The organism is Cryobacterium sp. MDB1-18-1 (assembly GCF_004402735.1).
GTDB classification, from domain to species: domain Bacteria; phylum Actinomycetota; class Actinomycetes; order Actinomycetales; family Microbacteriaceae; genus Cryobacterium; species Cryobacterium glucosi.
The window spans coordinates 1-57,671 of the sequence record NZ_SOFR01000020.1; the positions used below are offsets into that span (position 1 = coordinate 1).

Below are 57,671 nucleotides of genomic sequence, written 5' to 3' on the forward strand. Positions count from 1 at the left end.
GCACCTGCCCCGTGTGGAGTCGCCAGAACCGCAGGGACCGGTCGTCGTAGACGGCCTTCTCCCGGGCGGCGATGCCGGCCTCATCGAGCACGTCCCGCATCCGCCGGGCGCGCTTGAACAGCTGGTCAGCGTTCACCGTGCGCGCTTCGGCGAGGAGCCGGGTCAGGGCCGTCGCGAGTTTCTCCGGCGTGATCGCCCGGTCCAGGTCGCCCAGGCCTTTCCGGAGCGAGTCCGCCTTCTCGACGCTCAGCCAGCCCTCGCGCAGGGCCCGGCCGATCGGCGCGTGCCACGGCGGAACCGCGGCAGCAGGAACCGGCGGGTCGACCGGCGGCAGGTCTGGAGCGGCCTCGTTGAGGGGCGGAGTCCCGTCGAGTAACTTCTGCGCCTCGGCGGCTTCGCGGGCGGCCTTCTCGGCGGCGTCGGCCTCGGCCAGCAGCCGGCCCACCCCGAGGAGCTTGACAGCATCGCCCTTGCTTGACCCAGACACGCTCTGCAGCAGGTCTTCCGGGGTCCGGAACCCGTGCCGGGCCGCGAGCCCGTTCCCGCCGAGTTCAGCCCGGGAACGGCGGGCGAGGGTCGCCGCCATCCACGCGGCACACGTCTCCAGCGCCCGCCGGGAATCCGCGATCAACGCTTGCCCGGCAAGAACCTGCTCGTCGCTGAGCGCGTCGTAGTCAGCTGATGACCTTCCCAAGGCCGCGACAGCATCCGGCACCAGCACGGTGACGGGCGTACTGGGAGACGCACCGCCATGCGGCCGATCGGGCGAAGCGGGCGACTCCGAGTGGTTGGTCATGCCCCCACGTTACGACCCACCACCGACATTCTCTGAGCATGGCTCAGGTATGTGGAAATCTACTCTGATCAGGTACGTGTTGAGGCGAATTCACAACGTTCTCGTTCTTTCGAGAGCCTGTTCTCCCCTCCAGGGACGGTTGGAGACGCCCTGAGATCAGTCGTCGAACGTGTTCAACATGGCGTGTGCCGCGCGCTCGAGGTAGTCCCAGAGCACGGTTCGCTGCAGCTCGGGCAGCTCGCAGGAGTCGACCGCGGCACGCATGTGCAGCAGCCAGCGGTCCCTGGCGTCCGGGTTGACCTTGAAGGGCTGGTGCCGCTGGCGCAGCCGCGGGTGTCCGCGCTGTTCGCTGTAGGTGCCCGGGCCGCCCCAGTACTGCTCGAGGAACCCGGTGAGGCGCGCTGCCGCTGGGCCGAGGTCGTCCTCCGGATACATCGGCTTCAGCACGGGGTCGCCGGCGACACCCCGGTAGAACTCGGTGACGAGCCTCTCGAAGAACGGTCGCCCGCCGACCTGCTCGTAGAACGAGGCACCGATCGCGGCACCGTTCTCACCGTTGCGCAGCAGCACCCGGGCAGGCAGTGCGGGGTCGACCGGGGTCGGGGCGGGGGCGGATGCCGGTGGCTGGGCGGGGTCAGTCGTCATGGGATCCCTCGGGGGTGGGTTCGGTTTCGGGAGTCGGCGGGCCCGGGTGGGCGGCGTCCGGCGTCGGAACAGTCGGAGCCTTCGGAACAGTCGGAGCCTTCGGGGCTGCCTGAGCCTTCGGGGTGGCTGGAGCGGTCGCGGTGGTCGGGGTGGTCGGGGTGGCGGAAGTCTTGGGGGCTCGCGGAGCGCGGGGTGCGGTTGCCCGTGGGGCGGGGGCCTGGGCAGCCTCGCCGGGAGCGTCGTCGACCGGGGCTTCCTTCTTGGGAACGGACTTGGCCTTGCGGGGCCCGCGTGGGGTCCTGGCCTTCTTGAGCGGAACAACCTCGATGTGCGGCAGCGGATCGGGTTCCGCGGCCGCGGCGACGGCGGCGATATCGACGGGGTTCGTCGGCGGCGTGGCATCCGAGCCGTCGTCCGACCCCGTCATCACGACGCTGTTGAGCGGAGTGAGCGAAACCCCGAGGCTGTCGAGCGCGAGCTTCAGGTGCAGGCGCAGGTCGCGGGCGAAGTCCCACTTCGCCGAGACACGCACCTTCACGGCGAGCCGGGTGACAAGGGCCTCGGCGGAAATCGACTCGAGGCCCCAGATCTCCGGCTTCTCGAGGATGATCGACCGCCATTTGCGACTCGAGGCGAGCGCCGTCGCGACCCGCAGCATTTCGGACTGGATGGCTTCGACGTCCGAGCTGTACGGGATGGGCAGGTCGATGATGACGCGGGCCCAGCCCTGCGACATGTTGCCGACCCGGAGGATCTCGCCGTTGCGCACGAACCAGAGCGTGCCGTTCACGTCGCGGATCTGGGTGATGCGGATGCCGACCGTCTCCACGACGCCGGAGGCGAACCCGGTGTCGACGATGTCGCCAACGCCGAGCTGGTCCTCCATGACCATGAACAGGCCGTTCAGGATGTCCTTGACGATGTTCTGGGCACCGAAGCCGAGGCCGGCGCCGATCGCGGCCGTCAGCAGGGCGAACGAGCCCAGGATGCTCGGGGCCATCACCTGCAGGATGAGCAGGCCGGCGATGATCACGACGAGCACATTGACGATGTTGGTCAGTACGGAGCCGAGCGTACGGGTGCGCTGCACGACGCGAACGGCGGCGACCGGGGACACATTGAGCGCCCGGGTGTCCTCAACCTTCTGGGTGCGCTTGACGCCGGTGACAATCTGGATCACCACGCGGCGGATCACGAACTGCAGGATCCAGTGCACCGCGAACGCGACGATGAGGATTCCGAGCACCTGCAGCAGTTGTAGCCCGAGGGTCGTTGTGAAGTATTTGACGATTTCAGCCCAGATAATGTCCCAGTTCATAGCGCTTTCGAGTCTACCGAGAGCCGACCGGGCGAACCCTGAGCGCCCCGCCAACGTGAAAACGGCCCCGCCCCCTGAGGGGCGAGGCCGTTCGGGCCGGCGGATGCCGCCTGTGGCTACTCGGCGTCGCGCGCCTGGGCGGCGAGGGAACGTTCCACTCCCGCGAGGTTCTCGATCACGAGGCGACGCAGTGCGACGGGCTCGGGGTTGGCGTCGAGCCACGTGCGGGTCGCCTCGACGAGCGCCTGGTTGGCGAGCGGGGACGGGTAGAGGCCGATGATGAGCTTCTCCGCGATCGAGAAGCTGCGGGAGACCCAGATCGGCTGCAGCATCGCGAAGTAGGTGTCGACGAACGGCTCGAGCAGGCTCGTGTCGTTCGCGCGCAGGAACCCGGCCGCGGTGACGCGCACGATCGTATTCGGGGCGGTGTCCGTCTCGATCAGGGAATCCCAGGCGGCCTGCTTGGCCTCCGGGGTCGGAAGAGCGGCGCGAGCCTGCGCGGCCGACTGGGCGCCGGTCGCGGTGTTGTCCGCAGCGTGCGCCGCGTCGATCTCCGCGCCGTCGACCTTGCCGCCGGCGGCAAGGGCGATGAGCAGCTCCCAGGCGAGGTCGGTGTCGATCTCGAGCCCCTCGAGCGGGACCGTTCCGTTCCGGAGGGCCGCGACGCTCGCGAGCTGGCTGTCGGTGGCGGCGACGGAGGCGAAGAACTTCACGAACTGGAACTGCGCGTCGCTGCCGGGCTCGGCGTGCTGGGCGAGGGACCAGAGCGCGTCGCCGACCTCGGTCAGCGTCGAGGCCTGGAACTCGGGAGCCACATAATAGTTCGCGGCGAGCACGAGCTGGCCGAGCACGGTGCGCAGGGTGGTCGACTCTGTCTCGCTCGCGATGTTGCCGAGCACGAGGCTCACGAAGTCGCGGGCGCCGGTCTCGGCGTCGCGGGTGGCGTCCCAGATCGCACCCCAGACGATGGCGCGGGCGAGTGGGCTCTCGATCGCGGCGAGGTTCTCGAGGGCCACCTCCTGCGAGGCCGGGTCGAGCCGGACCTTCGCATAGGCGAGGTCGTCGTCGTTGAGGAGCACGAGGGCCGGGCGGGCGCGGCTGACGAGTTCGGCAACATCCGTCTTCTCTCCGTCGACGTCGATCTCGACCCGGTGGGTGCGCACGAGCTGCCCGTCGACGAGGTCGTAGAACCCGATCGCGAGGCGGTGCGGGCGGATCGTCGGGTAGTCGGCGGTCGCGCTCTGCAGCACGGAGAAGCCGGTGATGACCCCGGCGGCGTCCACGGCGATCTCGGGGCGGAGGGTGTTGACGCCCGCGGTCTCGAGCCACTTCGCGGCCCAGCCGGAGAGGTCGCGGCCGCTGGATGCCTCGAGCTCGACGAGGAGGTCGTTGAGCTCGGTGTTGCCCCACTGGTGCTTGGCGAAGTAGGAGGCGACGCCGGCGAAGAACTCGTCGCGGCCGACCCAGGCGACGAGCTGCTTGAGGACAGATCCGCCCTTGGCGTAGGTGATGCCGTCGAAGTTGACGAGCACGTCATCGAAGTCGGTGATGGTCGCGACGACGGGGTGGGTCGAGGGCAGCTGGTCCTGCTTGTATGCCCAGCTCTTCTCCATCACGGCGAAGGTGGTCCAGGCCTCTGTCCACTCGGTCGCTTCGGCAGTGGCGATGGTCGAGGCCCACTCAGCGAAGGACTCGTTGAGCCACAGGTCGTTCCACCACTTCATCGTGACGAGGTCGCCGAACCACATGTGCGCGAGTTCGTGCAGCACGGTGACGACGCGGCGTTCCTTGATGGCATCCGTGACCTTGGACCGGAAGACGTAGGTCTCGGTGAAGGTGACCGCTCCGGCGTTCTCCATCGCGCCCGCGTTGAACTCCGGCACGAAGAGCTGGTCGTACTTGTCGAAGGGATACGGGTAGTTGAACTTCTCCTCGAAGTAGGCGAAGCCCTGGCGGGTCTTCTCGAAGAGGTAGTCGGAGTCGAGGAACTGGGACAGGCTCTTGCGGCTGAACAGGCCGAGGGGGATGATCCGGCCGTCGCTCGAGGTGAGCTCGCTGCGGATGACCGCGTACGGGCCGGCGATGAGCGCCGTGATGTAGCTCGAGATCGTGTGGGTGGGCTCGAACGCCCAGGTCTTCGCGCCGTTGCCGGCATCCGTGGGCTCGGGCGTCGTCGAGTTGGAGACGACCTCCCATTCGCCGGGGGCCGTCACGGTGAACTGGAACGCGGCCTTGAGGTCGGGCTGCTCGAAGACCGCGAACACGCGGCGGGAGTCCGGAACCTCGAACTGGCTGTAGAGGTAGACCTCGTTGTCGACCGGGTCGACGAAACGGTGCAGGCCCTCACCGGTGTTCGTGTACTCGGCGTCGGCGACGACGGTGAGCGTGTTCTCTGCGGCGAGACCATCGAGCTGAATGCGGATGCCGTCGCTCACGCTTGCCGGGTCGAGGTCGACCCCGTTGAGGGTCACTGCGTGCACCGTGCGCGTGATCGCGTCGATGAACGTCGAGGCACCCGGGGTCGCGGTGAAGGTGACCGTCGTGGTGCTCGCGAAGGTTTCGGGACCCGTCGTGAGGTCAAGGCTGATCGCGTACTTCTGCACAGTGACGAGCGCTGCGCGCTCCTGGGCTTCGATCCGGGTGAGGTTCTCTCCTGGCAACGTTTTCTCCATCTCAGTCTCGACCGGCGCTTCTGGCGCCGGTCGCACGTCTCTTAAGCCTACCGATCCTTGACGGCAAGGTCGGTGCCTGCCGTTAGAGTGGCTGGCGTGAACCGGACCGACCGCCTCTATGCGATCGTGGAGGAACTGCGCGCGGTCGCGCCACGCCCGCGCAGTGCGGGATGGCTGGCCGGGCGCTTCGAGATCAGCTCGCGCACGATCGAGCGCGACATCAGTGCACTGCAACAGTCCGGGGTGCCGATCTGGGCCGAGCACGGGCGCACCGGCGGCTATTGTCTGGACCAGCGGCGGACACTGCCACCGGTGAACCTCACCCCGGACGAGGCCGTCGCCCTCTCCGTCGGTCTCCGACTGCTCGAGGAAACGCCGTTCCGGGCCGCCGCACGCTCCGCCCTGCCCAAACTCCTGGCCGCGATGCAGGCTGACGACGCGCGTGCCGCACGGGAGCTGGCCGGGCGCATCCACCTGCTCGGCGACGGGCATCCGCTCCCGGCGGTTCCGCACAGCGTGGCGAGCGCCCTGTCGACCGGCCGGGTGCTGCGCCTCGCCTACCGGGACACGGCAGGCGCCCTGACCCGGCGCGACGTCGAACCGCTCGGCTACGTCGGATCGCCGACGCACTGGTACCTGCTCGGCTGGTGCCGGCTGCGCGACGGCGTGCGCGCCTTCCGCGTCGACCGGATCGTGTCCGTGTCGGTGACGGCAGAGACGCCCGATCCCCGCCCGCTGGCCAGGGACGATCTGGACATCCCGTACGGCGTCGTCACCCGGCTCGACCTGGGGTAGGCGACGGGCACACGGCGGTGGCCGGTGTACACGCCGGCATCGCGGCCAGGGCCCTGGGCCTGAGTCTGAGCCCGGCCCTACCGGTCGTGGCCGGCGAACCTGGCGACGGCGTCCGCTGTCACGGGTGTGAAGAAGTTGAGCAGAGTACCGTCGGGGTCGCGCACCAGCAGGGACCGGTTGCCCCAGGGCATGGTCGTTGGCACGGTGACGACATCGGTGAGCCAGGGGGAGAGCCTGGCGTATTCGGCGTCGACGTCCGCGACGAGGAACTCGATGATCGCGGTGTGGTTGTCGGCCGGGCGCGCGGCTCCGGGCCCGAAGAGGCCGACGGTCCGCGTGCTGCCGATCGCCAGAGTCCCCGTCGGGGTGCGTATCTCGGCGAAGTCATCGGTCGACCAGCTGGCCGGTGTGCGGAGTGCGCGTTCGTAGAAGGCGACCAGGCGCTTCACGTCGTCGGTGATCAATCGAACGGATACGAGGTTCATCGGTACGGTCCTTGTCTGGCCGGGAGCATCCCGGCAGGAGCCAGTCTCGAGCCCGCGTACGACAACCCCCTGTCGGTGTTTAACGGCAGAATCCGATCGAATAGGGTCGAGGCATGGAATTCGCCGCAGCGCCCCGACTCTCCGGAACCCGCGTCACCCTCGAGCCACTCGCCCCTGAGCACGCGGCCGAACTCGCCGTCGCCGTGGCGGAGGGCGAGCTGTGGCGTGCCTGGTACACGGCGGTCCCGCGGCCGGAGGCCATGGCCGCGGAGATCGACCGGCGCCTCGAGCTCGCCGCGTCCGGGCAGATGATGCCGTGGGGCATCCGCCTGACCTCGACGGGGGCCATGGTCGGCATGACGACCTTTATGCACCCGAGCCCCGACCAGCAGCGGCTCGAGATCGGCTCGACGTGGCTGGGAAAGAGCGCCCAGGGCACCGGCGCCAACAGGGAGGCGAAGCTGCTGCTGCTCGGGTATGCCTTCGAGGAGCTCGACTGCATCGCGGTCGAGTTCCGCACGCACTGGCACAACCGGCAGTCCCGCGCCGCGATCGCAGCGCTCGGTGCGAAGCAGGACGGCGTGCTCCGCAGCCACTCCGTCGGGCCGGAGGGCGCCGTGCGCGACACCGTGGTGTTCTCGATCATCGCTGCCGAGTGGCCGGCCGTGCGCCTCGGCCTCCGCGAGGGGCTCGCCCGGTATGCAGCGCTCGCCGAAACCCCGGGCGCGTGAACGCCGACCGAACCGGATGCCGGCGGTCGCGCCGCGTCGTAGGCTGACGCCAATGACATCCACCGTCGCATCTGCAGCAGCCCTGCTCTCCGCCTACGACGACCAGCTCCGCCTGTGGGTGCCCGCTGTGCCGCCAGCTTCCCCCGTCTACGAGCTCGAGGGGCCCGTGCTGCGGGTCGTCGGCCGCACCCGCGGCTTCGTCGAGACGGCGCAGGACGTCGGCGTGCGTGGCGCGGACCTCGACGCCCTGATCCGCCGCCACCGCGACTTCTTCGCGGCCCGCGGCGAGCCCGTCGAATGGAAGACCCGTAGCCACGACCTGCCCGCCGACCTGCCCGAACGGCTCGAGGCCGCGGGCTTTGTGGCCGAGGACCGCGAGACCGTCGTGATCGGGCTGACCGGGCCGCTCGCATCCGCCCCGACAGTGCCGGAGGGGATCACCCTGCGCCGGGTCACGACTCGAGCGGACTTCGAGCGGATCGCCGCGCTGCAGACCGAGGTGTGGGGCGAGGACCATGCCTGGCTCGCCGACGACCTCGAGTCGAGCGTGCGGGAAGCGGGCGATGACGTCGTGATCATCGTCGCCGAGGCGGGGGACCGGCTCGTCTCGTCCGCCCGCCTGGAATTCCAGCCCGGCACCGATTTCGCCGGGCTCTGGGGCGGGTCGACCCTCGCCGAGTGGCGCGGCAGGGGCGTCTACCGGGCCCTCGTCGCCGCCCGTGCGCAGCTCGCCGCCCGCCGCGGCGTGCCCTACCTCCAGGTTGACGCCTCGGACGACAGCCTGCCGATCCTGCTGCGCCTCGGCTTCGAGGCCGTCACGACGACAACGCCATACGTCTGGACCCCGAAGCACGACTGAACCCGGTTCCCGGCGATCCAATCCGCACGGCCGCACACTCCGAACATAATCGTGGGCGGAGAGGCTGCGTCTCCGAGTGCATGGCGCGGCGACGACCGTCGGCGGGATGCGTTTATGCTTGCAATCTAGATGAGGGTGGGGCTGGTGAAATCGTTTGCTTGTGGAGATGTGGTGCCGGGCTGCGAGGCCCGTTGGGTGTGCTCGACGGATGACGAAATCCTGTTTCAGGTGTCGGCTCATGCCGCCGCCGTGCACGGATTGAGCGAGGTCTCGCCAGAGCTCGAACAGGCCGTGCTGGCCACCATCGTCCCGGTCGGCTGACGCTCGTGCCGGCCGACCGCGTTCGGGCCGATCGCGCCCCCGGCGACGCAGGCTGGGACTCCATGCTCGCCGCGGCCTGCCGGGGAGAGGGTGTGTCGAGCGTCTACCAGCCGATCGTCGACTCCGCCAGAGGCGTGATCGTCGGGTATGAGGCCCTGACCAGGTTCTCGGGATACTCCGAGCGGAACCCGGAGAGCTGGTTCGCCGCAGCCCGCGCGCACGGCCGGGCGGAAGAACTCGAGGTGCTCGCACTGCGCACGGCGCTCGTGGCGCGCCCGACCCTGCCGCGGAACTGCTTCCTGACCCTCAACGTGTCGCCGGACCTGCTGTCGTGCGAGAGTGTCCGCGAGGTGTGGCGGGACGAGGGTGACCTCGGGGGCCTGATCATCGAGTTGACCGAACAGGCGCCCATCGAGTCCTACCTGTCCCTCGAGCCCTATCTCCACGAGGTGCGGGCGGCGGGCGGTCTGATCGCCGTCGACGACGCCGGATCCGGGTATGCCGGCTTGCGGCATCTGCTTTCGCTCCGCCCCTCGATGATCAAGCTCGACAGGGCCCTGATCCAGGATCTCGATCGTGACGAGGCGAAACTCGCGCTCGTCGAAATGGTCGGAACCTTCGCGGGCCGGGTCGACGCGTGGCTGCTCGGGGAAGGCGTCGAGACCGTCGAGGAACTCGACGCGCTCGTCGCCCTCGGGGTGCCCCTCCTGCAGGGCTACGTGCTCGCGCGGCCGGCGCCGCCGTGGGCCGGGATCGACGTCGACGTGGCGCTCCGCCTCGCCGCGCGACGAGTGTCCAGCGCGGCCGCGGTGATCCGGGACGTACTCGAGGTCGTTCCGACCGTCGAAAGCGTCGCCGCCGCCGCCGCCGCCTTCGGCGCACAACCGAGGCTGCGCTCCGTTGTGCTCATTGATGAGCACCATCGCCCGGTGGCGGCGCTCGGCGGTGGATCCGCCCGGCTCGGGGTCGTGAGCCAGGGCCTCAGGGTGAACCTGGACACGCCCATCACCGAGGCACTCAAGCGCGCGATGACCCGCGACGAGACGAGCAGGTTCGACCCGCTCCTCGCGACCGACAACGCCGGCCGTTTCACGGGCATCGCCCGCCTGGAACGTCTGGTCACCGCGGTGGCCGGTTCCGACCGGTCGTGAGTGCGGTCGACAGCCCCGCTCCTCCGGCGGCAGTCGTGCAGCCGAGCCCCCGGGCTACCAGGCTGCGGGCTTGTAGTCCTTGAGGAAGACGCCGTAGAGGTCCTCGCCTGCCTCGCCGCGCACGATCGGGTCGTAGACCCGCGCCGCACCGTCGACGAGGTCGAGCGGGGCATGGAAGCCCTCCCCGGCGAGGCGCAGCTTGGTCGGGTGCGGCCGCTCGTCGGTGATCCAGCCGGTGTCGACGCTCGTCATCAGGATCCCGTCGCCGAGCATCTCCTTCGCGCTCGTGCGGGTGAGCATGTTGAGCGCGGCCTTGGCCATGTTCGTATGCGGGTGGCCTGGCCCCTTGTAACCGCGGCCGAAGACGCCCTCCATCGCCGACACGTTGACGATGTACGTGCGCCGGGCAGTGGATGCCGCGAGCGAGGCCCGCAGACGGCTCACGAGCAGGAACGGCGCCGTCGTGTTGCAGAGCTGCACCTCGAGCATCTCGAGCGGGTCGACGTCCTCGACGTTGGCGGTCCAGCTGTTGGCGGAGTGCAGGTCGGGAACGAGGCCGCCCGCGTCGATCGCGGTACCGGCCGCGTGCCGGGCGAGCGAGGACGAGCCGGGTGCGAGCGCGAGCGCGGTGAGGTCGTCCGCGGTGAGCGCTTCGGTTGCAGACACGGTCGCGGCGGCGAGGATCGGGTGGCTCGTCACCGAGGCGGCGAGGGCGCTCGGGTGGGCGTCGTTGGTGTGGCCGAAGCTGACGATCTCGGGCACGGAATCGGCCGGCAGCGGCGAAGACTCCGCCTCGACGAGCATCGAGTACGAACCGGGGGAGCGGCGCACGGTCTGCGCCGCGTTATTGATCAGGATGTCCAGGGTGCCTGCTGCCGCGACGGAGTCGGCGAGGCCGATCACCTGGGCGGGGTCGCGCAGGTCGATGCCGACGATCCGCAGCCGGTGCAGCCAGTCGCCGGAGTCGGGCATCGCGGTGAAGCGCCTGACCGCGTCCCGGGGGAACCGGGTCGTGATGGTGGTGTGGGCGCCGTCCCGAAGCAGCCGCAGCGCGATGTACATGCCGATCTTGGCCCGGCCGCCGGTGAGGAGTGCGCGCTTGCCGGTCAGGTCGGTGCGGGCGTCGCGCTTCCCGTGGCTCATCGCAGCGCAGGCCGGGCAGAGCTGGTGGTAGAACGCGTCGACGAGGGTGTACTTCTGCTTGCAGATGTAGCACGCCCGCGGAACGAGAAGCTCGCCTGCCGACGCCCGGTCGGTGCCGAGGCGCAGCTGGGCGCCGACGGTCTCGTCGTCGATCCGGGTCGGGGCGCCGGTCGCGGTCGCCGCGATGACCTCACGGTCGGCCTCCGCGATCAGGGCCCGCTTCTCGCCGCGGCGCACCTGCTTGACCGACTTGAACATCTTCGCGGTCGCCTGCCGGACGGTGACGAAGTCCGGGTCTTCCTGGTCGAGTGCGGCGAGGGAGGCGAGCACTCGCAGGGCGGTCTCGAGGTCGCCGGGGTCGATGCTCGGGACGGGCACGGACTCTGCGGAAGGCTCGATGGTCATCCGTCAATAGTACGGGCCGCTCCCGGACGCCGCCCGGGCGGACCGCCTGACGAAGAAGCGGCGTCCGTCCCAGGGGACGGACGCCGCGTGCCCCTGGGGCGGATGCCGGTGGTGCTAGACGCCGACCGGGTGGCGCTCTGGCTCGGTTTCGGGCTCCGGGAGAATGGCGTCGATCGAGCTCGTCGCCGGCTCATAGGTGTGGTCGAACGGCATCTCATTGGTGTCGAGGTTCGGGTTCTCGTCCTGGGTGGCGACGAGTTCCCGTGCCTCGAAGACGGAGTCGACGCTCGGCATCGAGCCGGGCAGGGGGCGCTGGGCGCTCTCCTTGAGGAAGAAGATGCTCACCGCTCCGACAGCCGAGGTGGCCATCAGGTAGTAGGCGGGCATCATGTCGTCGCCCGTTGCCTCGATGAGGGCCGCGATGATGAACGGGGTGGTTCCACCGAAGATGGCGACCGCGAAGTTGTACGCGATGCCCATCGCGCCGTACCGGCTCTCGGTCGGGAACAGCGCGGGCAGGGCCGAGGCGAGGTTCGACACGTAGAACGTCACCGGGAACGCGATCAGGGCAAGACCGAGCAGGGTCGACCAGATCTCGCCGACACCGATCAGCATGAACGCCGGGATCGAGAGCACGACCGTGCTGATCGCACCGACCCAGAGCACCGGTCGGCGGCCGATCTTGTCGGACAGGTGCCCGGTCAGCGGGATGCAGAGCGCCATGATGACGAGCACCGGGATGGTGAGCAGGGTGCCGTGCAGCTCGTCGTACCCGAGCGAACTCGTCAGGTAGGTCGGCATGTACGAGGTGAGCGCATAGCCGACGGTGTTGGCTGCTGCGACGAGGATCATGGCGAGCAGGATGCCCCGCCAGTGCGCCTTGAAGATGGTCAGCGGGCCGTTCGGGGCCGCGTCGGTGCCGTTCGGATCCAGTGACGCTGCTTCCTTGGCGTCGAGGGTGGCCTGGAAGGCGGGGGATTCCTCGATCTTCATCCGGAAGTAGATGGCGATCAGGCCGAGCGGTCCGGCGAGCAGGAACGGCAGGCGCCAGCCCCAGTCCTCCATGGCCGGCTGGCCCAGGGTGACCTGCAGGATCGACACGAGTGCGGCGCCGATCGCGAAGCCGAGGTAGCTGCCCATGTCGAGGAAGCTCGCGAAGAACCCGCGGTGCTTGTCCGGGGCGTGTTCGCTGACGAAGGTGGTGGCACCGGCGTACTCGCCACCGGTGGAGAAGCCCTGGACGAGCTTGGTCAACACCAGGAGAGCGGCGGCCCAGCTGCCGATCATCGCGTAGTTCGGCAGGATGCCGACCACGAACGTCGACGCGGCCATGATCATCAGCGTCATGGCGAGGACCTTCTGGCGGCCGATCTTGTCGCCGAGCCAGCCGAAGAAGACGCCGCCGATGGGGCGGGCGATGAAGGTGGCGGCGAAGGTGCCGAGGAGGAACAGGGTCTGGACCGACTTGTCGGCCTCGGGGAGGAACACCGGTCCCATGGTCGTGATGAGGTAGCCGAACACGCCGACGTCGTACCATTCCATGGTGTTTCCCACGATGGTTCCGCCGAGTGCCTTCTTGAGCATCGGCTGGTCGACGACGTTGACGTGGGAGACCCTCAGGCGACGCTGCAGGAGGGGCTTTTTGGTCTTGATTATGGCGCGCTTGGCACCGAGCATAGAGTCTGACAAACTACGGTCTCTGGGCATTTGAACTTCTCTCGTGGAGATCACTTGCTCGCGACGTGGAGCTGGCCCTTTTCGGGCATAACGAGCAATTTTAGTCCAAAAACGCCGTCAAACCGAATTTTTTGGTGGGATACCGACGCTGGGCAGGGGTTTCTTCACCTTCGCGGAGCGAGCGGATGCGGGTGTGCGTGCACCTAGGCTGGTGCGATGACGGACACCGTGAAGTTCTGGTTCGACCCCTCCTGCCCCTGGGCCTGGATGACCTCCCGCTGGGTGGATGAGGTGGCCTCACAGCGTGACCTCGACGTCACCTGGAAGGTGATGAGCCTCGCGGTGCTCAATGAGGACAACGACGTGAGCGAAGAGTACGCCGCGTTCTTCCCCCGGGCTCTCCGGTACACCCGCCTCGTGCAGGCGGCGCAGGAGCTGCACGGGCAGGCGACCGTGAAGGCCCTCTACGACGCACTCGGCACCCGGATCCACCCCGGCGGCAGCACGAACCCCGACGAGGTCATCCCGGCGGCGCTCGCCGAGGTCGGCCTTCCGGCGGACTTCGCCGCGTGGGCCGACAGCGACCACTACGACCCGGAGATGCGCGCAAGCCACTTCGACGGGATGAACCGGGTCGGCCAGGACGTCGGCACCCCGGTCATCGCGGTGAACGATGTCGCCTTCTTCGGCCCGGTCATCTCGCCGGCGCCCAGGGGCGAAGCCGCGACGAAACTGTGGGACGGCGTCGTGGCCGTGGCCGCGTACCCCGGTTTCTTCGAGATGAAGCGAACCCGCACGGTCGGTCCGATCTTCGACTGAGCGGATGCCGGCGGCGCCGGGAGCAGGACGGCGATCGCACGGGACGGCAAATAGTATGGGGTCATGCGCATTCACCTCGCCACTGACCATGCCGGCCACGATTTCAGCCGTTTCCTCGTCGGTCACCTGACCGAGGCCGGCCACGAGGTCGTCGACCACGGGCCCACGAGCTACGACCCGCTCGACGACTACCCGTCGTTCTGCATCAATGCCGCCCAGGGCGTCGTCGACGACCAGGCCGCGGGCATCGACGCGCTCGGCGTCGTCTTCGGGGGATCGGGCAACGGCGAGCAGATGGCCGCGAACAAGGTCGTCGGGGTCAGGGCCGCGCTGGTCTGGAACCTGGACATCGCCCGGCTCGCGCGTGAGCACAACAACGCGAACGTCATCTCGATCGGCGCCCGCCAGCACACGATCGAGGAGGCGACCTCCTTCATCGACGCGTTCATCGCCGAACCGTTCACGGGCGAGGAACGCCACGCGCGACGGATCCGCCAGCTTTTCGAATACGAGACCACCCGGTCCATCTCCGGCATCAGGGTCGACCCGGCACGCATCGACCCGTCCAGCGTCGACCCGGCCCGCAGCGCGCGCTGACGTGCCAGAGGGTCATTCCGTCCACCGGATCGCCCGGCAGTTCGCGCGCAACTTCGTGGGCCACCGGGTGCAGCTGTCCTCGCCGCAAGGCCGTTTCGTCGAAGGCGCCGCCGTGCTCGACGGGCACGTGATGACCAGGGCGCGCGCCGTCGGCAAGCAGATGTTCCTCGAATTCGACGACGGGCTCTGGCTGCGGGTGCACCTCGGCATGTACGGAGCGTGGGACTTCGCCGGTGAGATCCTGATGGACGCCACGATCGCATCCGCCAACGGCCGGATGGGCCAGACCAACCAGCGCGGCACAGACCTCGACGGGCCGGCGGATGCCGTCCTCGACTCCGCGGGGGAGAACTCGCTCCGGAGCATCGGAGCTCCCCGGCGAACCCGGGTGCGGATGGCCGAGCAGGAGAAGGAGATCGACCAGCGGGGCACCTTCCCGCCCGAACCGGTCGGGCAGGTGCGGGTGCGCCTGCTCACCGACACGGTATGCGCGGACCTGCGCGGCCCCACCGCCTGCCAGGTGCTCGACGCCGCAGAGGTGCAGGCGGTCATCGACAAGGCCGGCCCTGACCCGCTCCTCGATGACAGCCCAGCAGCGGAGGACCGGTTCACGGCCGTCGTGCGCCGCAAGCCCACCCCGATCGGACTGCTCCTGATGGACCAGTCCGTGGTGAGCGGCATCGGGAACGTCTATCGCGCCGAACTGTTGTTCCGGGCCGGTGTCAACCCGCACGCGCCGGGCAAGAGCCTCACCGAGGACACCGTGCGCGGTCTCTGGCGGGACTGGGCGCACCTGCTGACGATCGGCGTCGAAACCGGCCAGATGATGACCATGGACGACCTCGCCGGCGCCGACTGGGTGCTCGCGATGAAGAATCGCGCGGACCGGCACTGGGTCTACAAGCGCGAGGGCCTGCCCTGCCGGGTCTGCGGCACCCACATCCTGCTCGAGGAGATGGGCGCCCGCAAGCTCTACTGGTGCCCGACCTGCCAGGCCTGAAGATCACCCCCCCCGCCAGCGAGACAGACAGGACGCAACATGCGCAACACCCCCAGCTTCGTGCTCACTGATCCCGCCGAAATCCGGCGGCTGATCCGGGAGAACCCGTGGGCGACCCTGGTCAGCCACACGAGCACGGGCGATCTCGTCGCCTCGCACTACCCGATGCTTCTCGACGAGTCCGTTTCAGGAACGGATACCGATTCCGGCGAGCTCGTTCTGGTCACCCACGTGGGTCGTCCCGACGAGCAACTGCACGAGCTCGGGCAGGACGAGATGATCGTGATCATCCAGGGCCCGCACGGGTACGTGTCCCCGGGGTGGTACGACGCCAACCCGGCCGTGCCGACCTGGAACTTCATCACCGCGCACCTCTACGGCACGCCGGAGATCCTCAGCGCCGAGGAGAACCTGCTCGTGCTCGACCGGCTCGTCGATCACTTCGAGGAGCGCCTGCCCGAACCGCGCCGCCTGCACGGGACGGCCGCGAACTCGGCGTACGCCGACCGGATCTCGGCCGGTACCGTCGGCTTCCGCCTCCGGGTCACCCGGGTGGTCGCCAAGAGCAAGCTCAGCCAGAACAAGCCTCCCGAGACCGTCGACCGCATCATCTCCGAACTCGAGGGGACCGGTCCGTACGCGAGCGTGAACCTCGCCGCCGAGATGCGGCGCGCGCACGGGCGGCTCTCCCGCGCCGCCCGGGCCGGAGACGGCTCATGAGCCCCGATCCGCTCGTCCTCCGGAACGCCCGACTGCCCGGGAGCGACGAACTCACCGATGTCGAGATCGTCGACGGCACGGTCACGAGGCTCGGCTTCCTCGGTGGCGAGGGCGGCATGGGTGGCGACGGTCCTGCCGTCGAGTCGATCGACCTCGGCGAGCGCTGGCTGATCCCCGGACTGTGGGACAACCACGTGCACTTCACCCAGTGGGCGCAGATCGCCCGCCGACTCGACGTGTCGACAGCAGGCAGCGCCGCGGAGGCCGCCCGGATCGTCGCGGGGCGCATCCCGCTGCTCACGACAGGGGAGACCCTGATCGGCTTCGGCTTCCGCGACGGGCTCTGGCCGGATGCCCCCGGCCGCGCCGTCCTCGACGCCGTCTCAGGAACGGTCCCCGTCGTCCTCGTCAGCGGTGACCTGCACAGCGTCTGGCTCAACTCCGCCGCCCTCGCCGCCCGCGGACTCGGCGACCACCCCACCGGCCTGCTCCGCGAGGAAGATGCCTTCGCGGTGGAACGGGCACTCGACGCCGTCCCGGACGCGATCAGCGACACCTGGGCCGACGAAGCGGCGCGGGTCGCCGCCGCCCGCGGCGTCGTCGGCATCGTCGACCTCGAAATGGTCTGGAACCTCGACGTCTGGCGCCGCCGCATCGCCGCAGGCACCGATTCGCTCCGGGTCGAGTTCGGCATCTACACCGAACACCTCGAGCGCGCCGTCGCAGAGGGCCTCCGCTCCGGTGCCGTCATCGACGGCACCGGAGGTCTGCTCAGCGTCGGCCCGTACAAGGTCATCACGGACGGTTCGCTCAACACCCGCACCGCATACTGCTTCGACGACTACCCGGGGCTCACGGGCGCCGACGCCAACGGCGTGCTGAGCGTGACGCCAGACGACCTGCTCCGCTGGATGCGCCTCGCGAGCGAGTCCGGCATCCACCCCGCCGTTCACGCGATCGGCGACCGGGCCAACCGGATCGCCCTCGACGCCTTCGAGACCCTCGGCTGTGCGGGAAGCATCGAACACGCCCAGCTGCTCAGTCACGCCGATGTCGACCGGTTCGCCGCCCTCGGCGTCGTCGCGAGCGTGCAGCCAGAGCACGCCGTCGACGACCGCGACGTCGCGGACCGCTACTGGGCCGGCCGTACCGACCGCGCCTTCATGCTCGCGAGCCTGCTCCGCGCCGGGGCACGACTCGCGCTCGGCTCCGACGCGCCCGTCGCGCCGCTCGACCCCTGGGTCGGCATCGCCGCCGCGGTCGGGCGCACCAGGGACGGCCGTGAAGCCTGGCACCCCGAGCAAGGCGTGTCCCGCCAGGCCGCGCTCGCCGCATCCGCCCGCGGCAGGCACCGGGTCGCGGTCGGCGACCCGGCCGACCTCGCCGTCTGCGAGACCGACCCGTTCGTCGCGTCCCTCGACGACCTGCGGCGGATGAACGTCGCAGCGACCCTGCTCGGCGGCCGGTTCACCCACCGCGCGCTCTGACCCGATGCGGGCCGCGGGGGTTTTCCCCCGCAGCGATTGGGACGCAGGCCCGATGGGCGCGCCGGGCGTTCACGGCGAGGCTGGAGTCATCCACCAAGGAGGACACCATGACCACGAGGACACCCGCAACCGTCCCGCACTCCGGGGAATCTGGCAGTCTGGAGACCGTGCAGACCCCTCTGAGCGAAAATCCCGGCTATCGAGGCCTCTGGCGGTCGGTACCACGGGAACTCGGCTTCCTCCTGCTCGCCCTTCCCGTCGCGGTCATCGCCCTGAGCGTGCTGAGCACCGTATTCTTCACGGGCGTCGGTATGGTCGCGATCTTCGTGGGGCTGTTCGTGATCGTCGCCGCGCTCTATGCCGCGCGTGGTTTCGGCCTCGTGGAGCTGACCCGCCTGCGCTGGGCCGGCCAACCGGCCATCCGGCCTCCCCGGTGGGAACGTGACGGCCAGCCGGTCACCCCGCTTCGAACCCTGCTGGGCCCGCTTGTCGGCGGCCACTACTGGCTCTACCTCCTGCACGGCATGGTCGTGAACTTCGTGATCTCGCTCGTGAGCTGGACCGTCACCGTCGTCTGGCTCTCGATCGCCCTCGGCGGGGTCACCTTCTGGCTGTGGGGCTGGTCGATCCCGCAGGGCCAGGAGGGGGCAACCGGGCTGTTGGGCCTCGGCGAGCTGATTCTGCCGGGTACCCAGGGCGTCGGCAACCCGTACCTCGTCGAGAGCCTGCTCGAACTAGCGCTCGGCCTCGCGTTCCTCGCCACGCTGCCCTACGTCACCCGGGGCCTCGTGCTCGTGCACCGGTTCATCGGCCAGGGCATGCTCGGGGCCTGGCGCTCCGAGGCGCTCACCCGCGAGGTCGCCGACCTGAGCGCCTCCCGCGGCGCGGCCGTCGTCGCAGAGGACCGCGGCCTCCGCCGCCTCGAACGCGATATCCACGACGGACCCCAGCAGCGCCTCGTGCGCCTGCAGATGGACCTCGCGAGCGCCGAACGCAAACTCGACACGGACCCTGCCGCCGCCAGGGCGCTGCTCGCCGAGGCGCGGGAGCAGGCCCACGACACCCTCGAGGAGCTCAGGGCGCTGTCCCGTGGGCTCGTCCCGCCGATCCTGCAGGACCGCGGCCTCACCGTCGCGCTCGAGTCCCTCGCAGCCAGGAGCACCATTCCCGTCGCTCTCGAATTCCAGCTCGAGCCGGGGCTGCGGCTGCCCTCCGAGATCGAACGGAGCGTATATTTCATCGCGGCCGAGCTCCTCACGAACGCCGCCAAGCACTCCCGCGCGAGCGGCATCCGCCTGCACCTCGCCCTGCGCCGGGTGCCGGACGACGACTCAACCTGGCTCGACCTCTGGGTGATCGACAACGGCATCGGTGGGGCCGTCCTCACCGAATCGCACGGGTTGTGCGGCCTCGACGAGCGCCTGCGGGGGCTGCGCGGCCTGCTGTCGATCGACAGTCCGGCCGGAGGTCCCACGAATGTCGGTGCGCACATCCCGCTGGCCGAAACCCTGCCAGGTTCGATCGTCGTATCCTGAACGGGTGACCTCGCCAGAGCAGACCAGCGCAGCATCCGCGGCTCCGCTCCGGCTCGTTCTCGCCGAGGACTCGCTCCTGCTTCGTGAGGGGCTCGTGCGGCTCTTCGACGAGGCCGGGTTCGACTGCGTGGCCGCCTATGGCGACGCGGACGGCCTGCTCGCCGACGTCGATCGCCTCCGGCCGGACATCGCCGTGCTCGACGTGCGGATGCCGCCGACATTCCGGGACGAAGGGGTGCGTGCCGCCCTCGAGCTGCGGCGCCGGCTCCCCGGAGTCGGGATCCTGCTCCTCAGCCAGTATGTCGAGGCCACATACGCTCACGAACTCCTCGCGGCCGGCGACGGAGGACTCGGCTACCTGCTCAAGGACCGGGTCGCCTCCCTCGACGAACTGCAGGATGCCATCCTGCGGATCCACGCCGGTGGAACGGTGCTCGACCCGCAGGTGGTCCGTGAGCTTCTGGGCCGCCGCACCGACCCGCTCGAGAGACTCACTCCCCGGGAGCGGGACGTGCTCGGGCTGATGGCCGAGGGGCGCACCAACGTCAGTATCGCCTCCCGGCTCGTGATCGGGGTCGGCGCCGTCGAGAAGAACGTCACCGCCATCTTCCAGAAGCTCGGCCTCGACGATTCGGGAACGGACCACCGCAGGGTGCTCGCCGTCCTCGCCTTCCTCCGCCACTGAGTATTCTGCTGGCACTGAGTATTCTGCTGGCACTGAGTATTCTGCTGGCACTGAGTATTCCGCCGGCGCTGAGTATTCCGCTGCCACGAGGCGAATTGAACGTAGATAATTCGGTTTAATCTGATGAAACAGGTGCGAACGCGTCCTGGTGCGGGCAGACTGGAACCATGAGCGCAATCGAGAATTCCAAGCTGGCCATCATCGGAGCGGGCGCCGTCGGCACCTCCCTCGCGTATGCCTCCCTGATCCGGCAGTCGGCCCGCGAGGTGGTGCTCTACGACATCAACGAGCCCAAGGTCGAGGCCGAGGTGCTCGACCTCGCGCACGGCACCCAGTTCACCGGCGCGTCCTGCGTGTCCGGCGGTGCCGACCTCGACATGATCTCGGACGCCAACATGGTCGTGATCACCGCGGGTGCCCGGCAGCACCCCGGCCAGTCCCGCCTCGAAATGTCCGGCGTCAACGTCGGAATCCTCCGCGAACTGATGCCCAAGCTGATCAAGCGCGCCCCCGACGCGGTCTACATGATCGTGACCAACCCCTGCGACATCCTCACCTACGCCGCGCTGCACTTCAGCGGACTTCCCTCCAGCCGGGTGTTCGGCTCCGGCACCGTTCTCGACTCCTCCCGCCTGCGCTGGTTGCTCGCGCACCGGGTCGGCGTTGCGATCGCGAACGTGCACGCCACGATCGTCGGCGAGCACGGCGACTCCGAGTTCCCGCTCTGGTCCCAGGCCAGGGTCGGTCCGATCTCGCTCGACCAATGGGTCGCCGATGACATCTCCCCGGTGACCAACGGACGCGAGAAGTTCTCCGAGGCCGAGTTCGCGGCCATCACCGAGGACGTCAAGACCGCCGCGTACCGGGTGATCGCGGGCAAGGGTGCCACGAACTACGCGATCGGGCTCTCCGGTGCCCGGATCGTCGAGGCCGTGCTGCGCGACGAGGGCGCCGTGCTCCCGATCAGTTCTGTGCTGACCGACTACCGCGGCGTGAGCAACGTCGCCCTGTCCGTCCCGACGGTCGTCAACGCCGAGGGGGTGTCCCGGGTGATCGAGGTGCCCTTCTCCGAGTCGGAACAGGCCCTGTTCCAGCACTCTGCCGACACCCTGCGGGCGACGCTCGACACCCTCGGCCTGAAGTAGGGCGCGGCCCCCACTACGGTGGGAGGCATGTGGCCAGAGGCATTTGCAATCGCCGCGGCCGGTTTCGCCGCGGGCATGATCAACGTCGTCGTCGGTTCGGGGACCCTCATCACCTTTCCGATCCTCGTGCTTCTGGGATACCCGCCGCTCGTCGCCAACGTCTCCAACAACCTCGGACTCGTGGCCGGCGGCGTCGCGGGGACGATCGGCTACCGGCGCGAGATCGCCGCTCATCGCGGTTTCGCCTTCGCCCTTCTCCCTGTCGCCCTGGCCGGCGGCCTCGCCGGTGCCACCCTGCTGCTCGTGCTCCCCAGCAGCGCCTTCAAGGCCATCGTTCCTGTCCTCATCCTCGTCGGGATCCTCCTCGTCGCCGTCGGGCCGTGGATTCAGCGCCGGATCGCCGCACGAACCGCGCCGGCCAGCGAAGCGGATGCGGTGGCGGCGCCGACTGCCGAGGCGGCCGGCATCCCCGGCGGTCGTGGCCGGCGCGTCGGCATCATGGTGAGCATCTTCATCCTCGGCGTCTACGGCGGTTATTTCGGCGCGGCCCAGGGGATCCTGGTGGTGGGCGCCCTCGGCATCCTCACCACGGTCTCGCTCGGGTCACTCAACGCCGTGAAGAATCTCCTCGTCACCGGCGTGAACCTGATGGCCTCGATCATCTTCATCCTGTTCGCGCGCGACTCCATCGACTGGGCCGTGGTCGGTCTCATCACCGTCGGCGCGGGCCTCGGCGGCCTCCTCGGCGCGCGGGTCGGGCGGCGCCTGCCGCCCACTCTCCTGCGCGTGATCATCGTGACCGTCGGCGTCGTCGCGCTCGTCAACCTGATGCTCCACTCCTGACCGTTCTGTCCTCGGGGGAGCAGTCCGGAGTAGGTTGATCGCGGGGGAATTCACATGACGCTCGCAGCTTCAGCACTGGTCCGCTCCGTAACTTTGATCTGCGCCCTGACCGCGGTAGTGACGCTCGCCGGGTGCACGCAGGGTTCCGGCGGTTCCTCTCCGGGTGCCTCGCCAGAACCCACGGCATCCGCGACGACGACGTCCCTGCCCGTCGCGCTCGACTGTGGCCTGGTCCTGCCGGTCGACCGGGCCGCAGCCGCGCTCGGACTCCCGACGAACAGCCTCTTCGATCAGGCCACCCGGGCCACCGCCGAGCAGCAGCCGAGCAGCGGCGCCACCCAGATCATCGTGCAGGACGCGGCCGATGCCCTCGGCGGCCTGGTCGACTGCAGCTGGTCAGCCCCGGACAACGGCACCGGAGCGCTGACGGAGGACGGCAGCCGGATGCTCCCGCGCGTGAGCGTCCGTGTCCTGCCCAACGCCGTCGAAGGGTTCACCGCGAGTGAACCCGATTCCGACGACGGTCTGCGGGGACTGCACCCCGTCGACCTCGGAGACACGGCGTACGTGGCCTGCCACCCGCCGGAGCACGACTCGTGCCGGGCCGAAATCCTGGTCGGAACCACCTGGGTCAACGCGACCGTGAGCCCGCAACCCACCGAGGAGAGCTTCGTCGCGTTCGCCGGCACGGTCGTCGCTGCCGTCCGATCCGCCGGGTCCGCACCGGTCACAACGGCGCCCGTGCTCGTCGGTTGTGACGCGCTCCTGACCACTGCCGACCTCGCGGATGCCGTCGCCATCGTCCATGCGAACCCGACGGACTACGGAGCAGCCGGGAGCGGGGACATCGGCATCCGGCCCGCCGCGCAGAGGGCGGCCGGTCTTGTCCGGTGCGGCTGGTCGAGCTCGGATTCCGGGGCATCCTCAGGCGGTGCACTCCTGAACATCCTGCCGGCGGCCTCGGCCGCCTGGCGGGCGACACCGCCGAACCAGGCCAATTCCAGCATCCGGTTCGAAGCGGTGAGCGGGCTCGGGGACGAGGCATTCGCCGGCTGCGGAGGGGACACCTGTGAGGTCGACGTGCTCTCCGGCGGTGTCTGGGTGCTCGTGCAGCACGACGCTCAGCCGACCGGCAACCTGGACGGAGCGAAGACGCTTGCGACCGCCGCCCTGGCCAACTACCTCGCCAACCGATAGGGCGCCGGGGCAATTGCCGGCTACGGAAAGGGAATGACCGGATATGGAGGGGATGACGGGAATCGAACCCGCGCCATCAGTTTGGAAAACTGAGGCTCTACCATTGAGCTACATCCCCATGAGTGCCGAACTGCGCACTCAAATACCTTAGTACAGCAACGGCGACCTCGCGTACGCGAACCGGCCATGGGCATCCGGTCGGTGCAGTAGACTTACCGAGGTCAATCCGCTGTCGCGTGCACCTGCGTGGCGTCAGGCTGACTCCAACGGGTTGAGACAATATCCGGGGCGTAGCTCAGCTTGGTAGAGCGCTCGGTTTGGGGCCGAGAGGTCGCAGGTTCGAATCCTGTCGCCCCGACCATCACCCCCCTCTGAACCAGATCGAACACAGGAGATAACCCACGTGAAGTCCACGGTCGAAAAGCTGAGCCCCACGCGCGCCAAGGTCACCATTTCGGTGACCCCGGAGGAGCTGAAGCCCAGCATCACCCACGCATATGGTCACATTGCCGAAGACATCAACATCCCCGGCTTCCGCAAGGGCAAGGTTCCGCCGCCCATCATCGACCAGCGCGTCGGTAAGTCGGCCGTCCTCGAGCACGCCGTCAACGAAGGCCTCGACGGTTTCTACCGTGCCGCCGTCGACGAGCACAAGCTCCGCCCGCTCGGCCGCCCCGAGGCCGACATCGTCGAGTGGCCGTCCGACAAGGACTTCTCCGGCGACCTCAAGCTCTCCATCGAGGTTGACGTCCGCCCCGAGATCGACCTTCCCGCATACTCCGGCCTCAAGCTCGTCGTCGACACGGCCGAGGTCACCGACGAGGACGTCACCGAGGAGCTCGACAAGCTGCGCAGCCGCTTCGGCACGCTCATCACGGTCGACCGCCCCGCCAAGACCGGCGACTTCGTGCAGATCGACCTCGTCGCCTCCATCGGCGACGTCGAGGTCGACAACGCGACCGGCATCTCCTACGAGGTCGGCACCGGCGACTTGATCGACGGCATCGACGAGGCACTCGACTCGCTCAGCGCGACCGAGACCACGACCTTCAACTCCACCCTCATGGGCGGCGACCACGAAGGCGAAACCGCAGAGATCACCGTGACGGTCCTCGCCGTCAAGGAGCGCGAGCTTCCCCCCGTCGACGACGACTTCGCGCAGATCGCCAGCGAATTCGACACCGTCGCAGAGCTCACCGAAGACCTCAAGGCGCAGGCGCTGCGCTCCAAGATCTTCGGCCAGGGCACCCAGGCTCGCGAACTGCTCATCGAGCAGCTCCTCGCCTCCGTCGAGGTCCCGATCCCGACCGCGATCATCGAGGACGAGGTGCGCCGTCACCTCGAGGGCGAGAACCGCCTCGAAGACGACGTGCACCGCGCCGAGGTCACCGAGTCGAGCGAGAAGACCTTCCGCCAGCAGATCCTGCTCGACACGATCGCCGAGGCCGAGAAGGTCCAGGTCAGCCAGGACGAGCTCACCCAGTACCTGATCCAGGGCGCAGCCCAGTACGGCATGGACCCGAGCGAGTTCGTCCAGGCGCTCAGCGGAAACGGCCAGATCCCGTCGATGGTCGCAGAGGTCGCCCGCAACAAGGCCCTCGCGATCGCCCTCGGCAAGGCGGAGGTCGTTGATGGCAACGGCGCCGTCGTCGATCTCGCCGAGTTCACCGCGATCGCGGGCGACGAGCCCGAGGCCGCCGCGGACGGGACCACCTCCGTCGACGTCGACATCGACGCCGTCACGGTCGACCCCGCCGCGGACGCCGCAGCAGCCGCCGCGTCGGAAGACGCTGACGACGAGGCCGCCGAGGTCCCCGCGAAGCCGAAGAAGAAGGCCGCAGCCAAGAAGTAACACCCGCGGGCAGCATCCGCTGCCAGCACCCGCTGTACTCCAGCGAACGAGGGCCGGGCGTCTCAGGACGTCCGGCCCTTCCGTGTTCCCGGGCGCGGGGGAGCCGCGCAATCTGCCGAGGGCGAACACGGCCGTTCTGGCTCTCAGGCTCCTATAGATTCAATCTCAAGCGACAAGTGAAACGGAGCGCGACATGGCCGATATGACCCCAACACCCGGCGTTTTTGACCGACTGCTGAAAGACCGCATCATCTGGCTCGGTTCGGAGGTCCGGGACGAGAACGCCAACGAGATCTGTGCCAAGATCCTGCTGCTCGCCGCGGAGGACTCTGAGCGGGACATCTTCCTGTACATCAACTCGCCCGGCGGCTCGATCACGGCCGGCATGGCCATCTACGACACGATGAAGTTCGTACCGAACGACATCGTCACCGTCGGCATCGGGCTGGCGGCCTCCATGGGCCAGTTCCTGCTGTCCTCCGGCACCAAGGGCAAGCGGTACATCACGCCGAACGCGCGGGTCCTGCTGCACCAGCCGTCCGGCGGCTTCGGCGGCACGGCGGCAGACATCCAGACGCAGGCGAAGGTCATCCTCGACATGAAGAAGCGGATGGCGGAACTCACGGCGGAGCAGACCGGCAAGTCGGTCGAGCAGATCCTGATCGACAACGACCGCGACAACTGGTTCACCGCCCAGGAAGCCGTGACCTACGGCTTCGTCGACCACCTGCGCGGCTCCGCGTCGGAAGTAATCGGCGGCGGCGGCACCGACGACTCAGTGAACAAGATCTAGGACGGGCGTACACGACATGGAATTCACGAATTTTGGTCACCAGGCCGGTGGCCGCGCACCGCAGGCTCCCGAGTCTCGGTACATCCTCCCCACCTTCGAAGAACGCACGGCCTACGGCTACAAGCGCCAGGACCCCTACGCGAAGCTCTTCGAGGACCGCATCATCTTCCTCGGCGTCCAGGTCGACGACGCGTCCGCTGACGACGTCATGGCCCAGCTCCTCGTGCTCGAGAGCCAGGACCCTGACCGCGACATCGTGATGTACATCAACTCACCGGGTGGCTCCTTCACCGCGATGACGGCGATCTACGACACGATGCAGTACATCCGTCCGCACATCCAGACGGTCTGCCTCGGCCAGGCGGCGTCCGCCGCCGCCGTGCTGCTCGCCGGCGGAACGCCCGGCAAGCGCCTCGCGCTGCCGAACGCACGCATCCTCATCCACCAGCCCTCGGCCGGTGGACAGGGCGGCGGCCAGGCTTCCGACATCGAGATCCAGGCAGCGGAGATCCAGCGGATGCGCGACTGGCTCGAAGAGACGATCGCGCACCACTCCAACCGCACCTCGGCGCAGGTCCACAAGGACATCGACCGCGACAAGATCCTCGGCGCCCCCGAGGCCCTCGAATACGGCCTGATCGACCAGATCCTGACGAGCCGCAAGAACGTTCCGGTCCTCGTCAAGTAGCAGTTCCCTTTCGCGACGGGGCAGGTCCCCGTTCTCCTGTCGCCCGCGCGGCGGCCGGTCGGATGCGCAAGCACCGGCAGGCCGCCGCGTTCCGGTTTTCGCCGGTCGGGCGCCGCGCGATATCCCACCCGCGGGGGATTATTACGGGTTTCCACCGATCCGCGTCGCTTGCACCCCAGTGTCACCCCCAGAGGCTAGGCTCGGTTCAGCGAAACAAGCGTTACCAGCACGACCGATGGAGGAGGCTGACGGATGGCCCGAATAGGCGAAAGCGCCGACCTGCTGAAGTGTTCCTTCTGTGGGAAGAGTCAGAAGCAGGTCCAGCAGCTGATCGCCGGTCCCGGTGTCTACATCTGCGACGAATGCGTCGAGCTGTGCAACGAGATCATCGAAGAACGCCTGGCCGAGGCCGGCGCCGAAGAGACCACGGGCGAGTTCGAACTGCCCAAGCCCAAGGAGATCTTCGGGTTCCTTGAGGAATACGTCATCGGCCAGGAAGCCGCCAAGCGCGCACTGGCCGTCGCCGTCTACAACCACTACAAGCGCGTGCGCTCCCGGGCCACGCTCACCGCCGCCGACGCGATCCACGACGACGTGGAAATCGCCAAGTCCAACATCCTCCTGATCGGCCCGACCGGCTGCGGCAAGACCTATCTCGCCCAGACGCTCGCCAAGCGCCTCAACGTGCCGTTCGCCGTCGCGGACGCGACCGCACTCACCGAGGCCGGATACGTCGGCGAAGACGTCGAGAACATCCTGCTCAAGCTCATCCAGGCCGCCGACTACGACGTCAAGCGTGCCGAGACGGGCATCATCTACATCGACGAGATCGACAAGATCGCCCGCAAGGCCGAGAACCCCTCGATCACCAGGGACGTGTCCGGTGAGGGCGTGCAGCAGGCTCTGCTGAAGATCCTGGAAGGAACCGTCGCGTCTGTGCCCCCGCAGGGCGGGCGCAAGCATCCGCACCAGGAATTCATCCAGATCGACACGACCAATGTGCTGTTCATCGTGGCCGGCGCGTTCGCGGGACTCGACGACATCATCTCCACCCGTGCTGGCAAGAAGGGCATCGGCTTCGGCGCCCCGCTACACAGCAAGGGTGACGATGTGAACCTCTTCAGCGAGGTCCTCCCCGAAGACCTGCACAAGTTCGGACTCATCCCCGAATTCATCGGCCGGCTGCCCGTCGTCACGACGGTCACCCAGCTCGACCAGGTCGCCCTCATGCAGATCCTCACGGTTCCGAAGAACGCCCTCGTGCGCCAGTACCAGCGGATGTTCGAGCTCGACGGCGTCGAACTCGACTTCGAGCAGCCCGCGCTCGAGGCCATCGCCGACCTCGCCGTGCTGCGCAAGACCGGCGCCCGGGGCCTCCGCGCGATCATGGAAGAGGTCCTCGGGCCGATCATGTTCGAGGTGCCGTCCTCCAGCGAGGTCGCCAGGGTCATCGTGACCAGGGCTGCCGTGCTCGACAACGCCGCCCCGACCATCGTGCTGCACAAGGCCGCCCGCCGCGTCGAGAAGTCCGCCTAGCCCCGAAACCCATCACGACCTGAACCGCCTCCGACCACAGTCGGGGGCGGTTTTTGGTGCAGGCGGGTCGGCGGCCACTTGACAGGGCGCCACTGGCAATATCTAATATATTGCATGCCGGTTCCCGTTCCCGATGCGCTGCATCGACCAGCCTCCCTGCGCGACTATGCCTACGAGGCACTCCGCACCGCGATCGTCGACGGAACGCTCGCCCCCGGCGAGAAGCTTCGTGACGCCGAGCTCGAGTCCTGGCTCGGGGTCAGTCGCACGCCGATCCGCGAGGCCATCGCCCGGCTCGAAACCGCAGGTCTCGTTCGAACCGAGCGTGCCAGGCAGACCGTCGTCGCGCCGCTGGACGAACGGACGGCACTGAACGCGCAGGCGATCGCCGCAGCGCTCCACGAACTCGCCGCGCGCGAGGCGGTCGCCCAGCTCACCGCCGGGGACATCGCCGCGATGAAGGCGGCCAACGACCGGTTCCGGCTCGCCCTGGCGACGAACGACGTCGATGCCGCCATCGCCGCGGATGACGATTTCCACGACGTCGCGGTGCGCGCGAGCGCGAACCAGCTGCTGCCGGCACTGCTCGAGCAGGTCACGCCCACCCTGAGGCGCCTGGAACGCGCCCGGTTCTCCTCCCTTGCGGGGCGGGCATCCGTTGCCGACCACGAGCGCATCATCGGATTCTGCGCTGCCGGGCAAGCCGACCAAGCCGGCACGGCCGTACGCGAGAACTGGCTCACCCTCGGGCGGATGCTGGCCGCGACTGCCAACGTGACCCTGAACCCCTGAACCCCTGAACCCCTGAACCCCCACCCCGATCCAAAGGACCCCATGGCACTGCGCGATTTTCCCCGTCACCCGCTCACCTTCGGCCCGAGCCCCATTCACCCGCTCGACCGGCTCAGCGCCCACCTCGGTGGCGCCCGTGTCTGGGCCAAGCGTGAGGACGTGAACAGCGGCCTCGCTTTCGGCGGTAACAAGACCCGGAAGCTGGAGTACCTGATTCCGGAGGCCCTTGCCCAGGGTGCGGACACCCTCGTCTCCATCGGCGGCATCCAGTCCAACCACACCAGGCAGGTCGCCGCGGTCGCCGCCCACCTCGGCCTGAAGGCTGTTCTGGTGCAGGAGCAGTGGGTGGACTGGCCGGACAGCGTCAACGACCGGGTGGGCAACATCCTGCTCTCCCGGCTCACCGGTGCCGACGTGCGCATCTCATCCGAGGGGTTCGGAATCGGCTTCAAGGACTCGTGGACGCAGGCCATCGCCGACGTCGTGGCCGCGGGAGGAATCCCGTATCCGATCCCTGCTGGTGCCTCCGACCACCGACTGGGCGGACTCGGCTTCGCGAACTGGGCCCACGAAGTGGCCGCCCAGGAGAAAGAGCTCGGTGTGTTCTTCGACACGATCGTGGTCTGCAGCGTCACCGGGTCGACCCACGCGGGCATGATCGCCGGATTCGCCGACCTCGAGGCGAACTTCGGGGGTCGCAAGCGGCGCGTGCTCGGGATCGACGCATCCGCCACGATCGAGGCCACTCGCGACCAGGTCGCCCGCATCGCGCGCAACACGGCGGAACTGATCGGCGTGGGGCGTCCCATCACCGACGACGAGATCACCGTGCTCGAAGGCTGGGCGGGGAACTTCTACGGGATACCGGTGGAGTCGACGAATGCCGCCATCCGGCTCACGGCGAGCCTCGAGGGCGTCATCATCGACCCCGTCTACGAGGGAAAGTCGATGGCCGGACTGATCGACCTCGTCACGACGGGCGACATTGCCAGGGACGGCAACGTCCTCTACGCCCACCTCGGCGGCCAGCCGGCGATCAACGCATACAGCGCGCTGTATCACTGAGTCTCTGCCGGGACAGGGAGGTCGGCGCGGCTAGTTCAGGCCGCGCCGGTCGAGCAGCGGCTGGATGATCGCATCGCGCCCCCTGAAGTCCCGGTACGCCTCGAGCGGGTCGATGCCGCCCCCGCGAGCGAGCAGGCGTTCCCGGAACCGCTCACCGTTCTCCCTGGTCAGGCCGCCGTGCTCGGCGAACCAGGCGCCGGTGTCCGCGTCCTGCACCTCGCTCCAGATGTACGAGTAGTAGCCCGCGTCGTACCCGCCGGAGAAGGTGTGCGCGAAATAGGTGCTCGCGTACCGGGTCGGCACGGCGGGGTTGTCGAGGCCGGCGGCGGTGAGACAGGCGGCCTCGAAGGCGGCGACATCGGTGATCTCGGTGCCGGCATCCGCTTCGATGCCGTGCCAGGCCTGGTCGAGCAGTGCGGCGGCGAGGTATTCGCTCGTCGCGAAGCCCTCGTTGAAGGTCGCAGACGCGTGGATGCCCGCGACGACCTCCGGGGGCAGCGGCTCGCCGGTCTCCCGGTGGTGCGCATAGTTCGCGAGCACCTCCGGGTCGAAGCGCCACATCTCGTTGACCTGGCTCGGGAACTCGACGAAGTCCCGGTACACGTTCGTCCCGGCGAATTTCGGGTAGGTGACCCGTGCGAAAAGCCCGTGGAGGGCGTGCCCGAACTCGTGGAAGAGCGTGGTGACCTCGTCGAGGCTCAGCAGCGTGGCCTCCCCGGCGGCCGGCTGCGGCACATTGAGGTTGTTGCAGACGATCACGGGCGTGCCGAGCAGATCCGACTGCGAGACGAGGGCGTTCATCCACGCCCCGCCGCGCTTGGAATCCCGGGTGTACACGTCGAGGATGTACAGGCCGACGGGGGAGCCGTCCTCCTCGCACACTTCGAACACCCGCGCATCGGGGTGCCACGCGGCGAGCGAGGCACGTTCGGTGAAGGTCACCCCGTAGAGGCGCTGGGCGGCGTAGAAGACGCCGTCGCGCAGCACGCTCTCGAGCTCGAACCAGGGGCGCAGGGCGGCCGTGTCGACGTCGTACCTGGCCCGGCGCATCCGCTCGGAGTAGAACGCCCAGTCCCAGGCGGCGATGTCGAAGCCCTCCGCGAGGATCCCCGCAGCGACGTCGGCGTCGACGAGGGCCTGCAGTTCGGCCTGCTCGGCGCGCGCGTTGCGGGCGGCCGGAACCGCGAGCCGGTGCAGCAGGTCCCCGACGGCGGCGGGCGTCCTGGCGGTCTCGTCGGCCGTGACCGCGGCCGCGTGGGTCGCGAAGCCGAGCAGGCGGGCGCGTTCGGCGCGGAGGCGGGTGATCGACAGCACGAGGGCGCGGTTGTCGTGCTCTCCGCCACGGATGCCCCTGGCACGCGAGGCGGCGAGCAACCGTTCGCGCACGCCCCGGTTGGTGAGCAGCGCGAGGTAGGGGTGGCCGGTGAAGAGCACGAGGGTGATCACGAAACGGCCGGGCATGCCACGGTCGGTTGCGGCCTGGGCCGCGGCGGAGAGCTGGCCGGCAGAGAGACCGTCGAGCTCCGAAGCGTCGTCGACGACGAGGGCGAGGTCGTTGGTATCGGCGAGAAGGTTCTTCTCGAACCGGGTTGTGGCGACGGAGAGCCGCGTGTTGAAGTCGCGGAGCAGTGCCTTGTCTGCGTCGGACAGCCCGGCGCCGGCGAGGGTGAACTGGGTGAAATACCGCTCGAGGAGGTACCGGGTCTCCGGGTTGAGCCCGAGCTCGTCTGCGCGCGCGTGCAGGGCCGCGATGCGCGCGAAGAGCTCGGGGCGCAGCCGGATCGCGTCGGAGTGGGCCGCGAGCAGGGGAGCGAGCTCCTCCTCCAGGGCGATCGTGAACGGGCTGGAATCTGAGGAGCTCCGGTTGAAGAACACCGCGGCGACCCGGTCGAGCAACTGGCCGCTCCGTTCAAGCGCCAGCAGGGTGTTCGCGACGGACGGCTCCGCGGGGTCGGAACAGATCGTTTCGACCTCGGCGAGCTGCTCGGCCATGCCTTCGAGGAACGCGGGCCGGTAGTGCTCGTCGCGAATGGCGGCATACGGCGGGAGTTGGAACGGGAGCGTGCTCGGCCGGGCGAAGGGGTTGTGCTGGTCCATGCCTTAAACCTAGTTCCGAATTCAGGAGTACGACCCGCCAGTGGGGTGCCGGAGCCCGGATCAGTGCGGCGGATGCCGGCCCGCGGTGTCCTCCTCGATCCCGACTCCTGAATTCGGTACAGGTCCTAGGCTGTCAGCATGACCGCCGAGCAAACACGCGAGCCCGCACACTCCCAGCCGGAAAACAGGGACGCCGACCGCGTCGAGATCGCCCCGCACGGCGAGGCGATCCGCGACACCTATACGCACGGGCACCACGAGAGCGTGCTCCGCTCGCACACCTGGCGTACCGTCCTGAACTCGGCCGCGTACCTGATCCCGCACCTTACGCCGGGGCTGAGGGTCCTCGATGTCGGCTGCGGGCCTGGCACGATCACGGTCGACCTCGCGCGCCGGGTTTCTCCGGGCACGGTCACCGGCGTCGACGCCTCCGCTGCGATCGTCGCCCAGGCGGCCGGGCTCGCCGTCGACGAGGGTGTGCCCAACGTCGCCTTCCGGGTCGGCGATGTCTATGCCCTCGACGTCGCGGACGACAGCTTCGACCTCGTGCACGCGCACCAGGTGCTTCAGCACCTGGCCAACCCGGTCGCCGCCCTGAGGGAACTCCGCCGCGTGCTGAAACCGGGCGGCATCCTCGCCGCCCGCGATGTCGACTACGGCGGCGTGGCCTGGTACCCCAAGCTCCCCGGCCTCCAGTCCTGGATGACCGCCTACCGTGCGGTGCACTACTGGAACGGAGGTGATCCAGACGCCGGCCGCGCGCTCAAGGCCTGGGCCAGGCTTGCCGGCTTCGACGCGGTGACGAGCAGTGCGTCCATCTGGTGCTTCGCCACGGATGCCGAGCGCGACTGGTGGGGGGAATCCTGGGCCCTGCGCGCGACCGAGTCCGATTTCGCCGCGCACGCGATCGAATCCGGGGCCGCCGACCTCACCGACCTGCGCGCCATGTCCGCAGCCTGGCGGCAGTGGGCAGGCGACCCCGATGGCTGGTTCGGCATGCCGCACGGCGAGATCATCGCGGTCAAGTAGCTTTTGTCACCGAGCAGGGGACCTCAGGAAAAGTAGACTCGAGCGTGCCCTTCCTCGACCGCCTCCAGCACTGGGCCGCCCTGCAGCCGGACGCGAACGCCGTCACGATCGGTGCGGACCGGCTCAGCTACGCCGAACTCCAGGTCCGGTCGAGCCGCCGCGCCCGCGAACTGGCGGGGGAGTCGTCCGGCGGCCCGACCGTGCTCTGCCTGCCGAACGGTCTCGACTTCGTCGTGGACTTCGTCGCCGCGGTCGCGGGCGTGGGTACTGTCGCCGTGCTCGACCCGGACTGGCCGGCCCTGCAGCGCACGGCGATCGAGCGGATGCTGCGCGAGGCCGGCCCGACGCCGCTACCGGCGTCTTCATCGCGGGCGCCGACGACGCCACCGGCGCCAGCCGGCCTCCGCGACGGGCCAGCGGATTCGGTCTTCCTCTACGGCTTCACCTCGGGCACCACCGCGCTGCCCAAGGCTTTCACCCGCGGCAGGGACTCCTGGCAGCGGGCCTTCGCAGCGAGTTCCGCCTTGTTCGACCTCCGCGCCGACGACCGGGTCCTCGCCCCCGGACCGCTGTCGGCGAGCCTGACGCTCTACGCCCTCGCCGAGACCCTCTACGCGGGGGCTGCGTTCCACACCCTGCCGCACTTCGACGTCGGCGATGCCCTCGACTCCGTGGCACACGCCGGCGTGACCCGCATCGTCGCCGTCCCGACCGCGCTCCGAATGCTCGCCGAGCGGGGTTTGATCGCCGGCGTGGACGGAGGCGCGCTCACCGCGATCGTCAGCGCGGGCGCCCGGCTCGACGCCGCCACTCTCGCGAGTGTCCGGAACTGGGCGCCCCGAGCCACGGTCTTCGACTATTACGGCGCCGCGGAACTGAGCTTCGTCACCGCCAGGCGACTCCGTCCCGGTGAGGACCGGACCGAGTCGCCGACGGCCGTCGGCCGGCCGTTCCCCGGCGTCGACGTGCGCGTCCTCGATGACGCGGGCCGGGCATCCGCCCCCGGAGCCACCGGGACCATCGTCGTGCGCAGCCGCCTGGTCAGCGCAGGCTACGCCTGGGGCGACGACGGCACGGCGTTCGCCCGCGTCGCTGCTGACCAGACCGGCGAGTGGTGCACGGTCGGCGACCAGGGCCATCTCGACGACGCCGGCGAACTGCACTTCGAGGGCCGCCGGGCCGACATGATCGTCACCTCCGGTCACAACGTCTACCCGCAGGAGGTCGAGGCGACCCTCCTCACCGGCCTCGGCGGCTCCGCTGCAGGCGGGGCCGGAGCACAGGTCGTTGTGACCGGCCTCGCGGATGCCCGGCGCGGTACGCTGCTCGTCGCCGCGCTCCTCGAGGCACCCGACCCCGGCGCTGGGGCGTTCACCCTCGCCGACCTGCGGACGGCCGCGACCGGCCTCGCCCCGCCGAAACGCCCGCGCGCCTATTACCGGATCACGGACCTGCCCGTCACCCGGGCGGGCAAGGTCAGCCGGCGCCTGCTTGCCGACTGGATCACCGAAGGAGACCCCCGTGTCGAGCGCCTCGACTGAGCACACCGCCGCGGCTCCTGCCGCCGAACGCGAGCCCGTCATCCTCTGGGGTCGTCGCACGGCCTTCGGGCGAAGCGGCGGAGCCCTGTCCCTGATCACCGCCGACCGGCTGCTCGCCCCCGTGCTCTCCGCGGTCGTCGCCGACCTCGGCCTCGATCCCGCGCACATCGACGACGTGATCATCGGGAACGCCACGGGCGGCGGCGGGAACCTCGCCCGCCTCGCGCTGCTCGAGGCCGGATTCCCGGTGAGCGTGCCAGGCCTGACCGTCGACCGGCAGTGCGGGTCCGGGCTGGAGGCGATCGTGCTCGCCTGCCGCCTCGTCGCCGCGGGCGCCGGCAGCCTCTACCTGGCCGGCGGTGTCGAGAGCTGCAGCACCGCGCCCCTCCGCGCGCACCGCGTGAGTTCGGCGCCGGGGGAGCCGGACTTCTTCGATCGCGTCCGGTTCGCGCCGGATTCGGTCGGCGACCCCGACATGGGCGTCGCCGCCGAGAACGTGGCCGCGCACTTCGGAATCGGCAGGGAACGCCAGGACGCCTTCGCCGCCCGCAGCCACCGTCTCGCCGTCGCCGCCGCGGGTGCGGGAGCGTTCGAGGCAGAGATCGTCGGGATCGCCGGCATCGACGGGACGGGCGGACGCGTCACGGCCGACGAAGGCCCCCGCCCGAAGCTCGACGCTGCCCTGCTCCGCCGCTTCCCAGCGGCCTTCCGCCCGGGCGGAACGGTCACGGCCGGCAATTCCTGCGCAGACGCCGACGGCGCCGTGGTCGTGCTCGTCACGAGCAGGGCCCGCGCGATGGACCTCCTGGCGAGAGGCTCATTCCAGGCCGGAACGGGCAGCCCCGGCTTCCTCACCTTCGTCGACGCCGTCCCGGCCGGAACCGACCCCAACCTGCTCGGTGCCGGCGGCGGCGAGGCAGGCAGGTCCCTGCTCGCGCGCACGGGCATCCCTGCCGAGGCCCTCGCTCGCGTCGAGATCGTCGAAGCCTTCGCGGCCCAGGTGCTCGCCTCCCTCGACCTGATCGACGTGCCGGAGGACAGAGCCAACCGGCAGGGCGGCGCGCTCGCCCTCGGGCACCCGTTCGGCGCATCCGGTGCCCTGATCGTGCTGCGGCTTCTGGCACAGTCCCGCGCCGACGGTGTCGAGGGGGCGGATTCCCCGAAGGGGGCGGATGCCCCGAAGGGGGCGCACGCCCTCGCCATGGTCAGCATCGCCGGCGGTCTCGGGCTCGCGGCGCTCTTCCGCTGGGAGGGCGCGCCCGGCTAGGGGTTCGTTCGTCTGAGGGCTCTTCCGCTGGGCGACAGGGCAGGCCAGTATGAAGCTGCAGACGCACGGGCGACGGGAGGACACATGGCCAGGCTGATCTACTCGGGCATCACGTCGCTCGACGGGTACACAGCGGATGCCGCCGGTGATTTCGACTGGGCGACGCCCGACGAGGAGGTGCACGCCTTCATCAACGCCCTCGAACGCAAGATCGGCACCTACCTGTACGGACGCAGGATGTACGAGACGATGGCGTTCTGGGAGACCGCGAGAGAACTCGTCGATCCGCCCGACGTGGTGCGGGAGTACACCGATATCTGGCAGGCCGCCGAAAAGGTCGTCTACTCGCACAACCTCGCGGCGGTCACGACGACGCGGACGCGCATCGAGCGCTCCTTCGACGCCGCCGAGGTACGCAGCCTCGTCGCGGACAGCAGGCTGAGCGTGTCCATCGGCGGTCCTGGGCTCGCCGCGCACGCGCTCAAGGCGGGCGTTGTCGATGAGATCCACCGTTTCGTGACGCCGATCATCGTCGGCGGCGGCACCCGGTTCCTGCCGGAGCACCTGAGGATGCCGCTCGAGCTCCGGGGTGAACGACGATTCCGAAACGGAATGGTGTACCTGCGGTATGTCGTGCCGCAGGCCTGATCCGCGGGCCCGGCGGCCCGGCCCCTGCCGCCGGGATCCGGGGGCGGGCGACCGGTCGTGACCCGGCAGAAGCGCCAGCGGCTGCTGATCGCGCTTGTCCAGGTCCTGGCCATGTCCGCCTGGTTCTCCGCGTCCGCGGTCGTTCCTGCGCTCAGGCTGGAGTGGAATATCTCGACGGTCGACGCGGTCTGGCTGACGGCATCCGTGCAGCTCGGTTTCGTGGTCGGCGCCGTCCTGTCCGCGGTCCTGAACGCGGCGGACCGGATACCGCCCCAGCTGTTGATGGCTGGGTGCGCGCTGGGCACCGCCGGGTGCATTCTCGCGTTCACCGCGACGGCGACGGACCTCGCGACGGCGCTCCTCCCGCGCTTCCTGACCGGTGCGCTGCTGGCGGGCGTGTACCCGGTCGGGATGAAACTCACGGCGTCCTGGGCGCCGTCCCTGGCCAGGGGGCGGGCCTTCGGCCTGATGATCGCGGCCCTGACCCTCGGCTCAGCACTGCCGCACCTCGTCCGCGGACTGCCCGATCTGGCGTGGCGGGACGTGATGAACGTCTCCGCGGTTCTCGCCGCCGTCGCCGCGGTCGTTGCGGCGCTCCTGATCCGGTCGGGCCCGCACGGTTCGTCCGGGAGCGCCCCGATCAACCCGCGGTACGCCGTGGACATGTTCAGGGACAGACGTTCTCGCCTGGCCAATTTCGGCTACTTCGGCCACATGTGGGAGTTGTTCGCGCTCTGGACCTGGCTGCCCGCCTTCGTTCGCGCCGGCCGGTCGGCGGCGGGAGAGTCCGTGGCGGCCTGGGACACACTCGTCATCTTTCTCGTGATCGGGGTGGCCGGTGCGTCCGGCGCCCTGCTGGGCGGGTGGGCGGCCGACCGATACGGTCGCGGTACTGCGGGTGCCGGAGCCCTGATCGTCAGCGGCAGCTGTGCCCTCGCCTCTCCGCTGTTCTTCACTGCGGCGCCGGTGACCCTCGTCATCGTCCTGGCGGTGTGGGGCGCATCCGTCATCGCCGATTCCGGCGTCTTCTCCACTTCGCTCAGCGAGTCCGCCGATCCGCGCTACGTGGGCACGGCATTGACCGTCCAGACGGCCATCGGCTTCCTGATCACAGTCGTCACGATCCAGGTCGTCCCGGTGCTCGCCGGACTCGTGGGCTGGCAGTACGCCCTGCTGGTCCTGGTGCCCGGTCCCATCCTGGGCGCCGCCGCGATGATCCGTCTCGCCCTCTCGGCGGGACCGGACCGGCCGGGCGCGACGGAACCGGTAATCCCGCGCGACTGATACCCGCGGGACCTCCGGGTCTAGATCCAGTCCTCGTCGTCCTCGACCTCGATCGAGGGCTGCGTGATCGTTGCGCTGTCGTCGACCGCGTTGTAGCGGATGACGGTGCCGTCATCGAGCTCGATCACCGGCTTGGCCTCGAGCCAGGTCAGCGTCCAACGCCACGAATCCGTACCGTCCTTCGGGGCGACAGTGAGGTCCTGCTCGACCGTGCTGACCGCGAGGAGGACGACCTCGGGCAGACCGGACGGCGCCGTGCCGCCGAACGACCAGCGGGTTCCCAGCTGCATCGGGCTCAGAGCTCGATCTCGTAGGTGACCCAGTCGGTGCGGGTGCCGACGTCGTCGTAGAGACGCTGGGCGGTCTCGTTGTCCGCTGCGGTGATCCACTGCACGGTCGTGAGCTTGTGCTCGGCCGCGTAGTCCTTGGCGAACTCGATCAGCGAACGGCCGACGCCGCCCGTACGGTGCTCCGGCACGACGAACAGGTCGTCGATGAAGAGACCGCGGGTGGCGCTGAGCGTGTTCGGCACCTCCCGGTAGTGCGCGAAGCCCACGAAGTCGCCGTCGTCACTGACTGCGACCGCGCCGTTCAGCACGTGGTTCCGATCGATGATCCAGCTCCAGACGCGGAGGGCCTTCTCATCGGTCAGTTCGCTCTTGTAGAACTCGCTGTAGCCCTCGAAGAGGCCCAGCCAGGCGAAAAAGTCCTTGTCGCCCAATGCTCGTACGTGAATAGCCATCTGGTTCTCCCTAACTCTCCGACACCGTGGCGAGCACGATTTCCGTGACTGCCAACTCGCCGCCTTCGACAAAAACCAATTCCGAGATCCGGCCGACAGCCTGCAGATCTGCGGCAGCCTGCGCGAGCAGGGCAACCTCTGCAGCCGTACCGCTAATTACAGCAGATGCGACGTCGGTTTTCTGGGACGCTTTCGCATCCGTCTTTCCGCGCCGGATGCCGGTGAGCGCGCGACTGGACAGCTCGAGCAGTGCGGGGTTCCCCCCTGAACCTGCGGCGAGGTCTGCCGCGACGGGCCAGGCGGCCCGGTGCACGGATCCCTCGTTGGACCAGGACCACGCCTCTTCGGTCGCGAACGGCACGAACGGGGCGAACAGACGGAGCAGGGTCGACAGTGCGGTGCGGAGCGCCGCGACGGCCGAGGCCTGCCCGGCGCCGGCTTCGCCGTACGCGCGTTCCTTGACGAGCTCGAGGTGGTCGTCGCAGAACGTCCAGAAGAAGCTCTCGGTGACCTCGAGGGCGCGGGCGTGGTCGTAGCTGTCGAACGCGGTCGTCGCCTGGGCGACGACACTCGTGAGGCGGGCGATCATGCTGCGGTCGAGGGGCTCGGTGATCGCGGCGTCCGCTGCCCCGTCGAAGCCGAGGATGAACTTCGACGCGTTCAGGATCTTGATCGCGAGGCGACGGCCGATCTTGATCTGCGTCGGGTTCTTGGGGTCGAAGGCCGCGTCGGTGCCGAGGCGCGAGGAGGCGGCCCAGTAGCGCACGGCATCCGAACCGTGCTGCACGAGCATGTCGGCGGGGGTGACGACGTTGCCCTTGGACTTCGACATCTTCTTGCGGTCGGGGTCGACGATGAACCCGGACAGGGCCGCGTGCTTCCACGGGGACCGGCCGTCCTCGAGTTCGGCGCGGAGCAGGGTGGAGAACAGCCAGGTGCGGATGATGTCCTGGCCCTGCGGGCGGAGCGAGTACGGGTAGACGAGATCGAAGAGCTGTGGGTCGCGCTCCCAGCCGCCGGCGAGCTGCGGGGTGAGCGAGGACGTCGCCCAGGTATCCATCACGTCGACCTCGCCGACGAAACCGCCGGCCTGGCCGCGCTGGGTGCTTGCGTACCCCGGCGCGGTGTCGGAAGAGGGGTCGACCGGGAGCTGGTCGCGGGTGGCGACGATCGGCTGGTCGAAGACCGGGTTCGCGTCGGCATCCAGCGGGTACCAGACCGGAAGCGGAACTCCGAAGAAGCGCTGGCGGGAGACGAGCCAGTCGCCGGTGAGGCCGTTGACCCAGTTGTCGTAGCGGACCTTCATGAATTCGGGGTGCCACTGCAGGTCGGCGCCGTGCGAGAGCAGGCGGGACCGGAGTGCCTCGTCGCGCGCTCCGTTACGGATGTACCACTGGCGGGTCGACACGATCTCGAGGGGCTTGTCGCCCTTCTCGAAGAACTTGACCGGGTGCACGATCGGCTTCGGTTCGCCGATCATGTCGCCGCTCGCCGTGAGAAGGGCGACGACGGCCTGCTTGGCCGAGAAAACGGTCTTTCCGGCGAGCTCGGCATACGCGGCGATTCCGGCTTCGCTCGTGATGACCTCGGGCGCCTCGGCGATGATGCGGCCGTCGAAGCCCATGATCGCGCGGTTCGGCAGGTCGAGTTCCCGCCACCAGACCACGTCGGTCACGTCGCCGAAGGTGCAGATCATCGCGATGCCGCTGCCCTTGTCCTTCTGGGCGAGGTGGTGGGCGAGGATAGGAACTTCGACGTCGAAGAGCGGGGTGCGCACGGTCGTGCCGAAGAGGTGCTTGTAGCGCTCGTCGTCCGGATGCGCGACGAGGGCCACGCAGGCCGGCAGCAACTCGGGCCGGGTGGTCTCGATCTCGATCGTGGAACCGTCGGGCTTGCGGAAGGAGACCCGGTGGTACGCGGCGGGCATGTCCTTGTCCTCGAGCTCGGCCTGCGCGACGGCCGTGCGGAAGGTGACGTCCCAGAGGGTCGGCGCCATGGCCTGGTAGGCCTCGCCGCGGGCGACGTTGCCGAGGAAGGCGAGCTGGGAGGATGCGATCGAGTGAGAACCGATCGTGCGGTAGGTCTGGGTCCAGTCGACGCTCAGGCCGAGGTCGCGCCAGAGCGCTTCGAACTGCTTCTCGTCTTCGAGGGTGAGGCGTTCACAGAGTTCGATGAAGTTGCGGCGGCTGATCGGGACCTGGTCGGCGGCCTTGGTGCTCTTGCCGTCGCCGCCCTCGAAGGGCGCGGTGAAGTCGGGGGCATACGGCAGCGACGGGTCGCAGCGCACGCCGTAGTAGTTCTGCACCCGGCGTTCGGTCGGCAGGCCGTTGTCGTCCCAGCCCATCGGGTAGAACACGTCGCGGCCGCGCATCCGCTGGAAGCGGGCGACGACGTCGGTGTGCGTGTACGAAAACACGTGGCCGATGTGCAGTGAGCCGGACGCGGTCGGCGGGGGAGTGTCGATGGAGAAGATGTTCGCCCTGGTCGCGGAGTCGCGGTCGAAGCGGTACGTGCCCTCGGTGTCCCAGGTGCCGCCCCATTTGTTCTCGAGGCCCTCGAGGGCTGGCTTGTCCGGAACGTTCGGGATCGTCATGGTTCTCCGATTCACTGTCTGCGGCACCGTGTCTGCGGTGAGGTGCCTGAATATTGGCCTAACCCAACCTACCCGATGCCCCGTTCACCGGCGATTCGGGGGGGGGTCAGGGGGCGGGCAGGCGCGGCACGGCGTCGAGCAGGCGCCGGGTGTACGGATGCGCCGGCGCGGCGAAGACCTGCTCCGTCGGGCCGGTCTCGACGACCGATCCGTTCTCGATGACGACGATCCGGTCGCTGACGTGCTGCACGACGCCGAGGTCGTGCGAGATGAACACGAGACTCAGGCCGAGGTCGCGCTGCAGCTCGTCGAGGAGGTCGAGCACCTGGGCCTGCACGGTCATGTCGAGCGCGGACACCGGTTCGTCGCAGATCAGGACCTGCGGCCGCTTCGCGAGGGCGCGCGCGATGCCGACCCGCTGTCGTTGGCCGCCGGAGAGCTCGAGCGGGCGGCGGCCGAGCACGGCCGCGCCGAGCCCGACCCGGTCGAGGAGCTCGACCGACCGGTCCGCGGCACCGGCGGCGTCGCGGAGGACGGCGCCGACGGTGAGCCGCGGGTCGAAGGAGGCCAGGGCGTCCTGGTAGACGGCGCCGAGCGCCGGTCGCATCGGTCGGCGGGCGCGTTCGGTGATCCCGGTCCAGGTCTCGCCGAGCACCCGGACCTCGCCGGCGTCCGGGGACTCGAGCGCGAGCAGCAGCCGGGCCAGCGTGGTCTTGCCCGAACCGGACTCACCGACGATGCCGAGCGTCGTGCCGCGGTCGAGCGTGAAGGACACGTCGTTGACGGCGAACAGCCGGCTCCGGTCGGGCATCCGGAAGCTCTTGACGAGCCCGGAAGCCTCGAGCACGACGCGATCGGCGACCGCGGGAACGGCAGCAGGAACGGCCCCAGGAACGACACCGGGTGCCGGCCGGTTCGGCCGGTCCTGCGCCGAGAGCCGGGCTCCTCGGGGCTGCCCGGCCGGGACCGCGGCGATCATCCGCCGGGTCTCGTCGTGCCGAGGGTCGTCGAGGAGCGCGCGGGTCGTGCCGGTCTCGACGATCCGGCCGCCGCTCATCACCGCGACGCGGTCGGCGATCCGGCTGACGACGGCGAGGTCGTGGCTGATCAGCACGAGGGCCGTCCCTGCGTTCAGCAGAGCCTCGAACAGGTCGAGGATCCTGGCCTGCACGGTCACGTCGAGGGCCGTCGTCGGTTCGTCGGCGATGAGCAGGGGCGGCCGCAGCGCGATCGCCGATGCGATCAGGGCGCGTTGGCGCTGGCCGCCGGAGAGTTCACCGGAACGCTGGCCGGCCCGGAGCTCGCCGTCGGGAAGCCAGACCTCGGCGAGGAGCTCGAGCACCCGGCGAGCCCGCGCGGCCGCAGAGAGGTTCGTGTGCAGCCGCAGAGTGTCACCGATCTCGCGCCCGATCGGCCGCAGCGGGTCGAGCGACACGAGCGCGTCCTGGAGCACGAGTCCCACGTCCCTGCCGCGCCTCCGCCGCCAGGCGTTCTCGCTCAGACCGAACACGGATGTCCCGCCGACGCTCAGCTCGTCGGCGTGCAGCCACGATCCGGTCCCGGCCAGGCCGAGCAGGCTGCGCGCCGTGAGGCTCTTCCCCGAACCGGATTCGCCGACGATCGCGAGGCATTCCCCGGGAGCGACCTCCAACGACACGTCGTCGACAAGGGGATCCCGTCCGGGTGTACTTCCGAAACCGACGCTCAGCCCGCGGACCAGCAGGGCCGGCGCGCCGGCATCCGCCCGCGCCCCCGTCACGCGTGCCTCAGCCGTCGCTCGATCGCGCGCCCGAGAACGGTCGCGGAGATCGCGGTGAGCACGACGAAGAGTCCGGGGAAGAAACTCATCCAGACGGCGGTGTTCAGGTAGGTGCGCCCGGCCGAGAGCATCGCGCCCCATTCCGCGGCGGGCGGTTTGGCGCCGAGGCCGAGGTAGCTGAGCGCCGCCGCCCAGATGATGGCCTGGCCGATGCCCAGGGTGCCGAGCACGAGGAGCGGTGCGAGCGTGTTCGGGAGGATGTGCCGCACGAGGATCCGGGTGCGGCTGCGACCGAGAACGGTCGCGGCCTCGACGAAGGCCGAGGATCGCACGGAGACGAGCTGGGCGCGGATGATGCGTGCGTAGCCGGGCGCGGTCGCGAGACCGACGGCGAGGGTCGCCGTCGCCGGCCCCGGCCCGAAGACCATGATGAACAGCAGGGCGAGCAACAGGCCGGGGAACGCGAACATGACCTCGAGCAGTCGGTTCACGGTGAAGTCCACGATCGAACCGAGCATGCCGGCGATGATCCCGAGCACGGCCCCGAGGCCGAGGCCGATCAGTGTCGCCGCCACGCCGATCTGGAGCGAGCCCCCGGTGCCGTGGCTGACCCGGGTGTAGACGTCGCGCCCGGATTCGTCCGTGCCGAACCAGTGCGCCGACGAGGGGGGCTGGAACGCCGCGCGCGGGTCGATCGCGAGCGGGTCTCCCGGCGCCACGAGGCCGGGTGCGAAGGCGGCAAGGAGCAGGAACAGCACAAAACCGGCGGCGAGGACCTCGGTGAGGCCGACCCGACCGCCGAACCGCGTGCCGAACCTCGTGCCGAGGCCCCTTCCCGTCTGGCGCCGCGCCGCAGCCCCGGCGAGGCCGGCCTGGATCTCGAGGTCGCTCATGCGCGCCGCAGCCTCGGGTCGGCGATCCGCTGGGCGACATCGGTCAGAAGGGTCATCAGGATGTAAGCGGCGGCGACGAACAGCACGACACCGATCACGACAGGCACGTCCCGCACCGTGACGGCGTTCAGCAGGGTGCGGCCGAGTCCCGGCCTGGCGAAGATCGTCTCGACGACGACGGCCCCGCTGATCAGCGAACCGAACGCCCAGCCGGAGAGGCTGATCCCGGGCAGGCTCGCGTGCCGCAGCACGTGCACCCGGCGGATGCCGCCCTCACTTTCCCCCCTGGCCCGCGCGGAGACGACGAACGGGGCTTCGAGCGCCGTGAGCATCGACTCCCGCATGAGCTGGCCGAGGAAACCGGCGAGCGGGATGGCGAGGGTCAGCACGGGCAGCACGAGTCCGGCAGGGCCTGGGGTGCTGACCGGCGGCAGCACGCCGAGCCAGCTGCTGAACACCACGATGAGCGCGCTCGCGAGCCAGAAGTGCGGCAGGGCGGCCGCGCCGATTTCGAGGCCGGAACCGAGCATCCGCCCCCAGCGGCCTGCGCGGGTGGAGAACAGGGCGAGGCCGATCGCGAACAGCCACGCGAGCAGCAGGGAGAGCACGGCGAGAAGCAGGGTGCCACCGAGCTGCCCGAGCAGGAGCGGCGCGACGGGGACGCGGAGCGCGTACGAACGGCCGAGGTCGCCCGTGACGAGGCGGCCGAGCTCGGCGACGTACTGCACAGGGAGCGGCTGGTCGAGGCCGTACTGGGCCCGCACCGCCGCGAGCGCTTCCGGCGAGGTCTGCGATCCCGGTCCGCCGAGCACGGCCTCCGCCGGGTCGCCGGGGACGAGCCGCATCGCGAAGAAGGTGACGGTCGCGACGAGCCAGAGCACGAGGACGGCCCCGCCGAGCCGGGCCATCGCTCGCAGCAGGGCTCGACGCGGCAGGGCGCGCCGCAGTACGGCCGGCCGGGAGAGGCCGGCCGGGTGGGCTCCGGTTACCGGTTCAGCCACGCGTCGTAGAACGTGGGCGTCGACACCGTCGGCATCGCCCGGGTGCCCGAGACGACGGAGGAGAGCAGGTAATGGTTCTGCTGGTCGTACAGCGGCAGCACGTAGAAGCCCTCGAGGACACGGTTCTGCGCCTGGGCGTACAGTGCGGCGCGCTGGGGTGCATCCGCCGTCTGGGAGGCCTCGGTCAGCCAGGCGTCGACCTCGGGGTCGTTGACCTGGGCGTGGTTGGCGAAGTACCCGCTCGGGGCCGGCACGATGCCGGCCGAGTCGAAGAGGGTGCGGAGCACGTCGGGGCCCACCTTCGTGTACGGCGCGCTCACCGCATCATAGGAGTTCGAACCGAGGGCGGTGTACCAGGCCGACAGGTCGAGCGGCGAGAGCACCACGTCGAAGCCCACGGCCTTCGCGGTCGCCTGCAGCTGCTCGAACAGGGACTGCTCCGCCGGGATCGACTGGTTGGTGCTCACCGGGAAGACGACGGACAGGCGCACGCCGCCCTTCGTGCGGTACCCGTCGGAGTCCCGACCGGTCCAGCCGGCCTCGTCGAGAAGGGTGGCGGCGGCCTCGGGGTCGTAGCCGAACAGGTCCGGCCGGGACACCCCGAGCGGCTCGATGCTCGAGAGCGCCGAGAACGAGCGGGTCGCCGTGCCCTGGAACAGGCTCGCAACCGCGGAGTCGACGTCGGAGGCACGGACGAAGGCCTCGCGCACGAGCGGGTCGTTGAACGGGGCCCTGCCCGAGTTCAGCTCGATCCGGTTGGATGCGCCAGGCCGGGGCGCGCCGAGGTGGCGGATGGTGCTGCTCTTCCCGGCCTGCACGATGGTGTCCGGCTGGGCGTTGTCGATCACGTCGACGGCGCCGGACTGCAGGGCGGCGTAGCGGGAGGCCGAGTCGGGGATGAACCGCCAGACGATGGAGTCGAGGTAGGCGGGCCCGGTGTGGGCGGCGTCGGCAGGCGGGGAGGTGTACGCGTCGTTCCTGACGAGGGTGATCGCGTCCTGCTTGACCCAGGAGGCGACCGTGAACGGACCGGTCCCGACCGGGGCCGCGCAGTTCTCGTCCTGGCTGCGGGCGAGCGCCGTCGGCGACTCCATCGCGAGCCACGGCTGGCTGAGTGACTCGAGCAGGGCACTGTCTGGTTCGCTCAGGGTCAGGCGCACCACGGTGGGGGAGACGACGGATGTGGACACCACCTTCCGCACGGCGAGGTAGCCGGTCGACGATCCCGTCTTCGGGTCCTGCACGTGCGCGATGTTCGCCTGCACGGCCGCCGCGTCGAAGGGCGTCCCGTCGGTGAAGGTCACGTTCTCGCGGAGGGTGATGTCCCAGGCGAGGCCGTCGGCGCTCTGCGACCAGCTCGACGCGAGCCACGGGATGATCGTGCCCGCGCTGTCGCGGGAGACGAGCGACTCGAGGAACTGGGTGCCGACGAGGGCCTGCGGATAGTTGCCGCCGACGTGCGGGTCGAGGCACGTCGGTTCGGCGTCGCCGGAGGCGTAGTTGAGCGTGCCGCCGGAGACGGGAGCGGTGCTCTCCGTGGCCTGCGGGGATGCGGAACACCCGGTCAGGAGCAGGGCGAGGGTGGCGACGGCGACGAGCGAACGCGGCACGCGGGAGTGGTGAACCAGAGGGGGCATGGGGAAGGAATCTCTCTCGGCGTAGCGGGGCCGGGCCGGGTCCCATCGTAAAACATCACGGTCCGGCCCGAAATTCCCGTAAGTATCGCTCCGACGGGATAGAATTGCGCTCGCATGACAGTGATCCGGCCATCACCGGTGAGTCTTCGGAAGAACGGGAACCGTCGCAAGGCGGACCCCTGGTAGAACCGAACGGGTCGGGCCCGTCACAGCCTCTGAACAAGCGGTCGTCACAGCACGAAGACGGCAAGCGAGGTGGTACCGCGTCGAGTCTTCCCGGAGTCGGCGTCCTCGTGGAACAGGGCCTGTCGGCCCCTTTTGTCCAGGAGATGCACGTGTACCCCAAAGCCCCGCCCTTCCCCGCAGCAGACGACCAGGCCGCAGCACCCGAGCAGGCCGCGCTCGCCGCATCCGCCCCCATCGTGCCCTCGCCGAACTTCCCGGCGATCGAGACAGAGGTGCTCGCGTACTGGGCGGCCGACGGCACCTTCCAGGCGTCGATCGACAACCGGGCGGATGCGCCGGAGTGGGTCTTCTACGACGGCCCGCCCTTCGCGAACGGCGTGCCGCACTACGGGCACCTCCTCACCGGTTACGCGAAGGACCTGTTCCCGCGCTTCCAGACCATGCGCGGCAAGCTCGTGCACCGCCGCTTCGGCTGGGACACCCACGGCCTCCCCGCCGAGCTCGAGGCCGAACGGCAGCTCGGAATCACCGACAAGGCCGACATCGAGAAGCTCGGCATCGCCGCCTTCAACAAGGTCGCCCGCGACTCCGTGCTCAAGTACACCGACGACTGGCAGCGCTACGTCAACCGCCAGGCCCGCTGGGTCGACTTCGAGAACGACTACAAGACCCTCGACATCACCTTCATGGAATCCGTGATCTGGGCGTTCAAGACCCTGCACGACAAGGGCCTCGCCTACGAGGGCTACCGGGTGCTTCCGTACTGCTGGCGCGACCAGACGCCGCTCTCCAACCACGAGCTCGGCATGGATGCCGACGTCTACAAGATGCGCCAGGACCAGACCGTCACCGTGACGTTCCCGCTCGTGGGCACGAAGGCGGAAGCCCTCGGCCTCACCGCGGTGCGCGCCCTCGCGTGGACGACGACCCCCTGGACCCTGCCGACCAACCTCGCCCTCGCCGTCGGGCCGGACATCGTCTACGCCGTCGTCCCGGCCGGCCCGAACGGCACGCCAGACGCGACCGTGCTCCGCGAGGAGTCGGTCACCGGCAGCGACGACGCCCGCGTGGACGTGTCCGTGCTCGGCGCCGAGTACCTGATCGCGATCGACCTCGTCGGCAACTACGCCAAGGACCTCGGCTACGACACGCCTGAGGAGGCCTCCGCGGCCGTTGCGCGCACGGTCACGGGACGCGAACTCGAGGGTGTCGCATACGACCGTCTCTTCGACTACTACGCCGACGCATCCGTCTGGAACACCCAGAAGGCCTGGACGATCCTGCTGGCCGACTACGTCACGACCGCAGACGGCACCGGCATCGTGCACCAGGCGCCCGCGTACGGCGAAGAGGACCAGAAGGCCTGCGAGGCCGCCGGCATCCCCGTGATCATCTCCCTCGACGAGGGCGGCAAGTTCCTCTCCGACGTGCCGGAGGTCGCCGGCCTGCTGTGGTCAGACGCGAACAAGCCGCTCACCCAGATGCTCAAGGCCGAGGGCCGGCTGCTGCGCCAGGCCAGCTACGAGCACTCATACCCGCACTGCTGGCGCTGCCGCAACCCGCTGATCTACAAGGCGGTGTCGAGCTGGTTCGTGCGCGTCACGGAGTTCCGCGACCGCATGGTCGAACTCAACCAGGACGTCACCTGGGTGCCGGAGAACGTCAAGGACGGCCAGTTCGGCAAGTGGATCGGCAACGCCCGCGACTGGTCGATCAGCCGCAACCGGTACTGGGGCTCGCCGATCCCGGTCTGGAAGAGCGACGACCCGAACTACCCCCGCACGGATGTTTACGGCTCGCTCGACGAGCTCGAAGCCGACTTCGGGGTGCGCCCGACCGACCTGCACCGCCCGTACATCGACGAGCTCACCCGGCCGAACCCGGACGACCCCACCGGGGCTTCCACGATGCGCCGGATCACCGACGTGCTCGACGTCTGGTTCGACTCCGGGTCGATGCCGTTCGCGGCCGTGCACTACCCCTTCGAGAACCGCGACTGGTTCGACACCCACAACCCCGCCGACTTCATCGTCGAGTACATCGGCCAGACCCGCGGCTGGTTCTACCTGCTGCACGTGCTCTCGACCGCTCTCTTCGACCGGCCGGCGTTCACCAACGTCGTGAGCCACGGCATCGTGCTCGGCAACGACGGCCAGAAGATGTCGAAGTCGCTGCGCAACTACCCCGACGTCTTCGAGGTCTTCGACCGCGATGGAAGCGACGCGATGCGCTGGTTCCTGATGAGCTCATCCGTACTGCGCGGCGGCAACCTCATCGTCACGGAGGAGGGCATCCGGGAGGCCACCCGCCAGGTGATGCTGCCGCTCTGGAGCACCTGGTACTTCTTCTCGCTCTACGCCAACGCCTCGGGGGAGAACGGCTACGACGCCGTCTGGCGCACCGACTCGACCGACGTGCTCGACCGGTACCTGCTCGCGAAGACCCGCGACCTCATCGTCGACGTCACGAGCGACCTCGAGGCGCTCGATTCGACCCAGGCGACCGCCCGCCTCCGCGACTTCGCCGACGTGCTGACCAACTGGTACGTGCGGCGCTCCCGGGACCGCTTCTGGACCGGCGCCGTCGCCGGCGGTACGGCCACGGAAGCCTTCGACACCCTGTACACCGTGCTCGAGACCGTCTGCCGGGTCGCCGCGCCGCTTCTGCCGCTCGTCACCGAGCGGATCTGGCAGGGATTGACCGCTGGCCGCAGCGTGCACCTGACGGACTGGCCGGACGCCGGCCTCTTCCCGTCGGACCACGGGCTCGTCACCGCGATGGACCAGATCCGCACGATCAGCTCCACCGTGCTCTCGCTGCGCAAGCAGGCGGGCCTGCGCGTGCGGCTGCCGCTCGCGCAGCTCACCGTCGTCACGACCGGAACGGCGGCACTCGCCCCGTTCGAGGCGATCCTGCGCGACGAGCTCAACGTGAAGAGCGTGAACCTCGTCGAACTCGCCGAGGACAGCGCGGCGAACTACGGCATCACCTCCCGGCTCACCGTCAACGCCCGCGCGGCCGGGCCCCGGCTCGGCAAGCAGGTGCAGGCCGCGATCAAGGCCGCGCGCAGCGGCGACTGGAGCGAAACCGACGGGATCGTGACCGCAGGCGGCATCGCGCTCGAGGCCGGCGAATACGAACTCGTGCTGCAGGCTGGCACAGGGGCGAGCAACGCCGACGCGGCATCCGCGGCCGTCGAGCAGACCGGACCCGCCCTCGCGCTGCTCCAGGGCGGCGGCTTCGTGCTGCTCGACACCGTGACCACGCCGGAGCTCGAGGCCGAGGGCTTCGCCCGCGACCTGATCCGCGCCGTGCAGGACACCCGCAAGTCGGCAGGATTCTTCGTCGCGGACCGGATCCGCCTCGACCTCGTCTTCTTCGACCAGGCCGACCTCGACACCCTGCGCCTCGCGCCGGGAGTCGACGTGGCCGCGGAAACGCTCACCGTGCGCTTCGCCGCGCACGCCCCGACCGAGGTCGACCCGGCCATCCTCGCGGGCACGGTGCCCTCCGAGTGGCTGGAACAGCTCGCGGGGGCCCCCGTCGAGCACTACGTGCGCTTCGAGGCCGGCCACTACGCCAACCGCGGGCCGGTGCTCGTCGCCGTCGCCCGAGAGAACGGAATCGTGAATGTCTGATTCGATGGACCAGAACCTGCCCGAAGACGACGAGTACCGCGACGCGGGAGAGGCCGTCTTCGCAGCCCTCCTCGACCGGGTCGGCGAAGCCGCTCCACGACCGCGGCTCGCCCCGACCCGGCGGGTCGTCGAACTGCTCGGCGACCCGCAGGCCACCTACCCGGTGATCCACATCACGGGCACCAACGGGAAGACCAGCACGAGCCGGATCACCGAGAGCATCCTGCGCGCGTACGGACTGCGCACCGGCATGATGACGAGCCCGCACCTGGTCCGCCTCAACGAACGGATCGTGATCGACGGGGAACCGATCAGCGACCGCGCCCTCGCCGCGAACTGGGAGGACATCCAGCCGTACCTCGCGATGGTGGACGCCGAACTCGGTGCGAAGAACGAGGAGCCGCTCACTTTCTTCGAAGCCCTCACCGTGCTCGCCTTCGCCTGCTTCGCGGACGCTCCCGTCGATGTCGCCGTGATCGAGGTCGGCATGGGCGGCGAATGGGACTCCACGAACGTGGCCGACGGCCTCGTCGCCGTCGTCACCCCGGTCGCGCTCGATCACACCAAGCGGCTCGGAAGCACCGTCGCGGAGATCGCCCGCACCAAGGCAGGGATCATCAAGCCTGCGGCATCCGTCATCAGCGCCCGGCAGGCCGAGACCGTGCAGGCCGAACTGGAACGCGCCGTCGAACTGACCGAATCGACCCTCGCGAGCGAGGGGGAGGAGTTCGCCCTGCTCGACAGCCAGGTCGGCGTAGGCGGGCAGCTCATCACGGTGCGCGGCCTCGCCGCGACATACCCCGACCTGTTCCTGCCGATGTACGGCACCCACCAGGCGCACAACGCTGCCGTCGCGATCGCCGCCGTCGAGTCCTTCCTCGGCGCGGGCACCCGCCCGCTCGACCACGACATCCTCATGGAGGGGCTCGCGACCGCGACCTCACCCGGGCGGCTGCAGCTGATCGGCATCGAACCGACCGTGCTCGTGGATGCCGCGCACAACCCGCACGGGGCCGGCGCCCTCGCCGAGGCACTCGGCACCTACTTCCACTTCGATGAGGTCGTCGCCGTGATCGGGATCCTCGCCGACAAGGACGCAGCGGGCATCGTCGCGGCGCTCGCTCCCGTCGTGACCCGGTTCCACGTCACCCAGTCCCAGTCCGACCGGGCGATCCCCGTCGACGACCTCGCCGACATCGTCGCGGCCGGAACGGACGAGGATGCCGTCAGCCGCTTCGACGACGTCGCCGACGCCCTCGACGCCGCGAGGACCTGGGCCGCAGACGCCCCACGTCGCGGCGTGATCGTCACCGGTTCGATCACCCTGGTCGGCGAGGCCCTGTCGCTCGCCGTAGCCAGGGAGTGGCTCAAGAAATGACCGACGCCCCGCGTTCGCGGCGGAACCGGTCTGTGCGCGAGTCGCTCGCGTCGATCGTGCTCGGCTTCGAGACGATCATCGTGTTCCTCGCGGCGCTGCTGCTCTTCGGGCTCGGCTCGCTGCCGGCCTGGCTCGCCCTCGGCGGGGGAGCACTGCTCTGCCTCGTCATGGTCGCGACGATCGGCCTGCTCCGCTACAACTGGTCATACGCGATCGGCTGGATCGTCCAGGCCATCATCGTCCTGACCGGGTTCGTCAACCCGGCCATGTTCATCGTCGGCGCACTGTTCACCGGCATGTGGGCATACTGCATGGTCACCGGCTCGAGACTAGACAACAACAAGGAGAACTCATGAGTACCCCGGTCCAAGAAACCCTCGTCCTGGTGAAGCCCGACGGCGTCGCACGCAACCTCTCCGGAGAGATCCTGCGACGCATCGAGCAGAAGGGATACTCCCTCGTCGACATCAAGCTCGTGCAGGCCGACCGTTCGCTTCTCGCCGAGCACTACGCGGAGCACGCGGGCAAGCCCTTCTTCGAGCCCCTCGTCGAGTTCATGGAGAGCGGGCCGATCCTCGCGATCCGCATCGCCGGCGAACGCGTCATCGAGGGCTTCCGCTCCCTCGCGGGCACGACCGATCCCACGACCGCAGCACCCGGCACGATCCGCGGCGACCTCGGCCGCGACTGGGGTTCCAAGGTCCAGCAGAACCTCGTACACGGTTCAGACTCGCCAGAGTCCGCGTCCCGCGAACTGGCGCTCTGGTTCGACTAGAACCGCAGCCCCGTCGCGCCGAGTGTCGCCGTCCCCGCCGAAACCAGGCGGAGGAACGGCGACACTCTGCGGTTAAGGCGACGGTCGGCATCCGCCCGGCTGGAGGCGGTCCAGTTCTAGAGGCGGTGCAGGAAGTCCATCTTGAGCTGGGCGACTGTTGCGGCCACGAGGTAGCAGCCGATCGTGATGACGACGATCCACGAGGAGGCGCCGGCGGCGAAGCGCCGCACCCCGGCCGGAACCGGGAGGGTGCCCGTCCTGAGGTTGTAGAGGGTCACGGCCAGGAACATCGGGATCGTGACGACCCAGGTCACCATGCACCACGGGCAGAGCACGTCGAGCACGAAGAAGCTCTGGCCCATCAGCCAGATCACGAAGACGAGCGCGAGCGCCACGCCGGCGTTCAGTCCGATCCAGAACCAGCGGGCGAACCGGGCGCCAGCGAGGATCGCGGCGCCGATCGTGATGACGACCGTCCAGGCGATGAGTCCGATCAACGGGTTCGGGAAACCGAACAGCGCACCCTGCCAGGAACCGAGGTTGGTGCTGCAGCCGACGAGCACGCTGAAGTTGCAGGAGAGCTGCGCCTGCGGATCCTCGAGGATGGCGATCTTGTCCAGGGTCAGCGCGAAGGCCGCCGCGAGGGCGATCGCACCCCCGATGATCATGAAGATGGCGAGCCCGGTGGGGCGCCTGGATTGCTCGGTCTGTTGCACCTCAGGATTATGTCATGCGCCTCGCACTCGATCCTGAACAATACATGCGATAATCAACACGGATGCTTGGGCCGCGCTCAAGCACAGCCAGAGAAGGCTTAATGGGCCGTAACAGCCCAGATTCATTGGTCCCACGACCAAAGGTATTAGCAGCCAGAGCCAAGAGCCGGTTGCGAACGAAGAGGATTCCCGAGGTGGACGCGCAAGCGTTTTTCTCGCACGAGAGAGTAGCCGGATGGGTGGCGCGGTCGCCCAAAACGGTCAAGGAGCGCACCAGTAATGGTGGAAGACAACGAAAACACCAAAAAACGCAAAGGTCTGTTCGGATCCCGCCGTCGGCGTGTAGCCGCCGCGGCGATCGCGCCAACGGAAGCACCGGCCACGGTACCCGGCGCCGCGACCGACGCCGTGGAGGCACCGACAGCACCATTCCTCGAGGGGGAGCCCGCACCCTGGGCGTCCACCGCGACGACCCCAGCCGAACAGGACACCACCGTGGACCAGCCGACTCCGCCCGTCGAACCCGCACAGCCGGTTCGCAGGCCCTCGACCTCTCTTCTTTTCCAGGCGCCGAACATCGTGCCGCTTCCGGCACGTGCCGGAGCCAGGCGCGACGATTCGCGTGCCTTCGACGATCGTCAGGACGGCAACCGCCCAGACGGGGATCGTCAGGACAGCCGCTCGGGCAACCGCCAGGACAACGGCGCGGAGAACCGTCACGACCGCAACCGCTCGGACAGCCGCTCGGACAACCGTCCCGACGGCCGCTCGGACCGCGATGAGTACCCGGACGAGACGTCGACCGTCCGCCGCCGCGCCCGCCGCAGGCCAGGCGACGAGAACCGCTCCGGTGCCGACGACCCCGCCAACACCGTCGTCCGGGTCCGCGTTCCGCGCGAACCCGAGCTCATCACCGAGCCGCAGCGGATCAAGGGCTCGACCCGCCTCGAGGCCAAGAAGCAGCGCCGCCGCGACGGCCGCGACGCCGGGCGTCGCCGTCCGGTCATCACGGAGGCCGAGTTCCTCGCCCGCCGTGAATCGGTCGACCGGGTCATGGTCGTGCGGGCCAAACACAACAAGATCCAGATCGGCGTCCTCGAGGACGGCGTACTCGTCGAGCACTACGTCGCCAAGAACCAGGACGCATCCCTGATCGGGAATGTGTACCTCGGCCGGGTACAGAACGTGCTCCCGAGCATGGAAGCCGCCTTCGTCGACATCGGACGCGGCCGCAACGCCGTGCTGTACTCCGGTGAGGTCGACTGGGAGGCCGCGGCGGAACATGCCGCCAACAGCAACCAGGCGCGTCGGATCGAGCTCGCGCTCAAGCCCGGCGACAAGGTGCTCGTCCAGGTCACGAAGGACCCGATCGGCCACAAGGGCGCCCGGCTCACGAGCCAGGTCTCGCTTCCCGGCCGGTACCTCGTCTACGTGCCGAACGGCTCGATGAACGGCATCAGCCGCAAGCTTCCGGACACCGAGCGTGCCCGCCTCAAGAAGATCCTCAAAGAGGTCCTGCCGGACAACACCGGCGTGATCGTGCGTACCGCCGCGGAAGGTGCCACCGACGAGCAGCTGACGCTCGACGTCAACCGCCTCACCGAGCAGTGGGCATCCATCTCCAAGCTCGTCGACACTGTCCAGGCCCCCGCGCTGCTGCACGGTGAGCCCGACCTGCTGATCAAGATCGTGCGCGACGTCTTCAACGAGGACTTCCAGAAGATGGTCATCTCCGGGGACGAAGCCCGCGAGACGATCCAGACCTACCTCGGCCAGGTCGCCCCCGACCTCGTCGACCGCGTCGAGCGTTACGAGGGCGAAAACGACGCCTTCGACGAGTACCGCATCTCCGAGCAGATCGAGAAGGCCCTCGACCGCAAGGTCTGGCTGCCCTCCGGCGGTTCCCTCGTGATCGACCGCACAGAGGCGATGACCGTCGTCGACGTCAACACGGGCAAGTTCGTCGGTTCCGGCGGCAACCTCGAGGAAACCGTCACGAAGAACAACCTCGAGGCCGCAGAGGAGATCGTGCGTCAGCTCCGGCTGCGCGACATCGGCGGCATCATCGTCGTCGACTTCATCGACATGGTCCTCGAGACCAACCGCGACCTCGTGCTGCGCCGCCTGCTCGAATGCCTGAGCCGCGACCGCACCAAGCACCAGGTCGCGGAGGTCACCTCGCTCGGGCTTGTGCAGATGACACGCAAGAAGCTCGGACTGGGACTCCTCGAGTCGTTCAGCGAGAACTGCGAGGCCTGTGCGGGCCGCGGAGTCGTCATCCACCACGACCCCGTCACCAAGCACCGCCAGACCGCCCAGCCGCCCCAGGAGCGCCGCCCGCGCAGCAAGTCGGGCAACTCAGGCAACGACAACGGCAACGGCAACGGGAGCAACGGCGGCAACGGGAACGGCAACGGCGGCAACAACGGCCACCGCGGCGGTAACTCCGGCACCAACGGCTCCGTGTCCGAGCAGGCGAAGGCCACATCGGGCACGCACGGGATCACCGAGGACGCCAAGCACGCACTCGCCCTGATCGCGGCCAGGACCATCCCGCGCGCCCTGACCGGGTCCATCCCGATCATCCACGTGCCGGATGCCCCCGCGTCCGTCCCCGTCTCCGCAGAGCAGGAGGTGCACGCGAACGAGTCCACAGCCCCGGTCGAGCCCACGGTCACGCCCGTCGCCGAGGCATCCGCCCCCGTGGAGGCGCCGAGCATCACCCAGGCCGTTGCCGCGGACCTGACGGAGGCCAACACCGGTTCCGTCGAGATCCTCGACATCCCGGTGCGGAAGTCGTCCCGCGCCCGTCGTACCGTGAGCAAGCAGGTCACCGACCAGCTGCTCGACTCGGTGCTCGAGTCGCTCCCTGAGCCCAAGCAGCCCGGCCAGGGCCGCTCGCGCAGCCGCAGGGTCACGACGGCCGGCGGCTCGACGTCGAACGCGCAGCCCATCGTGCTGCCGGCACGGGAGACGCAGAACTAGTTCAGCACGAGCCCAGGGACATCGGGGCCGTACGGCGGTCGACTTCGGTCGGCCGCCGTTTTCCGTACCCGCGACACGCCGAGACACGCCGCCGGGCCGCGGTGGGTTCAGCGTCCGGAGCGTTCGCGTCCGGACACGCGGAGCCCGCTCGCGCGCAAGCGCAGCACGAGCTCCCTGTTGCCCACCGGAAGCGCCCCAGCCGCCACGAGGGCCTCGTAGCGGTGCGCGGGCACGTCATAGTGGTCCAGGTCGAAACCCCGCAGGGGAATGCCGTTCGCCGCGGCGAAACCGTGCAATTCTTCGAGCGACACGTCGCTGACGAGGTGCGACCAGACCGTATCGTGCGCGGGCCATGTAGGCTGATCTATCAACACGGTCATACCAAGATTGTATGTTCCCCGCAGCGTTGTGCCGGGGGAGCAGGCAATCCCCGGTCGATCCCAGCCCCAGTTTGACCGGGGCAGGTTGATCAGCTAAACTCGACTGTTGGTGTGCGTTGGGCCTGAGCCCGCGCTGACACCTAAGGTTTTCTGACAGAGACGGGCCGACTTGGGCCGTTTACGCAGTAACTTTCCATCATAGGAATCGGGGCCTCACGGCTCCCCAGAGATAGGTACGTAACGTGGTTTACGCAGTTGTGCGCGCCGGTGGGCGGCAGGAGAAGGTAGAGGTCGGGACCATCGTAACGATGGACCGAATCAAGGCTGACAAGGACGGCAACGTCGAGCTGGCCGCAGTGCTCCTCGTCGATGGCGACAAGATCACCTCTGACTCGAAGTCTTTGGCCAAAGTCACCGTGACCGCCGAGGTCCTCAACGACCTCCGCGGCCCGAAGATCGTCATCCAGAAGTTCAAGAACAAGACCGGTTACAAGAAGCGTCAGGGGCACCGTCAGGAGCTCACTCGCGTTCAGGTCACCGGCATCGCCTAGGCCCGAGGAGCAGAACAAATGGCACACAAAAAAGGTGCGAGTTCCACTCGCAACGGTCGCGACTCCAACGCCCAGCGCCTCGGCGTGAAGCGCTTCGGTGGTCAGGTTGTCGGAGCGGGCGAGATCATCGTCCGCCAGCGCGGCACCCACTTCCACCCCGGCGTGAACGTCGGCCGCGGTGGCGACGACACGCTGTTCGCCCTCGAGGCCGGCTCGGTCGAGTTCGGCGCGAAGGGTGGCCGCAAGGTCGTCAACATCGTGGTGGCTGCCGCGTAGGCATCCACAATCTGTAAGCGTGAGGGCGGGCTTCGGCTCGCCCTCTGCTTGTTTTACGCCACCTGAAAGGGGCACCCCCATGGCCACATTCGTTGACCAGGTCACGCTGCACCTGCGCGCGGGCAACGGCGGCAACGGCTGTGTGTCCGTCAAGCGGGAGAAGTTCAAGCCCCTGGCCGGCCCCGACGGCGGCAACGGCGGAAACGGCGGCGACATCGTGCTCGTCGCCGATCCCCAGGTGACCACGCTCCTCGGCTTCCACCGGTCCCCGCACCGCAGCTCCGTCAACGGCGGTCCCGGCATGGGCGACCACCGCGCCGGTTTCAGCAGCGAGATCATGGAACTCTCCGTACCCCTCGGCACCGTCGTCAAGGACGTCGACGGCAACGAACTCGCCGACATGACCGAACCGGGTTTCCGGATCGTCGTGGCCCCCGGCGGCCAGGGCGGGCTCGGCAACGCCGCACTCGCCTCCTCGAAGCGCAAGGCCCCCGGTTTCGCACTCCTCGGCACCTACGGCTGGGAAGGCGATGTCCAGCTCGA

The 57,671-nt window shown here is 69.1% G+C and carries 50 protein-coding genes, 2 tRNA genes and 1 pseudogene (1 of these 53 running past the window's edge); 35 read left to right on the plus strand and 18 right to left on the minus strand.

Going from position 1 to position 57,671, the window contains the following annotated elements; genetic code table 11:
• The 4 genes and pseudogenes from E3O50_RS05455 to pepN form a co-directional block, all read right to left on the minus strand.
• Positions 1-796: pseudogene (locus E3O50_RS05455) on the minus strand (hypothetical protein); the annotation flags it as partial.
• Positions 797-952: 156 nt separating this feature from the next.
• A complete protein-coding gene (locus E3O50_RS05460) occupies positions 953-1,333 on the minus strand; it encodes a globin (RefSeq protein WP_174774633.1) in 381 nt (126 codons plus the stop codon).
• A gap of 97 nt (positions 1,334-1,430) precedes the next feature.
• Positions 1,431-2,759 carry a mechanosensitive ion channel domain-containing protein gene (locus E3O50_RS05465; RefSeq protein ID WP_198413649.1) on the minus strand — a complete coding sequence of 443 codons (1,329 nt, stop codon included), beginning with the start codon at positions 2,757-2,759 and terminating at the stop codon, positions 1,431-1,433.
• A gap of 116 nt (positions 2,760-2,875) precedes the next feature.
• Positions 2,876-5,419, minus strand: coding sequence for an aminopeptidase N (gene pepN / locus E3O50_RS05470; protein WP_134559772.1), 2,544 nt, complete (start codon positions 5,417-5,419; stop codon positions 2,876-2,878).
• A gap of 108 nt (positions 5,420-5,527) precedes the next feature.
• Between pepN and E3O50_RS05475 the strand changes: the two genes are divergently transcribed.
• Positions 5,528-6,226, plus strand: coding sequence for a YafY family protein (locus E3O50_RS05475; protein ID WP_174774628.1), 699 nt, complete (start codon positions 5,528-5,530; stop codon positions 6,224-6,226).
• Positions 6,227-6,303: 77 nt separating this feature from the next.
• Here E3O50_RS05475 and E3O50_RS05480 read toward each other — a convergent pair whose 3' ends face one another.
• Entirely contained in the window at positions 6,304-6,711 is a 408-nt protein-coding gene (locus E3O50_RS05480) for a VOC family protein (protein WP_134559773.1), read from the minus strand.
• A 113-nt stretch (positions 6,712-6,824) separates the two neighbouring features.
• On the opposite strand from E3O50_RS05480, the gene E3O50_RS05485 reads away from it, so the two are divergent.
• The 4 genes from E3O50_RS05485 (at position 6,825) to E3O50_RS05500 (ending at position 9,773) form a co-directional block, all read left to right on the plus strand.
• A complete protein-coding gene (locus E3O50_RS05485) occupies positions 6,825-7,442 on the plus strand; it encodes a GNAT family protein (protein WP_134559774.1) in 618 nt (205 codons plus the stop codon).
• A 52-nt stretch (positions 7,443-7,494) separates the two neighbouring features.
• On the plus strand, positions 7,495-8,301 hold the full coding sequence (locus tag E3O50_RS05490; protein WP_134447861.1) for a GNAT family N-acetyltransferase: 807 nt from the start codon (positions 7,495-7,497) through the stop codon (positions 8,299-8,301).
• 144 nt (positions 8,302-8,445) lie between these two features.
• Positions 8,446-8,622 carry a DUF1059 domain-containing protein gene (locus E3O50_RS05495; protein WP_134448101.1) on the plus strand — a complete coding sequence of 59 codons (177 nt, stop codon included), beginning with the start codon at positions 8,446-8,448 and terminating at the stop codon, positions 8,620-8,622.
• A gap of 5 nt (positions 8,623-8,627) precedes the next feature.
• A complete protein-coding gene (locus tag E3O50_RS05500) occupies positions 8,628-9,773 on the plus strand; it encodes an EAL domain-containing protein (RefSeq protein WP_241975419.1) in 1,146 nt (381 codons plus the stop codon).
• Positions 9,774-9,827: 54 nt separating this feature from the next.
• On the opposite strand, the gene E3O50_RS05505 is transcribed toward E3O50_RS05500, so the two are convergent.
• Together E3O50_RS05505 and E3O50_RS05510 are read right to left on the minus strand one after the other, a co-directional pair.
• Positions 9,828-11,321 (minus strand): SDR family NAD(P)-dependent oxidoreductase, encoded by a 1,494-nt coding sequence (locus tag E3O50_RS05505; RefSeq protein WP_134559775.1) that lies wholly within the window; start codon positions 11,319-11,321, stop codon positions 9,828-9,830.
• Between the two features lie 114 nt (positions 11,322-11,435).
• Positions 11,436-13,028, minus strand: coding sequence for an MFS transporter (locus E3O50_RS05510; protein ID WP_134559776.1), 1,593 nt, complete (start codon positions 13,026-13,028; stop codon positions 11,436-11,438).
• A 186-nt stretch (positions 13,029-13,214) separates the two neighbouring features.
• On the opposite strand from E3O50_RS05510, the gene E3O50_RS05515 reads away from it, so the two are divergent.
• The 10 genes from E3O50_RS05515 to E3O50_RS05560 all read left to right on the plus strand — a co-directional run bounded on the left by E3O50_RS05515 (position 13,215) and on the right by E3O50_RS05560 (position 23,026).
• Positions 13,215-13,817, plus strand: a complete 603-nt coding sequence (locus E3O50_RS05515) for a DsbA family protein (RefSeq protein ID WP_134447866.1) — start codon at positions 13,215-13,217, stop codon at positions 13,815-13,817.
• A 63-nt stretch (positions 13,818-13,880) separates the two neighbouring features.
• On the plus strand, positions 13,881-14,414 hold the full coding sequence (locus E3O50_RS05520; protein WP_134447868.1) for a ribose-5-phosphate isomerase: 534 nt from the start codon (positions 13,881-13,883) through the stop codon (positions 14,412-14,414).
• A gap of 1 nt (position 14,415) precedes the next feature.
• Positions 14,416-15,414, plus strand: a complete 999-nt coding sequence (locus E3O50_RS05525) for a DNA-formamidopyrimidine glycosylase family protein (protein ID WP_134559777.1) — start codon at positions 14,416-14,418, stop codon at positions 15,412-15,414.
• 39 nt (positions 15,415-15,453) lie between these two features.
• Entirely contained in the window at positions 15,454-16,134 is a 681-nt protein-coding gene (locus E3O50_RS05530) for an FMN-binding negative transcriptional regulator (RefSeq protein WP_134559778.1), read from the plus strand.
• Positions 16,131-17,621: an amidohydrolase family protein gene (locus E3O50_RS05535; RefSeq protein WP_134559779.1), complete on the plus strand. Its 1,491-nt coding sequence runs from the start codon at positions 16,131-16,133 to the stop codon at positions 17,619-17,621. The genes E3O50_RS05530 and E3O50_RS05535 overlap by 4 nt, the downstream gene beginning before the upstream one ends.
• A gap of 107 nt (positions 17,622-17,728) precedes the next feature.
• Positions 17,729-19,156: a sensor domain-containing protein gene (locus E3O50_RS05540; protein ID WP_134559780.1), complete on the plus strand. Its 1,428-nt coding sequence runs from the start codon at positions 17,729-17,731 to the stop codon at positions 19,154-19,156.
• A 4-nt stretch (positions 19,157-19,160) separates the two neighbouring features.
• Positions 19,161-19,841 carry a response regulator transcription factor gene (locus E3O50_RS05545; protein WP_241975420.1) on the plus strand — a complete coding sequence of 227 codons (681 nt, stop codon included), beginning with the start codon at positions 19,161-19,163 and terminating at the stop codon, positions 19,839-19,841.
• Between the two features lie 167 nt (positions 19,842-20,008).
• Positions 20,009-20,986, plus strand: a complete 978-nt coding sequence (locus E3O50_RS05550) for an L-lactate dehydrogenase (RefSeq protein WP_134447880.1) — start codon at positions 20,009-20,011, stop codon at positions 20,984-20,986.
• Between the two features lie 27 nt (positions 20,987-21,013).
• A complete protein-coding gene (locus tag E3O50_RS05555) occupies positions 21,014-21,829 on the plus strand; it encodes a sulfite exporter TauE/SafE family protein (RefSeq protein WP_134447882.1) in 816 nt (271 codons plus the stop codon).
• A 54-nt stretch (positions 21,830-21,883) separates the two neighbouring features.
• The gene (locus E3O50_RS05560; RefSeq protein WP_134559782.1) at positions 21,884-23,026 is read left to right on the plus strand and encodes a hypothetical protein; all 1,143 of its coding nucleotides are present in this window, start codon (positions 21,884-21,886) and stop codon (positions 23,024-23,026) included.
• 44 nt (positions 23,027-23,070) lie between these two features.
• Here the strand turns inward: E3O50_RS05560 and E3O50_RS05565 are convergent.
• Positions 23,071-23,144: transfer RNA gene (locus E3O50_RS05565), tRNA-Gly, on the minus strand.
• A gap of 166 nt (positions 23,145-23,310) precedes the next feature.
• Between E3O50_RS05565 and E3O50_RS05570 the strand changes: the two genes are divergently transcribed.
• From E3O50_RS05570 to E3O50_RS05600, 7 genes are all read left to right on the plus strand, one after another.
• A tRNA-Pro gene (locus E3O50_RS05570) sits at positions 23,311-23,387 on the plus strand.
• A gap of 42 nt (positions 23,388-23,429) precedes the next feature.
• Complete coding sequence (gene tig / locus E3O50_RS05575; protein WP_134447886.1) at positions 23,430-24,878, plus strand: trigger factor; 1,449 nt, start codon at positions 23,430-23,432, stop codon at positions 24,876-24,878.
• A gap of 193 nt (positions 24,879-25,071) precedes the next feature.
• Positions 25,072-25,671 (plus strand): ATP-dependent Clp protease proteolytic subunit, encoded by a 600-nt coding sequence (locus E3O50_RS05580; RefSeq protein WP_134447888.1) that lies wholly within the window; start codon positions 25,072-25,074, stop codon positions 25,669-25,671.
• A gap of 16 nt (positions 25,672-25,687) precedes the next feature.
• The gene (locus tag E3O50_RS05585) at positions 25,688-26,359 is read left to right on the plus strand and encodes an ATP-dependent Clp protease proteolytic subunit (protein ID WP_134447890.1); all 672 of its coding nucleotides are present in this window, start codon (positions 25,688-25,690) and stop codon (positions 26,357-26,359) included.
• A gap of 252 nt (positions 26,360-26,611) precedes the next feature.
• Positions 26,612-27,895 carry an ATP-dependent Clp protease ATP-binding subunit ClpX gene (gene clpX / locus E3O50_RS05590; protein ID WP_134447892.1) on the plus strand — a complete coding sequence of 428 codons (1,284 nt, stop codon included), beginning with the start codon at positions 26,612-26,614 and terminating at the stop codon, positions 27,893-27,895.
• A gap of 114 nt (positions 27,896-28,009) precedes the next feature.
• A complete protein-coding gene (locus tag E3O50_RS05595) occupies positions 28,010-28,687 on the plus strand; it encodes a GntR family transcriptional regulator (protein WP_134559783.1) in 678 nt (225 codons plus the stop codon).
• 42 nt (positions 28,688-28,729) lie between these two features.
• Positions 28,730-29,752 carry a 1-aminocyclopropane-1-carboxylate deaminase gene (locus E3O50_RS05600; RefSeq protein WP_134559784.1) on the plus strand — a complete coding sequence of 341 codons (1,023 nt, stop codon included), beginning with the start codon at positions 28,730-28,732 and terminating at the stop codon, positions 29,750-29,752.
• A 30-nt stretch (positions 29,753-29,782) separates the two neighbouring features.
• On the opposite strand, the gene E3O50_RS05605 is transcribed toward E3O50_RS05600, so the two are convergent.
• Positions 29,783-31,849 carry a M3 family metallopeptidase gene (locus tag E3O50_RS05605; protein WP_134559785.1) on the minus strand — a complete coding sequence of 689 codons (2,067 nt, stop codon included), beginning with the start codon at positions 31,847-31,849 and terminating at the stop codon, positions 29,783-29,785.
• A gap of 138 nt (positions 31,850-31,987) precedes the next feature.
• Here E3O50_RS05605 and E3O50_RS05610 point away from each other — a divergent pair, with 138 nt between their 5' ends.
• The 5 genes from E3O50_RS05610 (at position 31,988) to E3O50_RS05630 (ending at position 37,618) form a co-directional block, all read left to right on the plus strand.
• The gene (locus E3O50_RS05610; protein WP_134559786.1) at positions 31,988-32,878 is read left to right on the plus strand and encodes a methyltransferase domain-containing protein; all 891 of its coding nucleotides are present in this window, start codon (positions 31,988-31,990) and stop codon (positions 32,876-32,878) included.
• A gap of 44 nt (positions 32,879-32,922) precedes the next feature.
• On the plus strand, positions 32,923-34,419 hold the full coding sequence (locus tag E3O50_RS19595) for an AMP-binding protein (RefSeq protein ID WP_241975421.1): 1,497 nt from the start codon (positions 32,923-32,925) through the stop codon (positions 34,417-34,419).
• Positions 34,400-35,686: a thiolase family protein gene (locus tag E3O50_RS05620; protein WP_241975422.1), complete on the plus strand. Its 1,287-nt coding sequence runs from the start codon at positions 34,400-34,402 to the stop codon at positions 35,684-35,686. The genes E3O50_RS19595 and E3O50_RS05620 overlap by 20 nt, the downstream gene beginning before the upstream one ends.
• A gap of 84 nt (positions 35,687-35,770) precedes the next feature.
• Entirely contained in the window at positions 35,771-36,334 is a 564-nt protein-coding gene (locus tag E3O50_RS05625) for a dihydrofolate reductase family protein (protein ID WP_134447906.1), read from the plus strand.
• A gap of 57 nt (positions 36,335-36,391) precedes the next feature.
• The gene (locus tag E3O50_RS05630) at positions 36,392-37,618 is read left to right on the plus strand and encodes an MFS transporter (protein ID WP_198413425.1); all 1,227 of its coding nucleotides are present in this window, start codon (positions 36,392-36,394) and stop codon (positions 37,616-37,618) included.
• 20 nt (positions 37,619-37,638) lie between these two features.
• Here the strand turns inward: E3O50_RS05630 and E3O50_RS05635 are convergent, their stop codons facing one another.
• The 7 genes from E3O50_RS05635 to E3O50_RS05665 all read right to left on the minus strand — a co-directional run bounded on the left by E3O50_RS05635 (position 37,639) and on the right by E3O50_RS05665 (position 46,243).
• Complete coding sequence (locus tag E3O50_RS05635; protein WP_134559790.1) at positions 37,639-37,908, minus strand: hypothetical protein; 270 nt, start codon at positions 37,906-37,908, stop codon at positions 37,639-37,641.
• A 5-nt stretch (positions 37,909-37,913) separates the two neighbouring features.
• Entirely contained in the window at positions 37,914-38,360 is a 447-nt protein-coding gene (locus tag E3O50_RS05640) for a GNAT family N-acetyltransferase (RefSeq protein ID WP_134447910.1), read from the minus strand.
• Between the two features lie 10 nt (positions 38,361-38,370).
• Positions 38,371-40,953 (minus strand): valine--tRNA ligase, encoded by a 2,583-nt coding sequence (valS, locus tag E3O50_RS05645; RefSeq protein WP_134559791.1) that lies wholly within the window; start codon positions 40,951-40,953, stop codon positions 38,371-38,373.
• A 106-nt stretch (positions 40,954-41,059) separates the two neighbouring features.
• Positions 41,060-42,712, minus strand: coding sequence for an ABC transporter ATP-binding protein (locus tag E3O50_RS05650; RefSeq protein ID WP_198417053.1), 1,653 nt, complete (start codon positions 42,710-42,712; stop codon positions 41,060-41,062).
• Entirely contained in the window at positions 42,709-43,605 is an 897-nt protein-coding gene (locus E3O50_RS19450) for an ABC transporter permease (protein WP_134447916.1), read from the minus strand. Before E3O50_RS19450 ends, E3O50_RS05650 begins: the two co-directional genes overlap by 4 nt.
• Complete coding sequence (locus tag E3O50_RS05660) at positions 43,602-44,513, minus strand: ABC transporter permease (RefSeq protein WP_134448106.1); 912 nt, start codon at positions 44,511-44,513, stop codon at positions 43,602-43,604. The genes E3O50_RS19450 and E3O50_RS05660 overlap by 4 nt, the downstream gene beginning before the upstream one ends.
• A gap of 77 nt (positions 44,514-44,590) precedes the next feature.
• Positions 44,591-46,243: an ABC transporter substrate-binding protein gene (locus tag E3O50_RS05665; protein ID WP_134559792.1), complete on the minus strand. Its 1,653-nt coding sequence runs from the start codon at positions 46,241-46,243 to the stop codon at positions 44,591-44,593.
• A 329-nt stretch (positions 46,244-46,572) separates the two neighbouring features.
• Between E3O50_RS05665 and ileS the strand changes: the two genes are divergently transcribed.
• From ileS to ndk, 4 genes are read left to right on the plus strand one after another with little or no spacing between them, the layout of a single operon-like run.
• Complete coding sequence (gene ileS / locus E3O50_RS05670) at positions 46,573-50,067, plus strand: isoleucine--tRNA ligase (protein ID WP_134559883.1); 3,495 nt, start codon at positions 46,573-46,575, stop codon at positions 50,065-50,067.
• Positions 50,060-51,445 (plus strand): folylpolyglutamate synthase/dihydrofolate synthase family protein, encoded by a 1,386-nt coding sequence (locus E3O50_RS05675; protein WP_241975423.1) that lies wholly within the window; start codon positions 50,060-50,062, stop codon positions 51,443-51,445. The genes ileS and E3O50_RS05675 overlap by 8 nt, the downstream gene beginning before the upstream one ends.
• On the plus strand, positions 51,442-51,801 hold the full coding sequence (locus E3O50_RS05680; protein ID WP_134559793.1) for a DUF4233 domain-containing protein: 360 nt from the start codon (positions 51,442-51,444) through the stop codon (positions 51,799-51,801). Before E3O50_RS05675 ends, E3O50_RS05680 begins: the two co-directional genes overlap by 4 nt.
• A complete protein-coding gene (gene ndk, locus E3O50_RS05685; protein ID WP_134447922.1) occupies positions 51,798-52,220 on the plus strand; it encodes a nucleoside-diphosphate kinase in 423 nt (140 codons plus the stop codon). The genes E3O50_RS05680 and ndk overlap by 4 nt, the downstream gene beginning before the upstream one ends.
• A gap of 116 nt (positions 52,221-52,336) precedes the next feature.
• Here ndk and E3O50_RS05690 read toward each other — a convergent pair whose 3' ends face one another.
• The gene (locus E3O50_RS05690; RefSeq protein WP_241975424.1) at positions 52,337-52,936 is read right to left on the minus strand and encodes a vitamin K epoxide reductase family protein; all 600 of its coding nucleotides are present in this window, start codon (positions 52,934-52,936) and stop codon (positions 52,337-52,339) included.
• A 279-nt stretch (positions 52,937-53,215) separates the two neighbouring features.
• Here E3O50_RS05690 and E3O50_RS05695 point away from each other — a divergent pair, with 279 nt between their 5' ends.
• A complete protein-coding gene (locus E3O50_RS05695; protein WP_134559794.1) occupies positions 53,216-55,921 on the plus strand; it encodes an Rne/Rng family ribonuclease in 2,706 nt (901 codons plus the stop codon).
• A gap of 107 nt (positions 55,922-56,028) precedes the next feature.
• Here the strand turns inward: E3O50_RS05695 and E3O50_RS05700 are convergent, their stop codons facing one another.
• Complete coding sequence (locus E3O50_RS05700) at positions 56,029-56,301, minus strand: DUF4031 domain-containing protein (RefSeq protein WP_134447926.1); 273 nt, start codon at positions 56,299-56,301, stop codon at positions 56,029-56,031.
• Positions 56,302-56,543: 242 nt separating this feature from the next.
• Between E3O50_RS05700 and rplU the strand changes: the two genes are divergently transcribed.
• The 3 genes from rplU to obgE all read left to right on the plus strand — a co-directional run.
• Positions 56,544-56,852 (plus strand): 50S ribosomal protein L21, encoded by a 309-nt coding sequence (rplU, locus tag E3O50_RS05705; RefSeq protein ID WP_134447928.1) that lies wholly within the window; start codon positions 56,544-56,546, stop codon positions 56,850-56,852.
• An 18-nt stretch (positions 56,853-56,870) separates the two neighbouring features.
• The gene (gene rpmA, locus E3O50_RS05710) at positions 56,871-57,128 is read left to right on the plus strand and encodes a 50S ribosomal protein L27 (RefSeq protein WP_066595878.1); all 258 of its coding nucleotides are present in this window, start codon (positions 56,871-56,873) and stop codon (positions 57,126-57,128) included.
• A 79-nt stretch (positions 57,129-57,207) separates the two neighbouring features.
• Positions 57,208-57,671, plus strand: the start of a protein-coding gene (gene obgE / locus E3O50_RS05715) for a GTPase ObgE (protein WP_134447930.1). 1,102 nt of this gene lie beyond the right edge of the window; only the first 464 of its 1,566 coding nucleotides appear in the window; its start codon is at positions 57,208-57,210; its stop codon lies beyond the right edge, outside the window.

Coding starts and splice junctions, on each gene's coding strand:
- E3O50_RS05550 (WP_134447880.1), top strand. CDS start 20,009: ATGAGCGCAATCGAGAATTCCAAGCTGGCCATCATCGGAGCGGGCGCC.
- E3O50_RS05530 (WP_134559778.1), top strand. CDS start 15,454: ATGCGCAACACCCCCAGCTTCGTGCTCACTGATCCCGCCGAAATCCGG.
- rpmA (WP_066595878.1), top strand. CDS start 56,871: ATGGCACACAAAAAAGGTGCGAGTTCCACTCGCAACGGTCGCGACTCC.
- E3O50_RS05535 (WP_134559779.1), top strand. CDS start 16,131: ATGAGCCCCGATCCGCTCGTCCTCCGGAACGCCCGACTGCCCGGGAGC.
- clpX (WP_134447892.1), top strand. CDS start 26,612: ATGGCCCGAATAGGCGAAAGCGCCGACCTGCTGAAGTGTTCCTTCTGT.
- E3O50_RS05560 (WP_134559782.1), top strand. CDS start 21,884: ATGACGCTCGCAGCTTCAGCACTGGTCCGCTCCGTAACTTTGATCTGC.
- E3O50_RS05580 (WP_134447888.1), top strand. CDS start 25,072: ATGGCCGATATGACCCCAACACCCGGCGTTTTTGACCGACTGCTGAAA.
- E3O50_RS05485 (WP_134559774.1), top strand. CDS start 6,825: ATGGAATTCGCCGCAGCGCCCCGACTCTCCGGAACCCGCGTCACCCTC.
- E3O50_RS05600 (WP_134559784.1), top strand. CDS start 28,730: ATGGCACTGCGCGATTTTCCCCGTCACCCGCTCACCTTCGGCCCGAGC.
- E3O50_RS05505 (WP_134559775.1), bottom strand. CDS start 11,321: ATGACCATCGAGCCTTCCGCAGAGTCCGTGCCCGTCCCGAGCATCGAC.
- E3O50_RS05555 (WP_134447882.1), top strand. CDS start 21,014: ATGTGGCCAGAGGCATTTGCAATCGCCGCGGCCGGTTTCGCCGCGGGC.
- ndk (WP_134447922.1), top strand. CDS start 51,798: ATGAGTACCCCGGTCCAAGAAACCCTCGTCCTGGTGAAGCCCGACGGC.
- E3O50_RS05585 (WP_134447890.1), top strand. CDS start 25,688: ATGGAATTCACGAATTTTGGTCACCAGGCCGGTGGCCGCGCACCGCAG.
- E3O50_RS05625 (WP_134447906.1), top strand. CDS start 35,771: ATGGCCAGGCTGATCTACTCGGGCATCACGTCGCTCGACGGGTACACA.
- E3O50_RS05515 (WP_134447866.1), top strand. CDS start 13,215: ATGACGGACACCGTGAAGTTCTGGTTCGACCCCTCCTGCCCCTGGGCC.
- E3O50_RS05640 (WP_134447910.1), bottom strand. CDS start 38,360: ATGGCTATTCACGTACGAGCATTGGGCGACAAGGACTTTTTCGCCTGG.
- E3O50_RS05465 (WP_198413649.1), bottom strand. CDS start 2,759: ATGAACTGGGACATTATCTGGGCTGAAATCGTCAAATACTTCACAACG.
- E3O50_RS19450 (WP_134447916.1), bottom strand. CDS start 43,605: ATGAGCGACCTCGAGATCCAGGCCGGCCTCGCCGGGGCTGCGGCGCGG.
- valS (WP_134559791.1), bottom strand. CDS start 40,953: ATGACGATCCCGAACGTTCCGGACAAGCCAGCCCTCGAGGGCCTCGAG.
- E3O50_RS05665 (WP_134559792.1), bottom strand. CDS start 46,243: ATGCCCCCTCTGGTTCACCACTCCCGCGTGCCGCGTTCGCTCGTCGCC.
- E3O50_RS05490 (WP_134447861.1), top strand. CDS start 7,495: ATGACATCCACCGTCGCATCTGCAGCAGCCCTGCTCTCCGCCTACGAC.
- E3O50_RS05635 (WP_134559790.1), bottom strand. CDS start 37,908: ATGCAGCTGGGAACCCGCTGGTCGTTCGGCGGCACGGCGCCGTCCGGT.
- E3O50_RS05520 (WP_134447868.1), top strand. CDS start 13,881: ATGCGCATTCACCTCGCCACTGACCATGCCGGCCACGATTTCAGCCGT.
- E3O50_RS05695 (WP_134559794.1), top strand. CDS start 53,216: ATGGTGGAAGACAACGAAAACACCAAAAAACGCAAAGGTCTGTTCGGA.
- E3O50_RS05595 (WP_134559783.1), top strand. CDS start 28,010: ATGCCGGTTCCCGTTCCCGATGCGCTGCATCGACCAGCCTCCCTGCGC.
- E3O50_RS05540 (WP_134559780.1), top strand. CDS start 17,729: ATGACCACGAGGACACCCGCAACCGTCCCGCACTCCGGGGAATCTGGC.
- E3O50_RS05660 (WP_134448106.1), bottom strand. CDS start 44,513: ATGGCCCGGCTCGGCGGGGCCGTCCTCGTGCTCTGGCTCGTCGCGACC.
- E3O50_RS05700 (WP_134447926.1), bottom strand. CDS start 56,301: ATGACCGTGTTGATAGATCAGCCTACATGGCCCGCGCACGATACGGTC.
- E3O50_RS05680 (WP_134559793.1), top strand. CDS start 51,442: ATGACCGACGCCCCGCGTTCGCGGCGGAACCGGTCTGTGCGCGAGTCG.
- ileS (WP_134559883.1), top strand. CDS start 46,573: ATGCACGTGTACCCCAAAGCCCCGCCCTTCCCCGCAGCAGACGACCAG.
- E3O50_RS05510 (WP_134559776.1), bottom strand. CDS start 13,028: ATGCCCAGAGACCGTAGTTTGTCAGACTCTATGCTCGGTGCCAAGCGC.
- E3O50_RS05605 (WP_134559785.1), bottom strand. CDS start 31,849: ATGGACCAGCACAACCCCTTCGCCCGGCCGAGCACGCTCCCGTTCCAA.
- E3O50_RS05480 (WP_134559773.1), bottom strand. CDS start 6,711: ATGAACCTCGTATCCGTTCGATTGATCACCGACGACGTGAAGCGCCTG.
- E3O50_RS05675 (WP_241975423.1), top strand. CDS start 50,060: ATGTCTGATTCGATGGACCAGAACCTGCCCGAAGACGACGAGTACCGC.
- E3O50_RS05610 (WP_134559786.1), top strand. CDS start 31,988: ATGACCGCCGAGCAAACACGCGAGCCCGCACACTCCCAGCCGGAAAAC.